Source organism: Lacicoccus alkaliphilus DSM 16010, assembly GCF_900142805.1.
GTDB lineage: Bacteria > Bacillota > Bacilli > Staphylococcales > Salinicoccaceae > Lacicoccus > Lacicoccus alkaliphilus.
Window position 1 is genome coordinate 228,489 of record NZ_FRCF01000003.1, and the last position, 56,751, is coordinate 285,239.

Sequence of the window (56,751 nt, forward strand, 5' to 3'; positions counted from 1 at the left end):
AAGGCAAAGTTATGGTAATCTGTGAGAACCCTAAGCATAAACAGAAGCAAGGATAAAATAAACGGAGGTGTAATATATGGCTCGTATAGCAGGAGTTGACGTACCACGTGACAAACGTGTCGTTATTTCTTTAACTTATATATTCGGTATCGGGAACACAAGAGCGCAGGAGATCGTGGCAGAAGCCGGCATTTCTGATCAGACTCGCGTGAAAGACCTGACTGAAGAAGAACTTAATAAAATCCGTGAAGTCGTTGACGGTTATAAAGTGGAAGGTGACCTTCGCCGTGAGCAGAACCTGAACGTCAAACGTTTGATGGAGATCGCTTCATACAGAGGTATCCGTCACCGTCGTGGCCTTCCGGTACGCGGACAGCACACCAAGAACAATGCCCGTACCCGTAAAGGACCGATCAAGACAGTAGCGAACAAGAGGAAATAATTTAAAGTAAAGGAGGAGTAATCATGGCTCGTAGACAACAACAAAGTCGTAAGCGTAAGGTGAAAAAGAATATAGATTCCGGAGTTGCACACATCCGTTCAACATTCAACAATACGATCGTAACGATCACGGATGAATTCGGTAATGCTTTATCCTGGTCATCTGCAGGTGCGCTTGGCTTCAAAGGTTCAAAGAAATCAACACCATTTGCAGCTCAAATGGCTTCTGAAACTGCTTCAAAAGCGGCGATGGAACACGGACTCAAAACAGTCGAAGTGACAGTGAAAGGTCCCGGTGCCGGTCGTGAAGCAGCAATCCGTGCATTGCAATCTGCAGGTCTCGAAATCACAGCGATCAAAGATGTGACACCTGTACCTCATAATGGTTGCCGTCCACCTAAACGCCGCCGTGTGTAAGTGCTTAATTTGTAACGTCAAATCAGTTATCATAGAACACATGGTTGTATAATATTTTCGGCGTTTAAAGGGAGGAAAAGAAACGAATGATTGAAATCGAAAAACCTAGAATTGAAACTGTCGAAGTATCGGAAGATTCTAAGTTTGGTAAGTTTGTTGTTGAACCATTGGAACGCGGTTATGGAACAACACTTGGGAACTCCTTACGTCGCATTCTATTGTCATCATTACCAGGTGCGGCAGTAAAAACGATAGAAATTGAAAATGTACTGCATGAATTCTCAACGATTGAAAACGTGGTCGAAGATGTGACTACGATCATTACAAACATTAAACAACTTGCACTGAAGATTTATTCCGAAGAGGAAAAGACTTTGGAGATAGAAGTTTCAGGCGAAGGTGAAGTGAAAGCTTCCGATATCACTCATGATAGTGATGTTGAAATCCTCAATCCCGACCTCAAGATCGCCACTGTGGCAAGCGGCGGACAACTGAGAATCAGGATGATCGCTGACCGTGGACGCGGGTATACCATGTCTGACGACAACAAGAATGAATTATCAATCGGCGTCATTCCGGTGGATTCAATCTATACACCTGTCGAGCGGGTGAACTACACTGTGGAGAACACACGTGTCGGCCAGATGACCAACTTCGACAAGCTCACGCTTGACGTGTGGACGGATGGATCGATCACACCGCAGGAAGCAGTGTCATTATCTGCCAAAATCATGACCGAGCATTTGAACATCTTCGTCGGTATGACGGATGAAGCGCAGAATGTCGAAATCATGATTGAAAAAGAAGAAGACCAGAAAGAAAAAGTGCTTGAAATGTCCATCGAAGAACTGGATCTTTCCGTACGTTCCTACAACTGTTTGAAGCGTGCAGGAATCAATTCGGTCCAGGAGCTCACCGACAAATCGGAAGCGGACATGATGAAAGTCAGGAACCTTGGACGCAAGTCCCTGGAAGAAGTTAAATTCAAGTTGGAAGACCTTGGACTGGGTCTCCGCAAAGAAGACTGATAAAGGAGGTTATTTCACATGGGCTACAGAAAATTAGGCCGTACTTCAAGCCAGAGAAAAGCGATGCTGAGAGACCTTGCGACTTCATTGATCGTAAGCGAACGCATCACAACGACTGAAGCACGTGCAAAAGAACTGCGCAGCATAGTGGACAAGCTTGTCACACTCGGTAAGCGTGGCGATGTTGCGGCAAGACGCCGTGCAGGCCGTACAGTACGCAACGTTGAAATCCTGAATGAAGATGGAACGACTCAGGATGCGCTTCAAAAATTATTTGGTGACATCGCACCACGTTTCGAGGATCGTCAGGGTGGATACACAAGCATCAAAAAGCTTGGTGAACGCCGCGGCGACGGTGCTGAACTTGTCATCATCGAGTTCGTTGAAGGTGCAGTTGCAACCACAGAAGATGCTGAATAATTAAAAGCAGTAGGAGTGTTACGATAGGGAGCCCAGTCTCCTTGTCTAGCTCTACGTATCCTGCAGGCTATAAAAGAATGAACGCGCGGCTCTATGCAGGGTACGCGCTTTTTTTACATAAAAAATGGTGGTGGAGATGTATGATAAAAATCGACAATCTAACTTATCGTTATCAGGCGGATGCGCCCAAGGCGCTTGATGATATCTCCCTATCTTTCAAAACAGGGGACTGGGTGTCGATCATCGGTCATAACGGTTCAGGCAAAAGTACACTCGTGAAACTCATGATGGGCATATTGGAAGGCTACTCAGGTGAGATCTCCGTGGATGGCGAGGTGCTCACGCCAGATAATCTGCAGCGCTTCCGTGAACGATTCGCAATCGTCTTCCAAAACCCGGACAATCAGTTCGTCGGGGCGACGGTGGAGGACGATGTCGCCTTCGGCCTTGAAAACCAGGGGCTGCCGAGGGAAGTGATGCTGGAACGGACGGAAGCAGCGCTTGAGGCAGTCAATATGCTCGCATACAGGAGACATGCCCCGGCAAGGTTGTCGGGCGGACAGAAGCAGCGTGTGGCAATCGCAGGGGCGCTTGCCATGGAGCCTGCGGTCCTCATACTGGACGAGGCGACATCCATGCTCGACCCGGAAGGGCGGAGCGACATGCTCGCAATCCTGAACGACATCCATAAGACACGGACCACCACCTTAATCTATATCACACATGACCTGGGCGAAATCGAGGATAGTGATTATGCGGTCATCATGAAGGACGGCAAAGTCATCAGCGAAGGAACGATCGAACACATCTTCAGCGATACGGACACCTTGATCGAGAGCCGGCTCGTACTGCCCTACCAGATGCAGATCTCCAGGGCGCTGCTTGACGGCGGCTATGTCACGCACGATGAGTTGGTGGCACGCCTATGAACATTACAGTCGACGGCCTCACCAGCATTTATCATGCCGGCACACCATTTGAGCATATCGCATTGGACCATCTGACGACAACTTTCGAGCCCGGCAAATACTATGCCATCATCGGCCGGACCGGGAGCGGCAAATCGACGCTGATCCAGCATCTGAACGGCCTCATTCTTCCGACGGAAGGCGAGGTGCAGGTCGGAGACCTGACGCTCGGCAAAAAGACGAAGCAGCGCATCATTCATCAGGTGAAGAAGCATGTCGGCATGGTCTTCCAATTTCCTGAACATCAGCTGTTCGATGAGACGATTTTGAAAGATGTGATGTTCGGCCCGCTCAACATGGGTTTCACCGAAGCAGAGGCACAGGCACGTGCGGAAAAGTACCTTTCCCTGCTCGGTGTGCCGGAACGTGCTTTCGGCCGTTCGCCGTTCGACCTCTCCGGCGGCCAGATGCGTAAAATAGCCATTGCCGGCATACTTGCGATGGAGCCCGAAGTCCTGATCGTCGATGAGCCGACGGCAGGCCTCGACCCTAAAAGTCATATCGAGGTGATGGAACTCTTCAAACGCATCCAGCAGGAGTTCGACATCACCATCATCCTCGTCACACATGATATGAACGACGTTTTCGAGTATGCGGATGAAGTGAAGCTCCTGGCAGCCGGCGGACTGATCCGGGAAGGCCCGACGGAGGACATCCTCACTGATGAACTGCTGCTGACCGACCATCATCTCGAAATACCGGACATCGTGAAACTCACGCATGACCTTGAGCGTAAAGGGATCGTATTCGAAACGGTGCCTCGCAACACGGAGGCGTTCATTACGCTGTACCGGGAATGGAGGGATGCCCGTGCTCAGTAGTATGCTGCTCGGACGTTACATCCCGGGGGACAGCATCATCCACAGGCTCGATCCGCGTGCCAAAATCGTTTCCGTCGTGCTGTTCATGATCATCGTCTTTTTTGCGAACCACTGGATCGGCTACGGCCTGCTCATCTTATTCGTGCTCGGCCTCATCAGAACCGCGCAGATCAACCTCTTCTTCCTGTTCAACGGGCTGAAGATATTGTTGTTCATACTGATTTTCACGTTCCTCCTCCATATATTCTTCACGCGTGGCGGAACGACACTGGTCGAGTGGGGCTTCATCCAGATCGACTCGGAAGGCGTTATCACCGGCATCTATATCACTGTGCGGCTCGTCATGCTGCTCGTCATCACCACGATACTCACACTGACGACAAGTCCGATCGAGCTCACGGACGCCATCGAGAGGCTGGGGAGTCCGCTCAGGAAAGTGAAGGTCCCGATTCATGAGCTTGCCATGATGATATCCATCAGCCTGAGGTTCATCCCGACACTGATGGATGAGACGGAGAAGATCATCAAAGCGCAGAGTGCGAGAGGATCAACGTTCATGACCGGCAGGCTGAAATCCCGGATCAATGCCCTCATCCCGATTTTCATACCGCTCTTCATTTCAGCCTTCAAAAGGGCTGAAGAGATGGCGGTTGCGATGGAAGTGCGGGGATACACCGGCGAAGCGGGACGGACGAGCTACCGTGAGCTCAAATGGCAGCTGCGTGACACGGCGGCCATCCTCGTTGTCATTCTATTCGGGGTTCTACTATACATGGTGAGGATGTGAGACAATGCGTATCATGCTTAAAATGAGTTATAACGGAAAAGACTTCCACGGCTTCCAGTATCAGCACAATTACCGTACCGTGCAGGGTGTGATTGAAGCAGTCCTCACCAAAATGCATAAGAGTGGGGTGCGCATCCATCCTGCATCACGCACGGACCGGGGCGTCCATGCGCTGGAGCAGTACTGCCATTTCGACACAAGCCTGAACCTCACCACCGATAAATGGCATTATGTACTGAACAGGAACCTGCCGGACGACATCGGCATCACGGGCGTCACAGAAATTCCGGACGATTTCCACGTCAGATATCATTCGAAGGGCAAGACCTACAGGTACAGCATCTACACGTCAGAGGCTGTAAATCCGTTCCTTCACGGGCTGAAAACCCATTATCCGCATAAACTGGACAAGACACGCATGAGGGAGGCCATGGCACCGTTTATGGGCACCCATGACTTCACGAGCTTCTCCAGTGCCAAGGCGGAAATCGTCAATAAAGTCCGCACCATCACGGAGTTCCGCATCGAGGAAACGGATGACGGCTTCGACTTTGTGATTTCAGGGTCAGGCTTCCTCTACAACATGGTCCGCATCATCGTGGCCTATGTCGTTGAAGTCGGGGCGGGGAAACGTGCGCCCGAGACCGGGGAGATCATCGGTCAGAAAGACCGCACGATCGTACCGAGGACCGCTCCGGCTGAAGGCTTGTATCTTGAGAGGGTCCATTTAGACGAAGGCTTCTGAAAAGTAACAAAATCCACAATCCGTATTGACAAAATGCAGCATAAGTAGTATTATAAACAACGGTATAATTTTATATCATTCCCATGATAAGCCCCGGAAACTTATTGTGAAGTGTATATAGAGTAAAACGAGAATTTTTTATTTTAAGGGAAATTTAAGTGTAATCAGGAGGAATAACAATGCATCAAACATTTATGGCAAATGAAGCTAACATTGAGCGCAAATGGTATGTAATTGATGCTGAAGGTCAGACGCTCGGTCGCCTGTCTTCAGAAGTTGCATCAATACTACGCGGTAAATATAAAACGACTTTCACACCACACGTCGACACTGGTGATTATGTGATCATCCTTAACGCCGGTAAGATTGAAATGACAGGTAATAAGGCACAGGACAAAATGTACTACAAGCACACTGGATATATCGGTAACATGAAATCAATTTCAGCCGGTGAACTGAGGGAGAAAAACCCTGTACGTCTTCTGGAGAAGTCCATCAAAGGCATGCTTCCTAAGAACTCACTTGGACGTAAGCAGGCCAAAAAACTTTTTGTGTATGCAGAAGATACGCATCCACATGAAGCACAACAACCAGAAAGCTATACGCTTCGCGGATAAGAATAGGAGGGAATTGATTAAATGGCTAAAGTAGAATATTATGGAACAGGTCGTCGTAAAACATCAGTTGCACGCGTACGTTTAGTACCGGGAGAAGGAAATGTCACGGTCAATGGCCGCGACATGAGAGAGTACCTCCCGTTTGAAAGTCTGATCCTTGACTTGAATCAACCATTCGCAGTTACGGAAACAGAAGGTAACTACGATGTGAAGGTCAATGTCAATGGCGGTGGATTCACAGGTCAGGCACAGGCAATCCGTCACGGAATCGCAAGAGCATTGCTTGAAGCGGATCCTGAATACCGTGGTCCACTTAAGAGAGCAGGACTCCTTACACGTGACCCGCGTATGGTCGAGCGTAAGAAGCCGGGTCTTAAAAAGGCACGTCGTGCGCCACAGTTCTCAAAACGTTAATATATCACCATATATCGAAAAGCACTTCCCAAAGATTGGGGAGTGCTTTTTTGTATCAAAATGAAATTGTATCAAGGTGACATGGTGTGTACACTGAAAAGTGAAAAGAATAGGTCCCTCTTCGTCCATTCTGGAGTAGGGACAGAAAAATCCGGGTATTTATTACTACAATTGTTGGGTTCCATCCTGCATGTTTTGCGAAATGAATAGGATTGAAGGGGATATGAATGACAATCCGGATAAAACGCTTCTTCAAAAAGCTGGTCCACCATTCCATAAAAGATAAAGTGTTTGATATGGCTGCACAGCTTTCTTATTATCTGCTGCTTGCGATATTCCCATTTTTGATTTTAATATTCACCTTAATGCGTTTTCTGCCGATCTCAACCGGGACGGTACTGGATATTATCAGCCCGTACGCACCCGAGGGGTCAATGCAGCTGATCGAAGAGAATTTGTATCAGGTGCTCGAGGTTACAAGGGGGGACTTATTGTCGCTCAGCATGATAGCGACGATATGGCTGTCTGCATTGGGCGCCAGTGCATTGGTACGGACATTGAACAGTGCCCACCGGGTGGAAGAAAGCAGGCCTTTCCTTAAGGCTGTCAGTGTTGCCATCCTGCTTGCCATCGGTATGGTCCTGGGTGTCATCGTCTCTTTAACATTGCTGGTGTTTGGAAGGGAGATCGGGTTGTCCGTTTCTTCCTTATTGGGGTTCGACCCCGATTTCCTGCAGGATTGGAACACATTCCGCTGGACGTTCAGTTCCATTATATTGATAGTCGTGGTTGCCGGTCTGTATTACTTTGCGCCGAATAAAAAGTTGCGCATTCTCGACATCATCCCCGGAACATTGTTCGCTGTGATTGGATGGCAGCTGGCTTCGCTCGGGTTCTCATTCTACGTGAGCATTGCTGATTATTCCATTATTTACGGGAATCTTGGAACCATCATCATTTTATTGATCTGGTTATATTTATCTTCCCTCATAATTTTAATAGGCGGTGAGATCAACGCCATCAGAGGCGATAAAAGAAGGGAAAAGTAGAAGGATCATCCCCGTTTAGTTCATTTGCAGTAGTTGGACTGCAGGCGGAAGAGGCGCAGTGTGGAGGGGCGTGTACATTATGGAAATGCAGTTTGAAATGTGGAGTACTTTTCATTACTTTATGATTGTATCCCCATTCATCCTTGGGATTGGCCTGTATAAAATGACACAGGATAAATCCTTTGCCTTAAAAAGAAAAGTGGCCCTGGTGATGGGAGCGGTCCTGGTGGTCATATTAGCCTCCAGGCAGATTTACATTTTCAACGAATACGGCTTGGGCCCTGAAGTCTTTCCTTTCCAGGTCTGTCACTTTGGCAACATTCTATTGCTTATCGTTGCGCTCAATAAAAATTATCGTGTAATCGGTACGATCGCCTGGTGCCTGAACTTCCCAGCAGGCCTGGCATCCGTCATATTTGCCGATGGGCTGGAAAACTACAGTAATGCACTCGATATTCAAGGGCTTGCATATATTGCAGGACATACACTGATTGTAGCGGCGGGCCTTTATTTGTTGTTGACGGGAATGATCCGGGTCGACCGGAAGACACTTTTAAAATCGTATATCATTCTGGTGCCGGTATATTTACTGTCGGTCATGGTGAATAACTGGTTTGTCGGGATTTTTGGTGAGGTTTCCAATTATTTTTATACCTATGCACCGGAAGCGGGTACGCCTTTAGAGGACTTTTATAATCTTGGTTCCACCATCAATGTAGCAGGCCTTACATTCAACCCGGTCTATCTTATCATCCTTGCAATCGCAGGTGCCCTGGTGATGTATGTGATGTATTGGCTGGCGCAGCTGCGATATATCATAAAGAAGAGAGTCTGATCTGTACTTTTCCCATCGTAAGTTTTAATATGTGCAACCGGGAATCATGAAGTATTGGCAGCTGAAACGTGATCTCATTACTAAACAATTTTATTCCTCCACACTGAGAATTTTAAATTTTTTTTATTGTACAATTATAATAAAGGGAGGGATGGCCATGTCGGTCACTACTTATTCCAACGCCCGTAAAAATTTCAAAGCATTGATAGGGCAGGTGTTCTGAACGGTATAGGTAAATCTGAAAAGCTGAAAGGCAACTTAAACAGCTTTTACAGTCGGCTATAGACAGTGAACACTTTCTGGTATATAGAGTGACGGAAAACCAGGTACAGATCATTTCCTGCAGATATCATTACAAGTGACGGCATCCTAGATATAAACAACAATGTCCACCGACTCACCATTGATATAAAAATTCAGAGTGTGCGCATCCAAATCGACGTCAATGCTGTACAACATCAATTCTCCTCCTTCACCGGGTTCTTCAAAATGTACATTCAATGCATCGCCATCTTCATCTGCCGTCCATTCCGTGCCGGTCTCCACATAAGCATATACAGTGCTATTTGCATCCTCCGTCTCAATTACGAAACTGTCTCCATGTTCAGGCTCTTCGACACCAGCCGATTCCAGCACCTCGACCGGCTGTTCCTCTCCATTGGAAACACCGGCGTCGCCGCATGCCGCCAGAAATATTGACAAAACTGCAGATAATAAAAAATACTTGATTGGATAACCCTCCCATCACTTTACAGTTTCTATTATATCCATGGTGACACAGATACAGTGATAAGCGGAAGATAAAAGCTTTATGAATAAAAGGCCCTCACAGTTTATGATAGTATGAAATTAATCGAATCAAACGAAAACAGTGAGGGGGAGACAGGTATGTCTGATATGGTATTCAGGCTGGGGAAGAAGAAGTACAGGGTGGACAGCGGCTGGGCAGAAGGCGTGGCACAATACATCAAGAATGTATCGGCTGTTTCATATAATGAAGAATATATATACGTGCTGCAGAGGAGTGACCCATTCATGCTCGTCTTAACGACCGAAGGTGAGCTGGTGGACCGATGGCATGATGAAGCGGTGAGGGATGCGCATTACCTTGAAGTGAGCCCGGACGGTGAAGTGTACGTAGTGGAAAGGGACCGGCACAGGGTCCTCGTCTTCAATAAGCAGGGAGAATTGCTCCGTACCATGGGTGGCGAGACCGAACCGGGAGATGTGGGGGAGCCGTTCAACCACCCCTCGGATATCGCCTTTTCAAAGGAAGGCGATATTTTCGTGGCGGACGGTTACGGCAATGCGCATGTCCACCACTTCAATGATGCAGGTGACCTGCTTAACACGTGGGGCGGCCTCGGAACGGAGCAAGGCCGCTTCATGACACCGCATGCCATTCTGGTCGACCAAACAGAAAGGGTGCTGGTGACGGACCGGGAGAACAACCGGGTGCAGATCTTCAGCCGGGACGGGAGTTACTTGAAGGAACTGAACAACGTCTTCCATCCGATGGATATATGTGAAGACGATGAGGGTTTCATCTACGTCACGGATCAGGTGCCGTCCCTTCATGTTTTCAACACAGCAGGTGGATTCATCGGCAGATGCCGGACGCTCGGCACTTTCGGACATGGCATCACCGTCGATGCACAGGGAGATATTTATATTGCGGAGATGCTGCCCGACGGCCTGACAAAACTGACAGGTCTCTGATTCACATATTACATTTAAGGAGGTCAGGTCATGATCAAGGAAATGGATCGATTTTTGGGGAATCCGTCAGGCGGTCTGGATGAGTATATTTCAAGCTATATGAAGCGGGTGCCGTTTGAGAACATCGACGTTCAGAATGAAGTGCCGATATCATTGGCGCTTGAGGACATCTTCGATAAAATCATTATATGCGGGCGCGGTGGTTTCTGTTATGAGATGAATACGCTGTTCAGGCAATACTTGAATGCGAAAGGTTATAATGCTTACAATGTATCAGCGACCGTGAAACATCCGGACGGCTGGACGCGTGAAGGGAGCCATATGTCGACACTGGTGAAGTCGGATGACTTATATGTGGCGGATGTCGGATTCGGTGACCTGCCCTTGAAAGCCATGCCGATCAGGCCTGTTGAAGAAGCGGTCGTCATCGATGATGTGAACGGCCGGTACCGTGCAGTTGAAACAGACAGTGGATTCGAAGTGCAGAAGGATGGGGGCGAGGGGTTCGAAACATTGTACAGGGGCGGCTTCACACCGCGGGAAATTGAAGATTTCCAGGATAACCTGGAGTACAATCAGCATCACCCGGACTCCATATTCGTCAGGAAATTGATTGTTACACAGCCTAAGAGTGACGGCCGCGTCTCCATGTCGGAAAGCAGCCTGACGATCACAAAGCACGGTGAAAAAGAGAAGTTTGAAGTGAACAGACATAATTACGGGAAGTTTTTAAATGACCACTTCAACCTCAATGTCGAAGTGAAGCGGCTTGAAAAATGAGATAAGCGCACCAGCCTTATAGGCAGGTGCGCTTATCATTTCAATGATGATTACAGTGAACTGATGCGTCCATGGTCTTCTGCCGTCAGTTCAAAGTCGAAGATATCCAGGCTCTCGGCCTGGCGGTCTTTATTGTGGGATTTCGGGATGACGATGACCTCACGCTCAATCTGATAGCGCAGGACGACCTGGGCTGCCGTCTTGCCGTACTGTTCACCAATCTCCGAGAGAACCTGCTCCGCTTCACCCTCGATGCCGCCGAGCGGGCCCCATGCGACGGTCGCAATGCCATTCTTGTAATTATGACCGATCAATTCATCATTCCAGTTGCCGACGTTGGACTTGATCTGATTCACAACCGGTCTGATATCTCCTTTTTCAAGGATCAGGTCGATATGCTCAGTTTCGAAATTGGAGACGCCAATTGATTTGAATACACCGCGTTCATAATAGTTTTCCAAAATGCCCCATGCTTCGAGGATTTCATCGTCATTGTCCCACGGGAAGTGGATGAGGAATGAATCGAAATAATCCGTCTGCAGTTTCTCCAGGCTCTTTTCAATTTCAGCATGCGCCCACTCTGCGCCTTTGTAGCCATCCATCGTATTGAGCTTCGTCGTGATGAAGAAATTTTCACGTGGAACTGAAGATTTCGCGAGGCCCTCCCCGACGACTTCTTCATTGTTGTAAAGCTGTGCCGAGTCGAAATGACGGTAGCCGTTTTCAATTGCCCAGTCCACTTCCTCAGTGTCCCCCCGCAGGGTGCCTGAAAACTGATTGCCTTCCTTGCCGTAAGTGTTTGTACCGATGCCGATGATCGGGATTTCCACGGCATCATTCAATTTGATATGCTTCATGTCATTCCTCCTATATTGTAACCCTCATATTAGCTCTACCCGGAGGTAATGACAATCAATCTGTTCATACTTCCCTCTCAACAGGGCTGTGCTTCTTCACCTCAGCCAGCTCGCTTTTTACCGAGAAGTGATGAAATATGGTTAGAGCAAGCACGATGGCACTGAGCATGTTGGACAGGAGTATCCCGCATAAGAGCAGTTTATTGGTCATCAGGGTTCACCTCTTTTGACTTGGATTGACTTAATGGAGTGCATTTACATATAAGTTACCCGGCTTAATGGAGATTAAGCATGGAGTCGGAGCTGACATTTTTCAATAGATTCTTTCGAATGCCTCACACACCACCTTCACTTTTTCATTGAAGGTCATGCCGTGCGCGGCGTACTCTCCCTCGAAGAATTCAAGATGGACTTTGCGCCAATATCGGAGGGAGCGGTCGCCTTCGCCTTCCTTCCATGCAAAATCCTCACCGACTTCATCGAACGGCATGACATTGACATGAGTCGTCCGTATGATGCAGACGGCTACTCCTTTCGAATCCAGGATGATGCTGAAATCGCCGGGCTTCGGCAGCGGCTCATTTTCCAGTTCGTAAAGTGCATAGGCCGATGCTGTCGCTGTCTTGATGCCTTTCAGTGTAAGTTCCGCAAGCTCATCCGGCGCAGCGCCGTACGCCCATGCGACGTATGTATCACCTTCGTGTTCCGGATGTTCCTTTAAGTATTTATTCCATAACTTTTCGGCTTCCATCCCTTATCCTCTTTTCCCCAAAGAATTTCTTCATGTGACATATATCGTAATCATATCACTGCTTAAGGAGATTTTCACATTGTCATGAAGAAAGCACTTCCCGGACGGGAAGTGCTTCAGCGTGTTTAAGGGTTGTTCGACCACAGGCCGGCATTTTTCAAGACGACGCGTGGGTTCAGTTTCAATTGGGCGACCATCAGTTCCGCCATATCTTCCGGCTGCATGACTTTCTCCGGGTTACCGTCTGTAAGGTTCAGTTCGACCGCCATGTCAGTTGCGACCGTGCTCGGAGTCAGTGTCGTGACACGGATATTCTTCTTGCGCACTTCCATCATCAATGACTCGCTCAGCCCGATGACTGCAGCTTTTGAAGCGGAATAGGCACTTGTGACGGGTCCGCCCTTCTGGCCGGCGGTGGATGAAATGTTTATGATGTCGCCTGTTTCCCGTTCAAGCATTTCAGGCAGTACCGCACGTGTCGTGTAATATAAACCGTTCACATTGACGTTCATGATGTTCGTCCATTCTTCAGGAGTGAGATCCATGAAGCTGCCGAACTTTGAAATTCCGGCATTGTTCACGAGTATGTCGATCGGACCGAGTGCATTGCGGATGGATTCGACCGCAGAAGTGATGGCGTCGATATCAGCAACATCGGCTGCAGCAGTCGCCGTCTGCACGTCATACTGTTCAAGCTCCTTGGCAACACGCTCCAGGTTTTCAGGCGTACGCCCGACAAGCCCGACGTGTATGCCCTCCTTGGCGAATGCGATTGCGGTTGCACGGCCGATACCGCGGCCCGCACCTGTGATGAGTGCCACTTTACCTTCAATTTTCTGCATGTATACTGCTCCTTTACAAATTACTTTCTAATATATCTAACCACAGGAATTTCAAGTTGTGAAGAATTTCGGCTTAAGCGTCTCTCTGGCTTTGATTGGTGCCATACTCTGTAAACTTTCAAATAAACCACTATATTTATTCATTTATTTATATTTATGTAAATATTATCTTTAATTTTAAATGTTTAACTAAAATTAGTGATGTTGCAACTATTTTGACGCCTGAATCAGAAATAAAAAAATTAATTTATGGAAGCGTTTATTTCATTATGGGGGGTATGGTTAGATAAGTGCCAGATATGCTCATGAAGGCGCTTTAGCCATTTTTCCCCCTTCAATATCACTGGTATTTATGTTAGGTTAACTAAGGTAACTTTCCGAAACAAAATGATAATTGCGTTTATTCGGAAACATATACATAAAAAAATTTTTCTATGGAGGGATTCAATGAAAGAAAGAGCGAAACTGGACCATTTTATTTTCTGGCCGGCGATCATCGTGCTGTTGACGCTCACAGTGCTTTTAATCATTTTCCAATCTGCCGCAGAACCATTTTTGAATGACATATTATCCGGCATCAATACGCGGATGGACTGGATTTTCCAATTCATGACCTTCGGGTTGTTCATTTTACTGTTATGGATTTCTTTCGGAAAATACGGAAAGGTGAAAATGGGGCTGGGCAGACCCAGGTTCAATAACTTCAGTTATGGGGCGATGCTTTTCTGTGCCGGTATGGGTACAAGCATCATGTTCTGGTCGATCATCGAACCGATGTATTATTTCCAGGGCCCGCCGTTCGGCTTTGAACCGGGCAGCGACACCGCAGCGGAATGGGCCGTGGCCTACGGCATGTTCCACTGGGGCATTTCCGCCTGGGCGATCTATGCATTCCCGACGATCGTCATTGCGTATTCATTTTATAATAAGCAGAACAAATCACTTAAAGTCAGTCAGGCCGTCAAAGGGGCACTCGGTAAGTATTCGGACGGGATCATCGGTAAGATCATCGATATCCTTGTCATATGGAGCCTGGTCGGCGGGCTGGGCACATCGCTCGGGCTCGGGGTGCCGATGGTTTCTGCCGGCATCGGGCACCTCTTCGGTGTGGAACAGTCGATTGCACTCAGCATCGTCATCATGGTCATCTGGGCAGTCATATACATCACAAGTGCCTCACTCGGACTGGATAAAGGCATACGCAAACTGAGTAACCTGAACGTCTATCTTGCGCTTGCGCTTGCGATTTTTGTCATCATAGCAGGGCCGACCGGTTTCATACTGACATATTTCACAGACAGCTTCGGCATCATGGCCCAGAACTTCCTGAGAATGAGCTTCTATACCGATGCGATCGGCGGGGGAGGATTCCCGCAGGCATGGACGGTCTTCTACTGGGCATGGTTCGCAGCCACTGCACTGTTCATGGGATTGTTCATCGCGCGTATTTCAAAAGGGCGTACATTGAAGAGCATGATCCTGCATATACTCGGCTGGGGATCACTCGGCAGTTGGCTGTATTTTGCGATATTCGGCGGTTACACCATTAACCTGCAGCAGACGGGTGAATTGGATGTCACGGGCAGCATGGCGGAAGTGGGGGACGCCTCCACAATAATCAATGTGCTCGAAACACTGCCGGCGAGCTATATTGCGATACTGTTCTTCGTCGTACTCGGCTTCATCTTCCTTGCGACGTCGCTTGACTCCGCGTCCTATATACTCGCTTCAACCGCTTCAATCAAAGTCGGTGACGGCATTGAGCCGCCGGCATGGCATACGATCCTTTGGGGTCTCATCATGGCGCTCCTGTCCATCTCACTCCTCCTGATCGGCGGATTGAATGTAGTGCAGACATCTGCTGTGGTCGTCGCTGTTCCGGTCGTCATCATCTATTTGCTGCTGTTCATTTCACTGATGAAATGGCTGAAGAACGACGAACATATTTACGAGGAGGAGAAATAATTGGGCGTATTCGATGTAGATTATAATAAAATCCAAGAGAGGACGGACTTTCCATATGAAGTGGTAACCACCCACCATACATGGATAGAAATGTCCGACGGCACAAAGCTTTCCGCCAAAATGTGGCAGCCGAAAAGCATGGAACAGACCAAGGGGACGGTACTTGAGTACCTCCCTTACAGGAAGGATGAATTCACGGCACTCCGTGATGAAATCCGGCATAAGTATTTCGCAGGGATGGGATATACGTCCGTCCGTGTGGATATCAGGGGCACGGGGGACTCCGAAGGCATCATCGAAGACGAATATCCGAAACAGGAGCAGGATGATGCCCTCGATATCATTGCATGGATCGAGAACCAGGACTGGTCGAACGGGTCTGTCGCCATGATCGGCAAGTCCTGGGGCGGATTCAACGGCCTCCAGCTTGCAGCACTCCAGCCGAAGGCGCTGAAGACGATCATCACGTTATGTTCCACGGATGACCGTTACGCGGATGACGTGCATTACAGAGGCGGTACGATGATGGCATCCGACATGCTCTGGTGGGCATCGACGATGTTTGCATATAACGCAAGACCGCCGTTTCCAAAGCATGTGGGCGAGAGATGGTATGACATGTGGCTCGACCGCATGGAAAATACACCGCCGTTCGTGGAAGCATGGGTGTCCCACCAGGCACGCGATGACTACTGGAAGCACGGTTCGGTGGGTGAAGACTACAGTGCGATCCAGATTCCGGTCCTGACCATGGGCGGCTGGGCGGACGGTTATACGAATCCTTTATTCCGCCTGATGGACAACCTCGATGTACCTAAAAAAGGCATCGTCGGCCCATGGGCGCATGAATTCCCCGATATGGCGATCCCAGGCCCGCAGATGGGCTACCTTCAGGAAGTCACCGAGTGGCTCGACCGCTGGATGATCGATGAAGGGGACCGGGAGAATCATAAGGATGAGTTCCTCGTCTATGTACAGGACGGTGTGAAGCCCGCAACGACCTATGACTACAGGGAAGGCAGATGGTTGAACCTCTATGATGAAGAAGCGGAGAGGGTGGATATACTGAGGGACATCACCGGGGAAGTGGAATTGCTGAACCGCCAGCATCACGGTTTGTACTCGGGCGTATTCTGTCCATTCGGTCAGGAAGGGGACCTCCCGGATGATCAGAGGATCGAGAACGCGCTTGCTACATCGTTCATGCTTCCGAAACAGGATGAGCATCTGAACATCGTCGGCCAGGCGGTCGCAAAAGTCCGTGTGAAATCCGAACAGGCGAAGGCGAACCTGCATGTGAGGGTGACGGATGTGCATCCGACCGGTGAGAAGACGCTTGTGACGAAGGGCCAGCTCAATCTGAATCATTATAAGAGCCATGAATTCCCTGAAGACCTGCCGGCCGGTGAATACATCGACGTGGAGATCCCGCTTGATGTCATCGGCTATCAGATAGAGGCGGGCCACAATATCGAAATTTCCATATCACCAACGTACTGGCCGCAGGTATGGCCGGATGCGGAACTGGCGGACCTCAGTGTCGATCTCGACAGGACGGCACTACTTGTACCGGTCATCAATGATTTCAAGGAAGCCCGGTTGAAGCACGAACAGTCCGAGACCGCTTCACCACTTGAGAAGGAAATCCTCAGGGAAGGTTACAGGACGCGCAATGTCGTGAAAAAGCTCACGACGGACGAATGGGTGCTCGATGATTTCTCCGATGAAGGATTGCGCACACTGACCGATACGAACATCACTTACGGTTCTACGAACCACAACGTCTATACGATCAGGGAGAATGATCCGTTATCCGCAAAAGTTGAATGTGACTGGACGGTCGTGGTGAAGGATGATGACATCGACACAGAAGTCGTCACGAAAAGCATCATGAGCTGTGACGCGGAGAATTACTATCTCTTCAATGAAATGACTGGTTACCACAACGGTGAGGAATGCTTCCATAAAACGTGGGAGAAGACGGTCCCGAGATATTACACGTAACGTGAAAAGAGGAATCCACCGGATTCCTCTTTTTTCATGGCTGATAGATATCTTTTCTATGTCCCAAGTCGATTAATGCAATCACTAATTCCTCATCTTCTATCCTGGCAATGATTCTATAATCGCCAACCCTGTAACGCCAGAAACCTTTATAATCACCTGTCAGAAATTTGCCATGCTTCCTTGGGTCATTTGTCCCATCCAGATTTTTACTGATCCAAGAGATTAACAAAGCACTTGTTTTTTTGTCCATTTTCTTTAACTTTTTCAGAGCTCTTTTCTCAATCTTCAATTCATATTTCATCGGAAAGACCCAGCTCTGCCTTAGCCTCTTCCCATGAGACGAATTCAGTATCATCATCTTCCATTATCTCCACGGCTTTCTTGTACATCTCTCTGTCGATTTCTTCATCGAGTTTTTCTGAAATGATTTCTCTAATATAAGCGGACATATTCGTGTTTTTGGCCTCGACAATGCCACGGAGGATTTCTTCCTCTTCCTTATCTAATCGTATGGTAATACTCATGACCACACCTCCGATATTTTGTAAGACAATTGTAGCACGACAATGAGTTTTCCTCAAAAACTTTAACTTTTTTAGACGATAAGCGCAATCATCGCAATCAGGATGCCGGTGAGGCCCATCCTGACCGAAAATCCGATGTTCATTTTAGTGATCCTGTATGGGTTGATGCCCATGCTCTGCGCGGTCATGGTCGCATTGATGCCGTATGGCGCGGCGGCGGATATGCTCATGCCGCAGACGACCATGGTGATGCTGATGGAGAGGGCATTTTCAGGCGTCAGTACGGGGATCAGCACTTCTGCCAGTATCGCGAGTGTCGCGACCGGGTGGACACCGACCATGGCGAGGCCGTAGATCACTGCCATGATCAGCAGCAGTATCAGTATCAGGAATGAATCGACATAACCGAACACCTGCTGCATCATATCCGGGACAGCGCTGCTGTTGAAACCGCCGGAGAAGATGCCGAGTGACAGGAAGAGCACCGAGAAGTTCTGCATATGATTGTTGTGTTCCTTCCACGTCTTCCAGCCGGTTCTCATGAATATCGGCAGACGCTTCATGACGAATGCCGCTGCAAAGGAGAACGGAATGATGATCAATGCAATCGTCATGACGAAACCGAGTTCCGAATTCGTATTGAAGAACATCACCGTGATGAGGAAACTGACCAGCAGGACCAGCATTTTGATGATGGATTTTCGAAGCGCCCTACTGTCTATTTCATCGAACGGTGCTTCAATGGTGATCCCCCTGAACTCGCGACGGGTCAGGAAGACTTCGGTCATTCCGACAATTATGGAAGTCACAAGCAGCCACGGCAGCAGTGTGAAGTAGGAGACCCCGGTCGAGTCGACCGTAAGCCCCACGATGACTTCGAGCGGACTCCATATGACTGCAAGCGAAAATGCCCGGAGGGTCGCTTTGATGATGAATTCATTCCGGAAGCTTTCCGTTGAATTTTTGAACAGGTTGCGTAAAACATTCTGGATGATGTAGATGGCGGAGATGTTCAGGAAGACCGCTAGGAAGTAAGAAGTGACGACACTTCTGCCATAGATATTCTCCACCCTGTTCGCCCGGTCCTGTATCATATCCGTGATGCTTGCATCAAGGCCGCCGACTCTCACGACCGTGCCGATCCACGGCAGGACGCTGAAAAACAGGAGAAGCGGAAGGTTGCTTGTCGTGTTGCCGATGATTTCACCGGCACTCCCGCCGGAAGTGAGTGTGAATAAAGTCCCAACGACAATGAAAAGTCCGCCGATCATTTTGAACAGCCTGGAGGAGAACATCCAGGAGATGACCAGTACACCGACAGCCAGGTAATCCACGAAGCCTCGAAGAACTTCGATGCCGCTGAAGAAATAGAAGAGGAAAAGGATGAACAGGACGGCATATATATAATAGAAGTGCCTTAACAGAGTCTGGTTATGTAGGATATTCAATATAAAACCTGCTTTCATGACAATTGTCCATAAGATATTATCAATATTTCCATTAATTATATGACAGATATGAGACCTTTTACAGAGTTCTTTAATCATTCTATAAAAACAGGCCTGATTTTAGTATGACTGATCCGTTTACTATCCTGTTCTTCTTAAATACGCTATGATGAAATCAAAACCCGATTAAGGAAGATACATATGAAATTTAAGTTCTTCAGACCATTTTTTGTACTGGGCATGGGGCTCATGTTCCTCTCGACTTTGTTTGTGGACATCCCCGGTGTGGAAGTGGCCATTGCGGTCTTCACAGCGCTGGCGCTCATCAGTTACCTGCCATACTTGAGTAAAGTGCCATTGACGGTCGTCATCGTATTGAATGTGACGGCTTTGATTTTCTACATCATCGGCGGCACCATCGACGATGTCGTTGAAGGGCTGCTCATGAATACAGCGGTGCTCATGATATTCATCTTTGTGCCCCTGCTCTCGATCCCCATCACTTCACCAAGGTACATGAGGGACATCACCGGGTTGATGAAATCATCTTTTTCCAATACTAAAAAAACATATAACGCCTTGAAAATCGGGACATTTTCTATAGGGTCCGTGCTGAATGTCGGGACACTTCCGATCCTCTATTATCTGACCGATACGGACCAGTTCAAGGACCACAAATTGATGCGCATGGCTGCGCTGAACCGCGGGTTTGCACTCGCCTTCGCCTGGTCGCCTTATTTCATCTCCATCGCAGTCGTCCTGTCCTACTTCGAAGTGCAGTGGATCACCATCGCAGCGTACGGTCTCACGCTTGCTGCCATCAGCATTGTGGCTGAATGGTTTTTATTCCGCAAAAGGAAGTATCCGGAGATGCCCGACTCCCCACCGGTGTACTACAGTAAGCGGCGGATTGTGGAGCTGGGTGTGATCATGCTCTCGATGACGGGTGTGATCATCGTCCTGGATATATTCAGCAACTTTGCCATCGTCAACATCATTCCGATCGTGGCACTCGTATTGTTCTTCGTGTGGAGTGTTGCCATCGGCGGTGTCGAGAAAGTGGTGAAGGGACTGAAGTCCTATACGCAGGAGCGGATACCTAAGATGGGTAATGAACTTCTCGTATTCATCAGTGCCGGGGTGTTCGGGACATCTCTCCTTGTCATCGGGTTCGATACGCTTCTGATCGATACTCTTGAAGCGGCGGGTGTGAACCATGTGCTCCTGCTCATCCCGATATTCGCGGTGCTCATCATCGGCCTGTCATTCTTCAGTGTGCATCCCGTCATCACGATCACCATTGCCTCCCTGGCCGTGCTCAGCATGGACATGGACGTGGCCGACCATTACTATATCGCCATCGGACTGCTGCTCAGCTGGACGGTCACCGTCAATATGTCGCCGTTCACGGGTGTCAACCTGCTGATGTCGAGCCTCGCGAACAGAAGCATATTCACGCTGCCGAAACATAACGTGCTGTACAGTCTGCTGCTATGGCTTTCGGGTTATGCACTGCTCGTGATCTTGTATGTCATCTAAAATGTGTCCCTGAATACAGGGACACATTTTTTGATTCATATTATGAACATCCCGGACTCCCTGATCAGGAATGTCTGTTCATATACTCAATCGTCGATTTTGACAAAATTTTGGCAGCGATCAACAGAGCCTCTTCATCGATGTCGAACTTCGGATGGTGATGCGGGTAGGGGTCCTCAGCGTCCCTTGGTCTCGCTCCTGTAAAAAAGTACGTTCCTTTGACTTCCTGCAGATAGTAGGAGAAGTCTTCGGCACCCATGGTGGGCTCTGTTTCCACAATGTTTTCCACCCCCGGCACATCTTTGGCCACTTCCATGACGAATTCCGCTTCTTCCTTATGGTTTACGGTCACCGGGTAGCCTCTTGTGTACGTATAGTCATATGTGGCATTTGACAGGAGGCACGTCCCTTTGACCACCTGCTCGATTTCCTCTTCGATTTTTGAACGCACTGCTTCATTCAGTGCCCGTGCAGTTCCGACAAGTGTTGCGGAATCGGCAATGACGTTATACGGGCCTCTGGCATCGAATGAGCAGACGGATATGACCGCTGCGTCCAGAGGATTCACCCGCCGGCTGACGATCTGCTGGAGGTTGCTGACGACCTGGGAGGCGATCAAAATGCTGTCTTTCGTTTCCTGGGGTATGGCACCATGGCCGCCTTTGCCCTGTATGGTGATCACGAATTTATCGGCGGAAGCCTGAAGCGCATCGTTGCGGTAGTGGATTTCGTGCAAAGGCACCTGTGACTGGAGATGGGTGCCGAAGATCACATCGACACCATCAAGACAGCCGTCTTCAATCATGGGCTTAGCCCCTCCGGGAGGCAGTTCTTCTGCATGCTGGTGGATGAAGACCACATCACCCTTCAATTCGCTTTTCAATTTATTCAGCGCTTTTGCCACACCCAGTAAAGTGGCAGTGTGACCGTCATGCCCGCATGCGTGCATCACGCCTTCATTCACCGACTTGAAATCGAAATCGTTCTCTTCAGTGATGGGCAGCGCATCAAAGTCCGCCCTGAGTGCGACCGTCGGCCCTTTCAGATCCCCTTTTAAAATCGCGACCACACCGTTCCCGCCGACCTGTTCCCTCACTTCGTGGCCGAGTTTCCTGTGATACTCTGCGATATACTTCGCTGTCTCCACTTCTTCAAACGACAATTCCGGATGTTTGTGCAAATGACGTCTGATTTCGACAATTTCCCCGTAAAGCACATCCAAATGCGAAAATAATTTTTCCATAGACAGGTCCCCTTTGCTTTGATATCAGTAAAATTATACCATTATCAAAATATTTCGACAATGGAAAGAAAGAGTGTTTTATATTAATGAAATCGGAGTGTAAGATGTTATAATAAGACATTATGAACAGGAGGCGGCTTATGGAATATGTAGCGCTTGATATAGAAACGGCCAACAGGGAAAGAAGTTCTATCTGTTCGATCGGGATGGTCAAGTTTGAAGAAGGACAGATCGTTGATGAGTTTTATACGCTGATTAATCCGGAGGCTCATTTCTCCTATGCAAATATAGAAATACACGGCATCACGGAGACGGATGTGAGAGGCGAGCCTACATTCCCTGAATTGAACAGGGATATTGAGTCATTCATCGGTGACCAGCTGATGGTCGCACACTTTTCCCAGTTCGACATGTACGGCATCCAGGATGCCTACAGGAAATATAGTATGGCGATACCGCCATTGAATTACATTTGTTCCTACAGGCTGTCGAAAAGCTTATACCGGCTGCCGAATCATAAACTCGTGAACATGGCGAAATACTTCAATGTGGCCGCCGACAACCACCATAATGCACTGGCGGATGCGAGGATGGCAGGTCACATCACGTACAATATCCTTAAAGAAAATAACTTGAGCATCGAAGAATTCAATGCGTACCATAATTATCAGCTGGGTACACTTGGCAGGAACGGCTATACGAAAAAGAGGAAGAGAAGATATTAAATAGAGATATTGTTATTAAAATTACGCATAAAAAAGCCATCGCACTCTCGAGTGCGATGGCTTTTTTTCTTCTCAATATTAAAGGCCCCGGAAGGCCTTTTAACATCCATATTATTGTCTCTGTTTCACCCAGTTGATGATGCCGCCGGCAAGCATGATGTCCAGGTGCCTCTGTGTCATGCTGTGCTTCACCGGGATTCTCTTTCCTGATTCCTTCAAGGTCACTTCAAATGTATCACTGTTCTTGATATTGTCATGGACGTTCCTGAATTCGATTGTCTCACCATGCTCGATCAATTCGTGGTCTTCCGGGTTCACGAATGTGAGCGGCAGTATGCCGAAGTTGATGAGGTTCTGCAGGTGGATCCTGGCAAAGTCCTTCACCAAAGCCACTTTCATACCGAGATAGCGCGGGGCGAGCACTGCGTGTTCACGGCTGGACCCCTGGCCGTAGTTGTGGCCTGCCACGATCATATGGCCGCCTTCATCCAGCACTTCATGTGCACGATCGTTATAGGTTTCATCGACACCTTCGAAGGTGAATGTACTGATCATCTCGATGTTACTGCGGTACGGCAGCACCCTTGAACCGCCGGCGAGTATTTCGTCAGTCGAGATGTTGTCCCCCATCTTGAGGAGCACCGGTACATCGAAGTTGTCTTCGAGCGGCTCGAAATCAGGGATTTTCGAGATGTTCGGTCCTTTTTCAATTTCGACGCTTTGATTATCTTCCGGAGGTGCCTCCAGCATTTCAAGCCCTTTTTCCGGTATTGCCGGTTCCTCGATTTCAGGGTATGGAATATCCAGCGTCCTCGGGTCTGTGATGACCCCGGTCAAAGCTGAAGCAGCTGCCGTTTCCGGACTGCACAGGAAGACGCTGTCCTCTTTCGTCCCGGAACGGCCCGGGAAGTTCCTCGGCGTCGTACGGAGACTGTTCTGGCCGGATGCCGGTGCCTGACCCATCCCGATGCAGCCGTTACAGCCTGCCTGATGGAGACGTCCGCTTGCGGATAAGAGGTTCGCGATATGCCCGTGTTCGACGAGCTGCTGGAGCTGCTGTCTGGACGTCGGGTTGATATCGAATGAAATCCCGTTCGCCACCTGCCTGTCTTCGACGATCTTACTCGCAATCGCAAAATCACGATAGCCGGGGTTGGCAGATGAACCGATATACGACTGGTAGATCGGGTCCCCTTCGATTTCAGACACCGGCACGACATTATCCGGGCTCGTCGGTTTTGCAATGAGCGGCACCAGCTCGGATAAATTCACTTCATCGTGATCATCGTACTCCGCACCTTCGTCCGCCTTCAATTCCACCCATTCATGTTCACGCTTCTGGGTCTTCATGAAGCGCTTCACTTCATCATCCGACGGGAAGACCGAGGCGGTTGCACCGAGTTCGGCACCCATGTTCGCAATCACGTGGCGGTCCATCGCGGACAGGCTGTCGAGGCCCGGACCGTAATATTCGATGATCTTGCCCACACCACCTTTGACGCTGTGGCGGCGGAGCAGTTCCAAAATGACGTCTTTTGCACTGACCCACTCGGGGAGTTCACCTGTGAGTTTTATTCCCATGATGCGCGGCATCGTCACGTGATATGGTTCTCCCACCATCGCCATGGCGACATCGATCCCGCCGGCCCCCATCGCAAGCATGCCCATACAGCCGTTGGCACATGTATGGCTGTCCGAGCCGAGCAGGGTTTTGCCGGGTATGGCGAGGTCCTGCATATGGACCGGGTGGCTCACCCCGTTGCCTGGTCTGCTGTAATAAACGCCGAAACGCTGGGCGGCACTTCTCAGGAATATGTGGTCATCGGGGTTGCGGTGGTCATCCTGGATCAGGTTATGGTCGACGTATTGGGCGGACACTTCCGTCTTCACCTTGTCGAGTTCCATCGCTTCCAACTCCAGCATCACCATCGTCCCGGTCGCGTCCTGCGTGAGTGTCTGGTCGATTGTCAGGCCGATCTCCGACCCTGGTGTCATCTCGCCTGACACCAGGTGATCCCTGATCAACTTTTGAGCAACATTCAACTGCATTTCTTACCCCTCCTGAACATGATTTCATTAGCTCGCTGTTAAAAATCCTGTCTATATACTATTGCACTAAAACGGGCAGGGTAAACTGAAAACCTTGAGATTGGGAAAAGGGCTCACTTACAGGCGGGGGGGCGGACGGGCAACTGAACGGTGAAGATCCATCATTGCAGGTCTTTTTTGAAGACATAACTCACTTTATCGTAATCCATCTTGTCTTCATAGAAATGATGCGCCCCGGTACGTTTCAGGCCGGAGGAAAGCGCGACGCTTTCATAGTCATGCCGCTTTGCCCAGGCGTGTATGAAACTTAAAAGTCTCGCGCCGTATCCATTCGACCTGAAGTTCTCATCCGTCACCAAATCACACACCCAGACGAATCTGCCGTAATACAACGTGATCATCGGTTTGAATCCGCAGACGGCAACGATCCTTTCACCTTCGAACAAAGCATGGAGGGAATAACTGTCTTTATCCCTCGCTTCATTCACAAGTTCAAGGTATTGTCCTTTACTCAGATGGGACCTCAATTGCTGCATTACGGGAAAAGCGGCAAGGATTTCCGCATCAGTGGTCAGTTCTTTAACCTCTTCATTCTCCATGGTTCCATCCCCTTAATTTTTCTAAATCGATAATCCGGCTGTTCATACCATCCAGGCCCAGGGCCGTTGCACCAAAGTTCCCCATCATCAGATAAAAAAGCGGGACACCTTGCATTAGGGCGTCCCGGCTGTATCTATTCTTCTGCACTCATCATGCACTTCCATTTATATGAACCATTGGGCAGGTATTGTATCCCTGTGTGATACTGTATATTCAATGCTGTTTTCCGGCAGCCATCCCGCAGCATCTTCGACCCTCTCTTCGGTCCCGCTCAGGACCCAGATCAGGATGAATGAAAGGAGCAGCATCAGAAACATCCCAACCATCAATAATATCGCTTTCATCTTAATCCCCCTCGTCAGCTTTCTTTTATTGTAATTCAAGGGCATGGCGCTGTAAATGCAACATTTTCCAGGTGATGGATCAAACCCGCTGCTCCCAAATTCTGTTCATCCCGATTCTGGCCAGACTGGCGTAGTTGAGGATGTCGTTGATTTTCCATAATCGTTCCCCGGATTTGTTTTCTAATGTTATGAAATAGATTCTTTGAAGGGCCTGGAATATCTCATATAATTTCCGGTCTTCATTACGCAGTCTTTCATTGGCCGCGGGACGGTTGGTGAAGTCGAGAGCATATGTTTCTGCAAGGGTCTTCTCAAACCAACGGTAGATTCTGGTGACAGTTTCTTTATCACCTTGGGCGTCATAGTAATCAATCAACTCATGATCATTGGAAATCATCTTCAGTGTTTCCATGTCTGTGATATCGGGATCTGTCATCTCATCCGGCTGTCCCCCTCCACCGATACTGGGGAGCTGTTTCTGTGCCTCATCATGAGATCCGACGATGTCTTCTAAATTTTTACGGGCCTGTTCCACTTCAAAGCTGATGTATCCGTCTCCATATCCTATTTTTTCGACTCTTGAAAACAGCTTTGAAATCTTCCTGCGGTACATGATGATGAATATTAAAAGCAGCCACGCCATGTTGAAATTGGACAGTATCAGTTCAGTAAAGCCATATACAGTCTCGAGGATAGTCATTTTTCTCCTCCTTTCAAAAAAATTTCCGATTGGCATGAACGTTCCGTGCGCAGTGACTTATTACATCCATTATACCACTTGGCATGATAAGCACCCCAATGTGCTGGATTCAAGATCAGCATCTCAGGGTATAAGATGTTGAACATTCAATTCAAGGGGTGAAGAGATGGCATTCGACTATGACATTGATTTCGATTCGATTGATTTCCGTAAACAGCCTGAGCTCTACCGCGTCGGGCGGGGCGAGCAGGGTGTGCTGCTTGTCGAGCCTTATAAAAGTGAGATACTCCCGCACTGGCGCTTCAAGACCCCGGACATCGCACGCGAGTCGTCCAATAAAATCTATGAAATGTATGAAGAGTATAAAGAAGAAAATGATTTCGTCGGCATGGACATGGCCCGGAAATTCCTGCAGATGGGCTACACGCGGTCCCGCCGCTATGCCAACTACAAAGGCGGCCGGAAGTACGGCAAAGACGGGGAAGTGAATGAACGGCAAATTGATGAGGAGAAGGCGGAATCCGCACGGATCTTCGAGGAGAAATGGATCAGGGTCCGTGAAGACGAAGATTATCTGAAATTGAAACGTGACCATCAGAAAAAGTATGGGTGAAGTCCCATCACATGAATGATCCGGGCCATACACGGTTTTTTTGTGTTCAAAAGTGAAAATATTGTTAACATTTTCGGATCTGATATTTTTATCACTTCAAATGATATATGATAGATGTATTAAATATATATCTTTAAAGCCGGGGCTTCCGGTGATGGGGTGATACTGTGTCAAAGGTCATGGAAGACGTGAAGACGGTCAGGAATTTAATGAAGCGGGTGCAGGAAGGGGTGCCGCAGGCAGACATCCTGCCCGATTACAGCACATATGCTGAGACCTTCGATCTGCTGGACGTATTCAAGGCGGTCCTGGAGTTGAAGCATACTGAAAAAGGGATGACGGTAGATGATATCCGGGCATTTTTTGAAATGCACCTTCATTTATATGGTCATGATGTTACAGAAATCCATATCAGTGGGGATGAAAACCATCCGCTGCATATACTGAGGCGGGAGAATGAGCTGTTTTCGGACACGCTTGAAATCATCGGATATTTGATTGAAGGTGTGGAGGATGGGGAGGACAGCCTTCTTGAAACACTCATCGCCGAAGTTGGACGACTGGGCGAGTTGAACCGCCATTTCAACAGGAAAGAGAAGCTTTATTTCCCCCTGCTTGAAAGGTACGGCATCCATGCACTGCCGCGGACGACATGGAAAGCACACGACCATATCCGTGCATTGCTCAAGGGCATGAAAGGGCTTTTGAGGAACACGGCGGACCTGGATTTTGTTCATATACGACAGTCATTCAACAAATTGAAGGCGGCATGCCGGGTAGTCGTCATGGAGGAGGATCATCTGCTCATCCCGGTTACGCAGCTGCTCTTCAAAGAGCGCGACTGGTGTGCCATTGCAGTTGAAAGCAGTGCATTCGGCTATGCCGTCGATGCAGGGGATTATTTCAAATCCCGAAGGCCAACGGTGAAGCCGCTTGATCATACCGAGCAGCTGCAGTTCGGAGGCGGATATCTGACGGCTAAGGAAGCGAACCTTATATTGAACAACCTGCCTGTTGAACTTACATTCATCGATAAAAACGGGATCTTCAAATATTTCAATGAAGTCGTCGAATCTTCTGAAATGATGTTCATACGCACCCCGCTTTCAATCGGCCGTAATGTCGCGAATTGTCATCCGCCGAAGAGTTTGAAAAAGGTGATGTATGTCATCAGGGATCTTAAAAATAAAGTTAAAGACTCGGAGACGATGTGGTTCAAAAAGGGTGATCAGTTCATTCACATCACCTACAAGGCGATGTTCGACGAAAGGGATGAATTCATGGGGGTCCTTGAATACGTTCAGGACATCCAGCCGTTCCTGGAACTGCCGCGCGACATGAAGCGGAATGTGAGCAGGTAGGAAGCCGGATTTTTGGAAGTATGCATTCACATTCGTTAAAATGGTGATGAAAGGGAGGTTCTAAAATGTTATCAGATAAGTTGAAACAGGCTTTGATCGATCAGATGAACCATGAATTTGCAGCAGCGCATGAATATTTGGCGATGGCGTCCTATTGTGAGAATCAGAGCTATGATGGGTTCGCCAACTTCTATAAGCAACAGGCGAAAGAAGAACGTTTTCACGGCACAAAGATCTACAACTATTTGAATGACCGCGGCGTGCACGCAAAATTCCAGGCCATCCCGGAACCGAAAAATGATTACGAGTCGCTCCTTGATACATTCAGACATGGGCTTGAGCAGGAGAAGACGGTGACAAGGAATTTCTATGAGATTTCAGATATCGCCACCGAAGACCGGGAGCATATGACGTTGTCATTCGTCAGATGGTTCCTGGATGAGCAGGTGGAAGAGGAATCAATGTTCGAGACGCATCTCGACTACATCGGCCGCCTGAAAGATGATGGCAATGCTTTGTATGTATATGAGCAAGAGCTCGCCAAAAGGCATTTTAACGTGCCGGAGGAATAAGCAGAACATTTCCCGGGAAATTTATTTTCGGGAGAATGAGTAGAGGCTGGGTGGAACCCGGCTTCTTTTTATTTGGAATTCTGGTATATTGACGCCCCTGCGCATTCGATGGTGATTTTAAGGCTGAGTGAGCAGAATTCCGCTCGGCCTGCGCATTCGATGATGATTTTAAGGCTGAGTGAGCAGAATTCCGCTCGGCCTGCGCATTCGATGATGATTTTAAGGCTGAGTGAGCAGAATTCCGCTCGGCCTGCGCATTCGATGGTGATTTTAAGGCTGAGTGAGCAGAATTCCGCTCGGCCTGCGCATTCGATGATGATTTTGAGGCTGAGTGAGCAGAGTTCCTCTCGGCCTGCTCATCCAATGCCGATTTTCGGAACGAATGAGCAGCCTTTTAGCCGCTCATCAAAATAAAAGCCTCTCAAATAAAAATAAGGCAGGACAAAAGTCCCGCCTTAATCAAAATTTTAATAAGGGTCCGCTTCATGGCCTTTATCCACCGCATCCTTTGCAGCCTGCTGTTCGGTGGCGGTGCCTGCTGAGCCGTACTTGGATTTCTCCCCGGCTTCACGGCCCGGCGGCCCTGACTCTTTCATGTTCTCCATCTCTTTCACTTTGGCTTCGATGCCTTCTTTGACACGTCTGCCATAATCTTCGTCGGCCTGGGTGAAGTGGTGCACCATCGCTTCCTGGATACGCTCGTCACTCTGAGCGAGCACGTCGGATAAATTCTTGATGAGTTCATCGCGCTCCCAGTCCTCGAAGTTCCGGTAGGTCTCCCCCGCCTGACCATAGTTGTTCGGACGGTCGATCGGCTTCCGTAATGCTTCCGCATTGTACGTCGGCCGATGCGGCTTGCCTCTTTCTTCCGCTTCTTCAAGACCGCCCCGCATGGAGGGTTCATAGTTGATGCTCGGATCATCACCCATCTCACCGGGGTCGCGGTGGTCGAGCTGTCCGCGGTGCTGGTTCGTGCGTACTCTCGTCTTCGGCGCATTCACCGGTACCTGCAGATAGTTTGCACCGACACGGTAACGCTGCGTATCGGAGTAGGAAAAGGTGCGTCCGATCAGCATTTTATCATCTGAGAAGTCCATGCCGTCGACCAGGACACCGGTGCCGAATGCGGCCTGCTCGATCTGGGCATGGAAGTCCGTCGGATTTTCATTGAGCACCATCTTGCCGACCGGCAGCCACGGAAACTTGTCTTCCGGCCATAGTTTCGTATCATCGAGCGGATCGAAATCAAGCTCTTCATGGTAACCGTCTTCCATAATCTGGACGAACAGTTCCCACTCCGGATACTCGCCGCGTTCAATCGCCAGATAAAGGTCTTCCGTCGCATGTGCCACCGTCTGGGACTGGATGTCATTCGCCTCTTCCTGGGTCAGGTTGCGTATGCCCTGTTTCGGCTCCCAGTGGTACTTGACGAGCACTGCTTCACCTTCATCGTTGACCCATTTATAAGTGTTCACACCGGAGCCCTGCATATGGCGGTAAGTCGCCGGGATGCCCCACGGTGAGAACAGGAATGTAATCATGTGTATCGCTTCAGGTGAGCGGGATACGAAGTCGAACATCTTCGTCGGATCCGGGACATTCGATGCCGGGTCGACTTTGAATGCATGGATCATATCCGGGAATTTCATCGCATCGCGGATGAAGAAAATTTTCAGGTTGTTGCCGACGAGGTCCCAGTTGCCGTCTTCGGTGTACATTTTGACGGCGAACCCTCTCGGATCACGCTCGGTTTCAGGGGAATCCTTTGCGCCTGCCACGGTGGAGTAACGCACCATGAGCGGGGTGCGCTTGCCCTCACCTGAGAACACTTTTGCGCGTGTGTATTTCTCGACCGGCTCCTCACCGACTCTGCCGTAAGTTTCGAAATAGCCGAATGCACCCGTGCCCCTGGCGTGCACGACCCGCTCAGGCACTTCCTCACGGTCGAAATGCGACATCTTCTCCAGGAAATGATAGTTCTCCATAGTCGCAGGCCCGCGGTCACCAATTGTGCGCAAGTTCTGGTTATCTGTCACGGGGTGGCCCTGACGGTCCGTCATCGGCTCCCGGTTCGCTTCTTTTTCACGTGGTATTTCATTTTCCTTCTGATAATTCTTATCTGCCACACTGAAAACCTCCTGTAAAATTTTGCTCAAGTCGAGGGTTATTCCTGGCATGCTTTGGAAATGGTGTGATGAGAGGTGCTCTGAAGGATGTAAAAATGCAATCATGATAGCATTTGACATCTATACAGTATGTCACAGGAATTTACCCTTGCTGAAGGATGGATAAACATCATACTGGAGGTGGATTTCAAATATTTAGAATTAACAGTTGACTTATCTCAAAAACCTCTATATATTTTAGTTATTCAGTAGCAAATATAGAATGTAGTCAAAGAAAGCTGATGGGTGATGCAAATCAGCACATGATATTTGTGAATTGGGCAGAAATTAAAATTTAAAATGAGATTTACCAGAGTGAACATTCATTTGTTAATTAAGGTGGCACCACGGTGACGCGTCCTTGAGGCGTTGCTGTGGTGCTTTTTTATTCAGGTGGTAATGGAGTAGTCCGGCGTGTCCTTTTTCAGAAAGTCGGTGGGTGATGCGAACCGATATGGATGCCGGATGAAGTGGGTTTCACCGGTGCATAACCGAATAAATATCAAGTGGGGGACCTGGTCCTCAATTTAGGTGGCACCGCGTGTAAGCGTCCTATTCGTTTGGGAGGCTTATTTTTTATTTTAAAAAGGGGGATTCGATATGGAAATCATATATGAAACATTGAACGCCGAGTTTACACCGGAAGCACTTGCGCAGATGAGGGAGAAGAAAGTCATTTTCGAAAGTGCGTCACAGCACGAAATGAAGGGGCGGTACTCGATGGTGGCCTTCGATCACCACGGTAAAGTCACGCTCGACAGCCATACGCTCACGGTGGAATATCCGGACTGCATCTTCAGCTACAGCAACGATCCTTATGAAAAGCTTAAAAATCTGCTCGGTGAATACAAGGCGGATATTGAAGATCCGGTGCTCGCCGAACTTTTATTCGTTTCCGGCTTCATCGGCAGCTGCAGCTTCGACCTGGTGCGCCATGCATTCAAAAAGCTGCAGGAAATTGAAGTGGAAAATAAAACAGATGACCTGGTGTTCTACATGGTCGAGAGCGTATATGTCTTCGATCATTACAGGGAGAAGATCCATGTGATCACATCGAACCTGTTTTCCGGCATTCCTGGGGATGAGCTTGAAGCGCGGCTCGCAGCAATGGTGGAGGAGGCCAAGTCGGTCAGGCTGTTCCACCCGGTGCTCTCATATGACAACTCGAACCGGGAAATCGAGACGAACATCAGTGAGGCGGACTTCTTGAAGACGGTGTCCTATTTCAAGGAGCTGATACAAAAGGGAGATATGTTCCAGGCCGTGCCGTCCAGGATTTATAAATACAGGCATGCGTTCGGCATGGAGAAGAATGTGCTGACATTTCAGCTGTACAAAAATTTGAAGCGGCAGAACCCGAGTCCCTATATGTATTATTTGAATTTCGATGATCCTATCATCATCGGCAGTTCTCCGGAGAGTTTCGTGAAAGTCCAGGGGGGCAAAGTGATCACGAACCCGATCGCCGGGACGATCAGGCGGGGGAAGGATCCGGAGGAGGATCTTCGGAATGCGGAATCGCTTGCCGGGGATGAGAAGGAGCTCAGCGAGCACCGGATGCTCGTCGACCTGGGGCGTAATGATGTGAACCGCGTGAGTGAGCAGGGCAGCATATCACTCGAACGCCTGATGGAAATAGAAAAGTATGAACACGTCATGCATATCGTGAGCGTCGTGACGGGGGATGTGAAAAAAGACATCTCACCGATCGATATCGTCACAAGCCTGCTGCCTACGGGAACGGTGTCCGGTGCCCCGAAACTCCGTGCAATCGAGCGGATATATGAAGTCCGGCCGGAAAAGCGCGGCATATACTCAGGCGGGGTCGGTTACATCAACTGCAACCAGGAACTCGATTTTGCGCTGGCCATACGCACCATGCTGGTCGATGAGGAATATGTGAATGTAGAAGCGGGCTGCGGTGTCGTGTATGACTCCGTCCCCGAAAAAGAGCTGGAAGAGACGAAATTGAAAGTGAAAAGTCTGCTGGAGGTGCACCCATGATACTTGTCATCGATAATTATGATTCATTCACCTATAACCTGATCGATATGCTGGAAGCATTTGATGAAGTCGTGGTGAGATATCCGGATGATGGTGACGTGCTGGAACTGGAAGCCGATGGTCTGGTGATTTCCCCGGGGCCGGGGCACCCGCTCGATGAAGATCATCTGATGAACATCATCACAGCCTACGAAGACAAGCCGATACTCGGCATCTGCCTCGGTTCCCAGGCATTGACCTGCCACTACGGCGGACGGGTCGTCGAAGGTGATGTGGTGAAACACGGCAAGATGGATGTGATGAAGGTCATCGGCGGCTCAAGGCTGTATGACGGTCTTGGTGAAAAAATAGAAATCATGCGGTATCATTCGCTAGTGAGTGAGCGGGAATCGTTCCCCGACGGTCTGAAAGTGACCGGTGAGACAGTGGATTCCATCCAGTCCTTCGAACATGCCTCGCGGCCGCATTTCGGCATTCAATACCACCCCGAGTCCTTTGCATGCAAGGCGGGAAGTGATATCATAAAGAACTATATCAAAGCTGTAAACAGCAGCGAAGTGACTCCGGTGCAATAAGTGCCGGCTTGTCGTGTAAGGAGAGTCTGATATGGATTTACTGACGATGGGGCTGTTCCTCGTACTCTTTGCGGCAGTGGCGATCATCTTCGCCCAGCGTAAGGAACTTGCGCATCTGAGGGAGAAGATTGAAAAGCTTGAAGCCGGTCCGGCTGAAGAGAAGTGGGTGGTTGAAGCGAGAGATAAGCTCGAGACCCAGGGTGCCGGCAAAGCAGTGAGATATGTCAGGAATGTCACGGGCATGTCACAGTCTGAAGCAAAGCAGTTCGTGGGCGGCCTGGAAAAGGAATGATAATGGAAGGACCATCCGAAGTCGGGAGGTCCTTTTTCAATGACTTTATTCCGAAGTCCAAAAGCAGTATAATTGATTGATGAATTGTAAGAATCGGAAAGGATGAATATTTTGGCGAAGAGTGTAGTACTTGCTGAAAAGCCTTCGGTCGCACGGGACATCGCCCGCGTGCTGAAGTGCAGTAAAAAAGGGAACGGTTTCCTTGAAGGGGATAAATATATCGTCACATGGGCGCTCGGGCACCTTGTGACCCTGCAGGACCCGGAGCGTTATGACAATAAATATCAGAAATGGGATCTGTCAGATCTGCCGATGCTCCCGGCACCGCTGAAACTGACGCACATACCGCAGACGACGAAGCAGTTCAAGGCGGTACAGACGCAGCTGAAGCGCAAAGACGTCGAAGAAATCATCATCGCGACCGATGCCGGCCGGGAGGGTGAGCTCGTGGCGAGATGGATCATCGATTATGTGAAGGTCAATAAACCGATCAAACGCCTGTGGATCTCCTCGGTCACCGACAAGGCGATTTCCGAAGGGTTCAAAAACTTGAAGTCCGGTAATAAGTACCGGAATCTTTACCAGGCGGCAGTCGCGAGGAGTGAAGCGGACTGGTATGTCGGCCTGAACGCAACGCGTGCGCTCACGACAAAGTTCAATGCACAGCTGAACTGCGGGCGCGTCCAGACACCGACGCTTGCGATGATTGCGGCACGCGATGAGGAAATCAAAAACTTCAAACCGAAGACGTATTTCGGACTTGAGGTCGGAACGGACAAGCTCAAATTCAAGTGGAAGGACGGCACGAACTTCTCGACCTTCAATGAAGACAAAGTGGATGCCATCCGGAAGAAGCTCAAGGCGGATCATCTGACTGTCAAAGACGTCGGCAAGAAGAAAAAGAAACAGTTCGCCCCGGGCCTCTACGACCTGACGGAACTGCAGAGGGATGCCAACAAAATCTACGGCCTCTCTGCAAAAGAGACGCTGCAGACGATGCAGGGGCTTTACGAACGCCATAAGGTACTGACATATCCGCGGACGGATTCGAAATTCATCTCCAATGATATCGTGCCGACGTTGAAGGAACGCGTGCAGGCGAGCGGCATCGGTAGTTTCCGTAAAGTGGCGACCCATATTTTAAAAGCACCGATCAAAGGGAACGGCTCTTTCGTCAACGATGCGAAAGTGAGTGACCATCATGCGATCATCCCGACTGAGAGCACCGTCCATTACAGTGATTTCAGCGAGCGCGAAAAGCGCGTGTACGACCTCGTCATCCAGCGTTTCATGGGCGTCCTGCTGCCGCCGTACGAGTATGAGGAGACGATCGTGACCGCAGAAGTGAATGGTGAGTTGCTGGAGGCGAAATACAACCGCGTCCTGAAGCAGGGCTTCAAAATCGCTTTTGCGGAAGAGGCGGAAGACAGAACCGTCGATGTTGCGAAAGGCGAGACGCTTAATGTAAGGCATGTGAACAAGACGACGGGTGAAACGGCACCGCCGCCGAGATTCACTGAAGCATCCCTCCTTCAGGCGATGGAAAACCCTGCAAAATATTTCAACATGGACAAAACGCACAGCAAGACATTGAGCGAATCCGGCGGACTCGGAACGGTCGCAACGCGTGCGGACATCATCGATAAACTGTTCAATACGTTTTATCTGGAGAAGAACGGCCAGGCAATCAAAATCACATCCAAAGGTAAGCAGCTGCTGGACCTTGCACCTGAAATCCTTAAATCACCGGTGACGACGGCGGTATGGGAGAAACAGCTCGAACAGATCGAGCGTGGCCATCTGGACAAGCAGAAATTCATCGAGAATATGAAGCAGCATACGAAAGATATCGTCGCAGAAGTGAAGTCGAGCGACAAGACGTTCAAGCACGACAACATTTCCGGACGTGACTGCCCGGACTGCGGCAAGCCGCTGCTTGAAGTGAACGGCAAGAAAGGCAAGATGCTCGTCTGTCAGGACCGCGAGTGCGGGCATAGGAAGAATGTCGCAAAAATCACGAATGCCAGATGCCCGAAATGTAAGAAGAAGCTCACATTGAGCGGCTCCGGCGACGGTCAGATATTCACATGTACATGCGGCTACCGTGAGAAGATGTCATCATTTGAAGCGCGTAAGAAAAAGGAAAATAAAGGGCGCGTCGACAAGCGCACCGTGAATAAGTATTTGAAGCAGGACAAAAAAGAAGAGCCGATCAACAATGCGCTCGCCGAGCAGCTGAAGAAACTGAACCTCGGAGAGTAGGCGGATGACGCTCAAAGGTCCATCGCCAAATGGGCGCCGGTTCGGCCGATGGGACTACCATAAAATCCAAACTGTAAAGGCGGGTACAAGCATGAAGATCATCGTTGATGCGGATGCATGTCCGGTGAAGGATATCATTTTCAAAGAGACGTCCGGTTTAAACATCCCGGTCACGCTCGTGTCGAGCCTCTCTCATTTTTCCAACCAGGATGTGCCCGCCCATGTTGGGACGATTTATGTGGATGCGGGCCGGGACGCGGCGGATTTCAAAATCGTCGCACTCACAAAAAAGACGACATCGTCGTCACACAGGATTACGGGCTTGCCTCTCTGCTTCTGCCGAAAGGCGCAACTGTGCTCCATCATAAGGGGTTCGAGTATGATGCGATGAACATCGATCATCTGCTCGACACCCGCCATATGGGTGCAGCGATCCGGCAGGCGGGCGGCAGGACGAAGGGTCCGAAGCCGTTTTCAAAAGAAGATAAACAGACATTCCGGGAGCTTTTCCGGAAAAAAATAAAACCCTCCGATTGAGGAGGGTCACTTGATGAAGGCAGGCATGGGCACTCACGCTTGTCTTTTTTTCTGTCCTATATAGTTGAATACGACTTCATCCTTATCTTCATCGTACTCCACGGAGAGGTCATGGTCATCGAAGAACCATACATCTGTTTCATTGACATAAAATTCGATGCCGTCCTTCTCATATTCGACTGCCTTCTTCCTGTCATCTCTGTCCAGAGTAAAAGCGAGTGAATAACCTTCGCGGACGGCGCTGTCTCCATAAATCTGGACAAAGAAACGCACCTTGTCGCCGGATTCCAGTTCCACATCATCTTTAAACCACTTCAGTGCGGCATCTGTTACATTTAACTTCATATTACACTCTCCCTTTTAGTGATGACATATTTCATTGGTTCAATCCTATATCTATTTACGGAAGAGTGCAAATATTTCGATGTTTTAATTTATTCCGCGGGATCATCAGGGGCATACTCCAAAATGTCTCCTGGCTGGCAGTCGAGCGCTTTGCATATTGCATCAAGTGTCGAGAACCTGACAGCCTTCACTTTCCCGGTCTTGAGGTTGGAAAGGTTGACGATGGAGACGCCGATTTCATCAGCCAATTTCCCAAGAGGCATCTTCCTGTCTGCGAGTACTCTGTCGAGCCTGACTATAATCATGTCTTTCCCCCCTAAACTGTCGCATCATATTCATCCTGGAGAAATGCACCGTACTTGAACACTTTGGCGAGAATCCAGATGATGATGCCGCTGAATAAAATCATCAGATTGAAATCGATGTTGATCCGGTTGAAACCGACGATCGATTGCTCATTCAACTCGGAAGCAATTTCTGCAAGTGAAAATGTCTGCAGCAGCAAATTTTGGAGTGCCATGTTTGTGAGTGCATCGATCAGAGTGAAAATCATTAGAGTGTAAGCTGCGAGCTCTATGAGACGGCTGTTCCTCAGTGTGAAGATGTGCCCATTGGTGAGGTTGTGAAGCCACCGGTTGATGAAGAAGAATATGAGGGTGATGGCGGTGATGTAAAGGAACTGTGCTGAAAGCCACAGCAGGATGGCTGTCTGATCCAGGTTGATCGTCTCCAGGTATGCTTCGGTGACTTCCAGTGTCAGCCCCGTCGTTTCATAAGTGCCTGTGATCGGGAGCTGTGTCAGTCCCGATTCGATGCGGTCCAGTGGGATGAACGGTACGGCGATGATCCCCGCAAGGGTTGCGAAAAGGCCGAGGGCCAGGAGTGCCAGCGGAATGTAGGAAAGCACGTAAAGGATCTTCACCATGGTTTTGAAGCGCTTATGCACCACTGCGTTATTTGTCATCGGTTACTCCTCCTTTTCCTTGTTAGTTACATTATACACCTATATTTAAATTAAAGCAATAATTATTTAATGTTTATCATTAAATAATTATTGCTGTGCATTAAATATAAAGTCATGGGAGACAAACTGACGGAAGAAGCTCCAATATATCGTTGAGCTGTCCGAAGCATTACTGTAATTTTATGCAAAAAATCAGTCGCACCCGGTGCATCGGAGCAGGGAGTGTTTTTTATTTGAAAATTCCAGGCCTCGAATGTTAAGAATTGATTAATTCTCTTTCCCGCTATGGATTTCATATGGCAATCCTGTTAACTTTAGATTACAAAACCTATGTCATGGAGGTACTTATGTCGAATGAACCCAATTCAAAAGTGAACGATCCCCCCCAAAAAGGCAGCCTGATGGAAATTTTATTGACCTCCCTCCGGCTGGGCCTCACTTCTTTCGGCGGACCGGTGGCACACCTCGCCTATTTCAAGGATGAGTATGTCGATAAGAAGAAATGGCTCGATGATAAATTGTATGCGGACATCATCGCGGTCTGCCAGTTCCTGCCGGGACCTGCGAGTTCGCAGGTCGGCATCTCGATCGGCATGCTGAGGGGCGGCATCCCGGGCGGTATATTGTCGTTCCTCGGATTCACGGTACCATCGGTCCTGGTTCTGATCATTTTCGCACTGGTGTATCAGACGTTCGATCTGGAAGGCGCAGTGTTCATCAACAGTCTGAAGATCGTGGCTGTGGCGGTCGTCCTCCACGCATTGATCGGGATGGGGAGGAATCTTGCGCCGGACTTTCCAAGGATGCTCATGGCCATCGGTGCCGCAGGACTCATGCTGATCTATCCAAATGCATGGATCCAGATCCTCACCATCGTCATAGGCGGGATCATCGGTTACATACTGTTCAGGAACAAGGCTGAAAATAAGATTTCGGACTTCAAATTCAATTTGACACGTAAAGTCGGAATCATATCTTTCAGTACGCTGGCCGGACTGCTCATACTGCTGCCGGTACTGAACTCCATGTTCAACAGCCAGTATTTGAACCTGATCGACATCTTCTTCCGTGTCGGTTCGATCGTCTTCGGCGGTGGCCACGTCGTGCTGCCGATGATCGAACGGGAAGTCGTGCCGACGGGTCTCGTCACGCCCGACCAGTTTTTGGCCGGTTACGGTATGGCGCAGGCAGTGCCGGGGCCTTTGTTCACATTCGCAAGCTACCTTGGCACGGTGATGCTCGGGACGACGGGCGGCATCGTTGCGACCGTTGCGATGTTCCTGCCGTCGTTCCTGCTTGTGATGAGTGCACTGCCTTTCCTGAATGTACTCCGCGGCAATGAGAAGTTCCAGAGCGTCCTGATGGGCGTGAACGCAACGGTCGTCGGTATACTGCTTGCCGCATTTTATGATCCTGTGTTCACGAGCGGCATCAATACGGGGCGGGACTTCTTTTTGGCACTGCTCCTGTTCTTCATGTTGTTCAGGATGAAGCTGCCTGCCTGGATGATCGTTATCCTTGGTGTTATTGCGGGATATCTATTACAATTATTACCGTAAGTTCAACAATTTAGACCAGATGGGGATTGAAGATTTTGTATATATTATTATTCGTTTTATTTGCCGGCTTGATCTTCAAGTCGTTCCATACGCACTACATATCGAAGAGGAAACGGTATTTCTCCTTCGATGACAGCCGGTATACCGGGGAAGATGATTTCCTTAAAATCAGCGAATTGAACATCAGACAGCTTGAACGGATTTTCCTTTATCTGATGCTCGCGACATATCTCGCGGCCCTCGCGATATTCATCTTCACAGACAGCGAGATGGCGATATGGGTGCTTGCGACGGTGCTGGCATGGCAGTTTGTACTCAGTGCCTTCGTCGATTTGAAATTATACTCGGCATTTCATGATAAAGGGCATCTTTTCATGGTGGCCGTATGGCTCTTGCTGATTGTGGTGCTGTACTATGGATTATCGAGATTTGAAATTGTCGTATAACATATGAATGGGAGCAGGGTATTATATGAGCAGTCAGAAAATCATTTTCTTTGATATTGACGGGACACTCTACAACGATGACAAGGTCGTGCCGGATTCGACGAAGGAAGCGGTGAAGGCGGCGAAGAATGCAGGTCATATCGCAGCCATCGCGACGGGGCGTTCGCCTTTCATGTATGAAGATCTCCGGGCGGAACTCGGCATCAGCACCTTCGTCAGCATGAACGGCAACTATGTCGTGTTCGAAGACGAGCTGATCCATACCAATCCGCTGGATGGGGAAAGACTTAACGACATCACGGAAATGGCGATGGAGAATGATCATCCGATCGTCTACCTGGACGAGGAAAACATGCATTCGAATGTACCTGAGCATGAGCATATGACTGAAGGGCTCGCGACTTTGAAGCTCGGCTTCAAGCCGGGCCATGATCCGGACTACCATATCGGCCGCAATATATACCAATCGCTGCTGTTCTGTCCGAGAGGCGAAGAAGGGGTGTATCAGGAACATTTCAAAGATGCATTCCAGTTCATAAGATGGCATGTCTACTCGATGGACGTCTCTCCCAGGAACGGCTCCAAGGCGGAGGGCATCAAACAAGTGGTCGGGAAGATGAACCTCGACCTCAACAATGTCTATGCATTCGGGGACGGGGCGAACGATGTTGAAATGCTGCAGTATGTGCCGAACAGTTTTGCGATGGGGAACGCCCGGGAAGAAGTGAAGCCGCATGCGAAACACATCACGACCAGCGTCGATGACCATGGGATCCTGAACGGCCTGCGGCAGGCGGATCTGATTTGAATCAAGGACTTTCCATGTTTAGTTTTATAATCACCGGGAAGATGTATAGTGGGATATGACAGCTATGCGATATAAAATAAAACACCTATAAAATTTTATTTGGGAAAGGTGATTTCATGGTACAGACAACTGAAAAGAACAAAGTGATCGAGTCATTGAACAGACAGCTCGCAAACCATATGGTGCTGTGGGGTAAACTCCATAATTTCCACTGGTATGTCAAAGGGCCTCATTTCTTTTCACTGCATGCGAAGTTTGAAGGATTGTACAACTCGACGGCAGTAATCATCGATGACGTTGCTGAGAGGGTGCTTGCAATCGGAGGACAGCCGATCGGCAAACTTGCAGAAGCGCTTGAGGAGTCAAGCATTGCTGAAGCGGAATACGGACTCGATGAGAATGCGATGGTCAGCCAGCTGATTGAAGATTATGATTTGATCAAAGAAGAGCTGAAAAGCGGTGTGAAAGAAGCGGAAGACGTGGGCGATGATTCGACGGCGGATATGTTCATCGCTTATATCAAAGATATCGAGAAGACCAGCTGGATGTTGCAGGCGTACCTCGGGCAGGACGTTAAAAAGTAAAAATCTTTAAGTGATGTTTAATGGCGGTTCCTTTGAACCGCCATCTTTTCATGCATGGCTGACATAATGAAACCGCCCCCGGCTCCAGGAGCAGGGGGCGGTTTCTCATATTTTCTCAACAAATAAATTCTGTCCGACGGTCATGCTGATCTGTATATCTTTATCGAAGCCGGGCTTTTTTAAGGTGATCAGATCGAGCGCCTCATCGACCTCTTCGACGACGACTTCATCCCCGATGTTCAAGTGATGGTTCTTGAAGTACTGGAGGAGTTTCTTATCATCGACAATCCTCGATATGATGATGTGATCCCCCGCCTGCACCTTGGGAAGGAAGAGCGTATTCTCCTCCTGCTCTTCCATCCGATCGGGGTTGACCGCTCCGCCATGAGGGCAGAATTCAGGGAAACCGAGAAACTCTTCCAGTTTATCCGCGACATCGTTGCTTGTGCTGTGTTCAAGCAGTTCCGCTTCTCTGTGCACGGCGTGTATATCGAAGCCAAGCTCCTCGACGAGGAAGACTTCCCAAAGCCTGTGCTTGCGGATGAGTTTTTTCGCGTAAGAGGTGCCTTGATCGGTCAGCATGCTGCCCTTATACGGCGTATAGGAGACCCAGCCGATCTTGACCAGGCTGTTCATCATCTCGGTCACAGTGGGCGGCGCAATCCCCAGTTTCCCGGCGATTTCCTTATTAGGCACCTGGACCGTCCGGCCGCCAAGTTCAAATAAAATCTTCAAATAATCTTCTTTGGTAGGGCTCAATCCTAATCCCCTCCTAATACATGTTATCGAATCCCGCCATGATTTCAGGAGGCCGGCAATTCGTATTTGATGCGGGTATAATGCGTATATTCTTCGCCCCGCCGGGTCAGTGTGTAGCCGTCGGTGTTCTGCTCCACATATCCATTCAGGAGCAGGTGTTCGATATGCTTTTTGAATGATTTATCATCCAGGTTGAAGTGACTCTGGATGCCCCTGCGCGAAATCGTCCTGTGTTCATCCTCGTTCATCAGCATCAATATCATCGCTCTTGCAAAAACCTTTTTCTGGTTGTGCTGCTTGACCTTGGTGCTGACAAAGCCTTTCGGGTTGAGCAGGAACACAAGCATGAAGACGATGAAGGCGACAAAGGATGTGGCACCGGACATCGAAACGTCCAGGTGATCACCTGCCAGATAACCGAGTGTACTATTTATGAAGGCAAAGATGAAGGACACCCATATCATATGGCTCAGCCTTTTGACGAGCAGGTAGGCCGTCAGTGCAGGGGCGACGAAAAAGTTGATGACCAGGATGGAGCCGACGGCATCAAACGCTGTCACAGCTGTGATCGAAACGAGCGTCATGAGCAGGTAGTATATGAGTGTCGTACTGAAGCCTGCTATGTAGGCATATGTCGGGTCGAACGTAGACAGCTTCAGTTCCTTGTAGAATAAAGCGACGAAGCCGCAGTTGATGACGAGCAGCAGTGAGAGCTGCCACAGCGCGTTCGGCACGCTGAATCCGAATATTTCGATCCTGTTCAATGGGGCGAACAGCACTTCGCCCATCAGGACGACGTCGAGGTCCAGATGCACGTTATCCGCATACCTTGAAACCAGAATGATGGCCAGTGCGAACAAAGCGGTGAATACGATACCGATTGCGGCATCCTGTTTGATCAGTCTTGTATTGATGATGACCTGTATCAGATATACTGTGAGCAGTCCGATGAGGCCCGCGCCGATGATCAGCCACGGCGACCTCAAGTCCTGGGTGATGAAGAACGCAAGCACGATGCCGAGCAGTATCGTATGGCTGATGGCGTCCGTCGTCATGGAGAGCCCTTTCAGTACAAGGAATACACCAAGGATGCTTGTGGCAAGCGCAGTCACGATCAGAACGAACCATACTTCAATCATGAAACCACCCCCTGATTCCTTTTACGGTGTGTGTGCAGCAGGCCTTTACTGCCGAACACCATGGACAGGAGGACAAGGATGCTCATCGCAAGGATTATGGAAGGGCCGGTGGCGAATCCCGCATAAACCGTACTCACATATGTTCCTGTGAATGCTGATACTGCACCGGAGAAGCCTGCGATGATAAGCACCATCGGAAACCGGTTGGACCATAACAGGCCGATGACACCCGGGGCGATGAGCAGGTTGACGATCAGGATGGCACCGACAGCCTTCAGGCCCACTGCAATCAGGACGATCGTCATCGAGAGTATCATGAAATTCATGAGTCCCGTGTTCACCCCGACACTTTTACTGAAAATGGGATCGAATACATAAATCTTTATATGCGAATAGAACAACATGAACAGCAACAGGCTGATCACTGATGCAATGATGATCAGATAAACATCCGTACGGAGCATATAAGCGGCCTGACCGAAAATATAGTCGTCTATGCCCTGTGTGCCGGAGAAACCCGGGTGTCCCTGCACGTAGCTTTTGAGCGCCATGCCGAGGCCGAAAAAAGAAGACAGTATCAATGCCAGTGCACTGTCCAGTGTCACTTTCGACGAGTCGGTGATGATCTGGATCGTGAAAAAGGCAAAGATGCCGAAGATGACGGCACCGAGCGCGAGTGTATAAGTCTCCATCACCCCGACCAGCATGAATGCGAAGATGATGCCCGGAAATGTTGCGTGTCCGATGGCGTCTCCAATCAGGCTCTGCCCCTTGATCACACTGACCGTCCCCACTATGCCGCAGGCGAATGCCAATATGACGGTGCCGATGGCGACGATCAGGAAAGTGTAACTGGTCAGTACATCAATCATGTGGTGACACTCCTGTCATCGTATGCTTTATCAATATTTTCCTTCTTCCAGGCTTCTTCAATAGTGCCCTGTGCGATGACGGATTTGTTGAGAATGATCACATGATCGAAATATTCTTCGACCGTGTCCAGGTTATGGTGGACGACGAGGAAGCTTTTACCTTTCGCCTGAAGCGCCTTGATCGTGTCGATGATGAGTTTCTCAGTGGTGATGTCAATGCCCTGGAGCGGTTCATCCATGATGTAGAAATCCGCATCATGACAGATCGCCCGCGCCAGGAAGACGCGCTGCCGCTGTCCGCCGGAGAGCTCACTGATCTGGCGGTCTTTGAAAGCTTCCATCTTCATGGTGGAGAGTGCATCCATTGCGGCGGCGACATCTGCTTTGTTCATGCGCTTGAACCAGCCTTTATGAACATATCTCCCCATCAGAACGACATCAAGAACAGTGGTGGGGAAGTCCCAATTGACTTCACCTTTCTGCGGCACATAAGCGATGTTTTTCAGCGCATGTTTCGGTTTTTTGCCGTTGATTTCAACTTTGCCGGACAGTGGTTTATTGAGGTTCATGATGGACTTGATCAATGTCGATTTGCCTGCGCCGTTCGGTCCCACCACCGCAGTCCGGCTGTTTGCCTTCACTGCCAGGTTGATATGCCAGATGACCGGGTTATGGGCGTAGGCCACACTTAAGTCGCTCACTTCGATTATGTTCCTTGTCATGATGGTCCTCCTTATTGTAAGTGATCTGCAATCACATCGATGTTATGTCTGTACATCGTGATATAAGTGTCGCCAGTTTCACCTTCAGGGGCGAGCGAGTCGGAAAGCAGGGCATTTTCTCCGCCGCTCACGACTTCAACCGTCCCCCCTTCGGACTCTACGACTTCCTGAAGGCGCTGCATCCGGTCAGGGTTCGTCGTCGTTTCAACGAATATGGCATTGATGTCATTTTCAACAATCAAATTTGCAGTCTGTTGTATCTGGTTGTTGGATACTTCAGAATCCGTCGAAAAGCCTTGAGGTGCATGCACTTCAATGTCATAGGAGGCAGCGAGGTACCCGAATGCATCATGCGGCGTGACGACGATTCTCGATTGGTCCGGGATTTCTTCAATCCTGTCGCTCACATACTGATCCAGTTCCTCAAGCTCGCTAAAATATGCATCGAGATTTTCCTGATACTGCGCTTCCCCATCAGGATGGTTTTCAACCAGAATGTCCATGACATTCTGCATGGCCACTTTATACAAATCTATGTCGAACCAGAAATGGGGATCAATGACCTCTTCCCCCTCTTCTTCCATAGTCTCCAGGTCCTCATTGCTGAGGTTTTCCGCGACGGCGACACCATCTTCAAGGACATCCACCATCCGGCCTTCGAAATCGAGGCCCTGATACATGATGATATCCGCCTCGTTGAATGTCCGGAGATCGCTTGAGGTCGGCTCATAGACGTGTGGGTCCTCCCCGGCAGGAATGACCAATTCCACAGCGAATCCATCCACGCCTTCTTCCAATACATTTACCATGTCATACAGGAAAGTTGTGGTGACCGCAATCTGCTCACGGCCGTCTTCCTCAGCATCAGCATCTCCCGCTTCCCCGTTTCCGCATGCGGAAATGATCAGGGTCAAGAGCATTGTCAAAATCAATGTAAATCGTTTCAAATGAATCTCCTCCAATTATGGTTAGTCTAACTTATTTATTAGGATACCCTAAACTTATGGAAGGGTCAACTTGAAAGGTGAAAATAAGGACAGTGCCATCGGAATTCATCAGTATGTCGCCGAAGGTTGAGGAATCAAGATGCAAATTCGTATTGTTGGCCCGAAAACAATCGAAATCAAAAAAAAGCCGCAGCAGATGATCATCTGCTGCGGTCGTCATTTTTATCCTAGTCTTCTTTTCTGATGTTATACTTCCACGCTTTATCCCTGTCCATCATCTTGATGGCGGCATAGACGAGGATGAACTGGATCGCGATGATCGGTATGCCCATCATGCCGGAGACCACTTCGAGCGGTGCAAGTCCGCCGATCTGCATCAGAGCGAGTGCAAGCACCGTGATGATCACAGCGACAAGTATGCGGACGAACTTAGACGGGTCCTGCTCACTCATATCTTCCTTGCTGGTGTAGGCCGCTATGGTGAATGTCGTGGAATCGAGTGTGGTGGTCAGGAATATCATGGCAATGATGATGAAGACCACCATGACGATCGTCGACAGCGGAAGTGTCTCAAGGATGACCGGGATGATTGCGGTCGGTTCATTTTCGTCCGCAAGCGAAAGTACATCAAGCTCACCCGTCAGCTGGCGGTGTACGCCGATGCCGCCGAGGATTCCCGTGGCCACCCATGACAGGGCGGTCGGGGCGACCATGTAGGTCAAGATCATTTCCTTGATGGTGCGTCCTCTTGAAATCCTCGCTGCAAAGACGCTGTGGAGCATCGCCCACGTGGCGTTATAAGCAAACCAGAAAACAAGGTGGTTCTTGATGAAGGATGTCTGTTCGATCACGGTGGATTCCGTGAAGAATGAAATCGTCATATAATTGCTGACCAGATGCCCCACGGTATCCGTGAAGAAATCCATGATGAATATCCCCGGTCCGACGATGATTATGAACAGGGCCAGGCCTGCCGACATATAGATGTTGGCGACACTCAGACGCTTGATGCCCTTCTCGATGCCGACATATGCGCTGAGTGAAAAGAGGAAGACCCAGAGGATGGTGACGATCAGGGTCATCGTGAATGTCACTTCCGTATCAAGGAGTGCCGCCAGATTCGATGTGATGATCGGTGTTCCGAGCCCGAGTGTCACCGCGGCACCTGAAAGGATGCTCACAAGGAATAAAATATCCAGGATGGTGCCGCCGATGCCGTCGGTGAACTTATCCCCGAACAATATCCTTGTGGCTTCGGAAATGCGCATCATCGGACGCTTCTTCACATGAATGATATAGGCGATTGCAGGAGCAGCCATGACGAATATGGAAAATGTCTGGAGGCTCCAGATGAACATGGAATAGGAATTACCCCATAACATGGACTCCGCTGACCCCGCTTCGATGCCGGCGGGCGGATTATTGGCGATGTCCGCCCATTGGATCATGCCGGTCCTCATGATGGTGGACCCGAGGCCCATCGCAATAAGAAGCGATGAATACTGGAAGAGCGTGAAATCAGGCTTGGCAGCGGGGTCCCCGAGCACCACTTTTCCGTATTTTGAAAAGGCCAGGTAGAGTCCTATCAGGACGAGTATGTTTGCATACCATATGTACCCCCAGCCGAAGTTCGTCACGATGGCATCGAATATGCTGTTGAGCAAATCCAATGTTTCCGATTCGTACAGTGCGAAGGGGATGCTGATAAGTATGATGAAGAGCACGGAAGGAATCAAAATTTTCTTATCAATCAATTGCCATTTATTTTTCTTTTTCTTCAAATTGGTCACACCCCTTTTAAAATTGATATTCACTAAAATGACATATATTAAACACTATCATAAAAAAACACGCCTTACAGGCGTGTTCAGCCGTTACTTCTCAAGCAGTGCCTCTTCCTCGTCACGGGAATGGATTTCATTCACTATGATGACCGAATTGGCAAAATCGATCAGCTGCTGGTAATCGGGGTCCTCCCTGCGGATCTCATCTTTCATTTTGCCTGCAATGATCCGCATGATGTCATGATCACGGATCAGATGCTGTACTTTGTCGTGCAGGCCGGGATCATTTTTCACCGCAACTGTATACAGCCCGTTCTCTTCCTCTTCCGTATCTGCATGGACGATGATCTTGCCTTCCACGAATTCGATGAATGAATCGACCTCTTCGGCGAGATGGGCATATTCCTTTTTCTCCAGGAGTCCCCTCATGCCTTCGATTCTTTCTTTCGCTCCGCCGAGCCCGGCGTCATGGATCGCTTTGTGTGAATCGAACTTTCTTAAAGCCGGTCCCACCATTTCAATCACTCCAGTCCTATTATTTTTCCTGAGGGTTCGTTGCCCACATTTCGGTGTTTTTAACGAGCGTACGCGGATGGATCTTCAGGTTGTTGACGATGATGTCTGCAATATCTTCAGGCTGGGTCATGGTGGCCTCATCGAGCTTCGTGTTGCCGATCAGCGATGTGTTGACGGCGGAAGGTGTCAGGTAGGAGACACGGACGTTGTGCGGCCGCATTTCCTTGAGCAGCCCTTCGGTCATGCCGATGACGGCGAATTTCGTCGCTGAATAAAGTGATCCGCCCGGCCCGGAACGGAGTCCGGATACGGAAGCGATATTGACGACATCACCGCTCTTCTGTTCCACCATTCCCGGCAGCACCGCTTTCAGCATATGATACATCCCAAAGACATTGACCTGCATCATCTTCTCGAAATCTTCGGTATTGGACTCGAGGAACGGTCCGTTATCCATCAGGCCGGCATTGTTGATCAAGATATCGATGGAATCGAATGTTTCATTCGCTTCTTCGACAGCTGACTGTACGCCTGCTTCATTGGATACATCCGCACTGATGGCGATGACTTCAACGCCTGTTTTGGCGATTTCCGATTTCGCTTCTTCCAGCGCTTTTTCATCGCGGCCCATGATTGCCACATTGACGCCTTCATCCGCCAGGTTCAGCGCGGTATGGAAACCGATGCCGCGGCTGCCCCCGGTGATGATGGCGTTCTTACCTTGTAGATTCTGCATAAACACACTCCAATCTTCATTTAGTGCCATTGTACCAAAGCGGGCACTGTCTATCATTGATAAAGGCCGGGAATTTCTATAAAATGAACTTAAGCGCTTACACATGACGACAGGAGAGATATCAAATGGAAAAATGGCTTGAAACCGCGAAGCAGTACGATGCGGAAGATCATATCGGGAATTACAAAAATGAATTCTATATCGGCGAAAATCTATATTATATGGATGGAAACTCGCTCGGTCTCATGAGCCGGCGCGCAGAAGCGAGTGTTCTGGATGTTCTGGATGACTGGAAAACCCTCGGCATCGACGGCTGGACGGAAGGGGAGCGGCCGTGGTTCTACATGTCCGAGAGGATCGGGGAACTGATGGCGGGGCTCATCGGAGCGGACAAGGGATCGGTGCTTGCGGCCAATTCCACGACGGTGAATATCCACCAGGCCGTGCGCACACTGTACCGGCCGACCGGTTCCAGGTATAAGGTCATCGTCGATGAACTGAATTTCCCGTCGGATATATACGCGGTACAGGCTGTGCTGGATGATTACGGACGCGGTGATGCACTGCTGAAGGCGGAAAGCCGCGACGGCCACACACTGGAGACGGAGGACATCATCGGTCTCATGGATGAGAGTGTGGCGATGGTCTTTTTGCCGTCCATTCTTTACAGAAGCGGTCAGATCCTGGATATGGAAAGATTGACTGAAGCCGCACATGAGAAGGGGATCATCATCGGTTTCGACCTGTGCCATTCCATCGGGGCCATCCCGCACGAATTGAAGGACTGGGGCGTCGACTTTGCGGTGTGGTGCACCTACAAGCACCTGAATGGCGGACCGGGATCTGTGGCGGGTCTTTATGTCCACCCCGGACATCACCGAAAACATGCCTCTTTGAAAGGCTGGTTCGGCAACAATAAAGAAACCCAGTTCGATATGGATCATGCATTCGACCCGGCGGAAGACATCAGCCAGTACCAGATCGGCACCCCGCATATACTCTCCATGGCACCTCTGCTCGGCGCTTTGGAGATATTCAATGACGTGGGCATCGCAAAGGTCAGGGAGAAATCACTCAGGCTGACCGGTCTCATGCTTGAGGTGCTGGATGCTGAATTCAAGGAATACGGCATTGAAATCGTGACGCCGCGTGGAGCGGACGCGCGGGGCGGCCATGTGCTGATCGGTCATGAACATGCTGCAGGCATCACTGCGGCATTGAAATCCAGGGGTGTCATCCCCGACTTCAGGGCGCCGGGTTATGTCAGGATTGCGCCTGTCGCCCTCTACAACAGTTTTGAAGATGTTTATCACACACTCAGGATATTAAAGGAGATCATGGACGACGGAACTTATAAAAAATTCGGGAATCAGCGGGGAGTGGTCGCATGACATGGATCGACATCACACAGACACTGACGGAAGACACGGCGCACTGGCCGGAAGATACACCTTTCAATTTTGAAGTGCCTGTCACCAAAGCGGATACAGGCTCGGTGAATATCGGCAAGATCACGACGAGCACACATACCGGGACACATATCGATGCACCGTTCCACTTCGATGAGGCTGGTAGGACCATTGAAACACTCGATGTCAACCGGTACATCGGGGAGGCCACCATCATCGAAGTGTATGATACAGGAGAAATCACCAGAGAAGCGCTTGAGCGCTTCACAGTCAAAGGGCGTATTTTGCTGATCAGAACGCAGAAAGCCTATGATACGGAAAGATTCCCGGAGGAAGTGCCGGTGCTGGCTGAGGATGCAGTCGCCTACATCGCATCCCTCGGGATAAAGCTTTACGGCATCGATGTGCCGTCGGTTGACGCACTCGATTCCAAAGATCTCACCATCCATCACAAACTGCATCAAAACGATATCATGATCATCGAGAATGTCGTACTGGCGGAGACGCCGGGAGGGTTCTACGATTTCATCGCCCTGCCTTTAAAGATCAAAGGCGGAGACGGCTCGCCCGTCCGGGCGGTCGTTAAAGCCAAGGGGGAGTAGGAATGTCAGAGTATCAAGACAAGACACTGAACGGGGAAGACGTGAAGACGGACTTCAATAAGGATATGACGTACGGGGAATACTTATCACTCGAACAGGTGCTCACGGCGCAGAAGCCGCTGTCTGATGAGCATGACGAGCAGCTGTTCATCATCATTCATCATGTTTCGGAATTGTGGATGAAATTGATGATACATGAACTGAATTCGGCAATCCGGGACATCGAATCGGATGATTTCCGGGTCGCGTTCAAAAAACTTGCCCGGGTGGCGAACGCACAGCAGCAGATCATCGCGTCATGGGATGTCCTCTCGACCCTCACACCGAGCGATTACCTGAAATTCAGGGATGTGCTGGCCAACGCCTCCGGGTTCCAGTCCTACCAGAACCGGATGATGGAATACTGCCTCGGCTATAAGACGACTCACGCTTTGAAGATATATGAAAAAGATCCGGAAATATATGACCGGCTGAAGCGCCAGTTGGAAACCCCGAGCATATATGATGCGGCGATCCGTGCGGTCCACCGGGCCGGGTTCCACATAGATGAAGCGGTATTGGACCGGGATGTCACTAAAGATTATGAAGCGAACGATTCGGTCAAGGCAGCATTCAGGCAGATTTACCTGAATTCCGAGGAGCATTTCGTATTGTATGAGCTTCTGGAAAAACTGGTGGATATTGAAGACAGGTACAGCCAGTGGCGTTTCAGGCATATGAAGACGGTGGAGCGGATCATCGGTTTCAAGACGGGGACCGGCGGCAGTTCCGGCGTCAATTATTTGAAGCGTGTGATCGATAAATATTTCTTCAAGGAATTGTGGGAATTACGGACTGAATTATAAAAAGGAGGGGCTGGATTTGAAGGATTACGGCCAGACGAATATTTTCGATGATGTGATCAAAGAGGATGAGACATTTGTCATCGTCGTGCAGGAAATCAGTGACCAGCCGGGCGGACTTCAGAAAAAGGTCCTGCGGGAATACACGAGCCTGAAGATGGACCAGATGAAGAACCTGTTCGAGCATTTGAAGGATTTTTATCTTGAAGAGAAGCTGTCCGGGACGGGGCAGTACTTCGATATCACTGTCTACACCAATGAAGAGTATGCAGGGGATAATATATATGCCCATATAAAAAGGCACCGCAACAGCAAAGGGTGGACGACGGGCACGAAATGAATATTGGACGGGCGGAAGCGCCCGTCCACTTTTATTTCCCATGTGGAATTTGTAAACAAGTAATATGCCGATGCGTATAAAAATTTGTTACTGTGACGATTAATATTTATAATGGAGGTGTATACATAAGTATACTTGGAAAAATATTCGTAGCGAATCGGAGGATGTTCAAATGAGAATTATTGTAGCTGGAGGAGACGGTTTTTGCGGATGGCCGACTGCACTCTACTTATCTGAAAAAGGGCATGACGTCACTATAGTGGATAATCTGGTCAGAAGGAAGTATGATGAGGAACTCAATTCCAACTCGGTCACGCCGATTGCCTCACTGGAAGAGCGGGTGGCGAAATGGAATGAACTCACCGGTAAAGAGATCAAAGTTTACGAAGGTGACCTTAACCATTATGATTTCCTGAGCCTTGTGTTCAAACAGGAACGTCCCGAAGCATTCGTCCATTTTGCAGAACAGCGTTCGGCGCCTTATTCCATGATCGACCGTGAGCACGCTGTTTACACCCACCAAAATAATGTGATCGGCAACCTGAATGTGCTGTATGCGATCAAAGAGTTCGAACCGGACTGCCATCTGATCAAGCTGGGCACGATGGGCGAATACGGCCAGCCGAACATCGACATCGAAGAAGGGTACATCGAAGTCGAACATAAGGGCAGAAAAGACGTCCTGCCGTTCCCGAAACAGCCGGGATCTTTCTACCACCTGACAAAAGTGCATGATACGGATAACATCATGTTCGCATGCAAAATCTGGGGAATCCGTGCAACGGACTTGAACCAGGGTGTCGTATATGGATTGAATACGGAAGAAACATTGAAGGACCCGGTCCTCGTCAACCGCCTGGATTATGATGCGATTTTCGGTACAGCACTGAACCGCTTCCTCACACAGGCGGCGATCGGTCACGATTTGACCGTCTACGGTGCAGGCGGACAGACGCGGGGCTATCTGAACATCAAAGATACCGTACGCTGCGTTGAAATTGCGGCGGAAAACCCGGCGGATAAAGGTGAATTCAGGGTGTTCAACCAGTTTACAGAGTCATTCTCCGTCCTGGAACTTGCACAGAAGATACAGGGCGTCGCAAAAGAACTGGGCATAGACGTTGAAGTCTCAAACCTTGAGAACCCGCGTGTGGAGAAGGAGGAACATTATTATAATGCTGTGAATACGGCCTTGATCGACCTTGGCCTGGAACCGCATCTCCTGACCGACGACGTACTGAAAGAGATCCTCGAGTACTGCCTCGAGTATAAAGACAGGATCATCGTGGACAATGTACTGCCACAGGTCACTTGGAAATAAATAGTTTTAAATCTGGAGGCTGCTCACGCATGAAAATCGCGATTGTAACAGAAACATTCCTGCCATCGACTGATGGCATCGTCACACGATTGAAAAAAGCGATCGATCATTTCCTTCACGCGGGCCATGAAGTGCTGGTCATAGCCCCCGATCTCGGTGTGTCAGACTACAAAGGTGCGAAAGTGATCGGCGTGAAGCCGGTCACTTTCCCTTTTTACCGATACAGGAAATGGGGGTTCCCGTCCCGTAAGGTCTACCGGGAGCTGGAAAAGTTCAAGCCGGATGTGGTCCACGCCGTGAATCCGCTGCTGCTCGCGACGAGCGCGGTGACCGCTGCACAGAAGCTTGAAGTGCCGCTTGTCTCCTCGTATCATACCCATCTGCCGAAATACCTGGATTTTTATTCCGTATATAAACCGTTGAAGCCTTTATTATGGTGGTATATCAGAAGGCAGCATAAAAATGCGGATGTCAATCTGGTCACTTCCCGGTCGATGTACGAAACGTTGGATCGCGAAGGTGTCGAAAGGCTTGCAATCATCCCGCGGGGAGTGGATATTGAAAAGCGCCATCCAAAATTCCGGGACGAAGAGATGCGGGACCGGCTCACAGGAGGAAGGCCCGAAAATAAACTGCTTGTCTTCATTGGAAGGCTCGCCATAGAAAAGGAAATACATAAGCTTTTGCCCATGCTCGAGCAGCGGTCGGACATCAGCCTTGCGATCATCGGGGACGGCCCGGCAAGAAAAGGGCTTGAGAAGACCTTTGAAGGCACGGGTACGGTATTCACCGGTTTCCTGCATGGTGAAGAGCTCTCAAAAGCTTATGCATCGAGCGATGCCTTCATTTTTCCGAGCATCTCCGAAACACTCGGCCTTGTCATCCTTGAAGGGATGGCATCCGGCCTCCCCATCATCGCTGCAAAGAGCGGACCGACGATGGAGCAGGTCACCCATGGGAAAAACGGTATGCTCTTTGAAAGTGGAGATCTCGACAGCCTGCTTGCGGCGGTCGAAATGATCGATGACAAGGAAAATTACGAGAGGATCAGGGTCGAGGCAAGGGAAGAAGCGCTCAAATATTCCTGGGACAATGCCTCCAAGCGCCTGCTGGATTACTATAAAGGTGCAAGGGACAGGCATTCCGTGGGCAGGAGTGACTGATATACAGGAGGGATTCATATGAGAATGGTGGATATTATTGCGAAGAAACGTGACGGGGAAGCACTCACCAAAGAGGAAATCGACTTCTTTGTGGAAGGCTATACGAATGATGAAATACCGGACTATCAGGTGTCGAGCCTGATGATGGCGATGTTCTTCAACGATATGAATGATGAGGAGCGGGCGAACCTGACGATGGCGATGGTGGCTTCCGGCGACCAGATCGACCTCTCGGAGATCGAGGGTGTGAAAGTCGATAAGCACTCGACCGGCGGTGTCGGCGATACGACGACGCTCGTCCTTGCACCGCTCGTGGCGGCACTCGATGTGCCTGTCGCGAAGATGAGCGGGCGTGGGCTCGGCCATACGGGCGGTACAATCGATAAGCTTGAAGCGGTTGAAGGGTTCCATGTGGAAATCTCAGAGCGGGAATTCACAGATATCGTGAACAGGGATAAAGTCGCGGTCATTGGACAGTCGGGCAATCTGACGCCTGCTGATAAGAAGCTTTATGCCTTGCGTGATGTGACGGCGACGGTCAATTCGATCCCGCTGATCGCAAGCTCGATCATGAGCAAGAAGATCGCAGCCGGTGCAGATGCAATCGTGCTCGACGTGAAAGTCGGCGACGGTGCATTCATGAAGACTGAAGAAGATGCGGCGGAACTCGCTTCAGCGATGGTCTCGATCGGCAACAATGTAGGACGTAATACGATGGCGATCATCTCGAGCATGGAAGAGCCGCTGGGACGTGCAATCGGCAACGCACTCGAAGTACAGGAAGCGATAGAGACGCTGAGAGGGGAAGGGCCCCGTGACCTGACCGAACTGAGCCTCGAACTCGGCAGCCAGATGGTGGTGCTCGGCGGCAAGGCAGAGACACTTGAAGAAGCGCGGGAGAAGCTGCAGGGTGCAATTGAAGACGGCAGCGCGCTTGAGAAGTTCAAAGTGTTCCTGGAAAACCAGGGCGGGGACGCGTCCATCGTGGATGACACCGGCAGACTGCCACAGGCAAAATTCAAGTTTGAAGTGGAATCAACCGAGGCAGGATACGTCGAGGAAATCGGTTCCGAGGCAATGGGTGTCGCATCCAGCATGCTTGGTGCCGGCCGTCAGACGAAAGATGATGAAATCGACCTTGCCGTCGGCCTCATGCTGAATAAAAAAGTCGGGGACCGTGTCGAAGCGGGGGATTCTCTTGTCACGATATACAGCAATACCGAAGCCGTTGAAGCCGTCAAAACTAAAATCCTTGATAATTATAAGATCGGCGGGGAGGAAAAAGACATCCCGCTCATTCGCAAAGTGATCACTGAATAATATGATGAGGAGTAAAGCCATGATTGAAAAATGGATTCCGCAATACTACAAACTGGGCGCTGAAGAACAGCAGCACCTGGCAGAAACTTTCGAAGCACTGGACATCGGGGAGATAGAGAAGGTGTATGAGGAGACTTACCTCAATCCACCACCGGTGGATATGGCGAAGATAGAAGAGATTCCCTATATTTCAGAGGAGGCGATCGAAGAAGCACGCAAAAGGAAACTGAAAGCGCGTGCCGAAACCTCAATCAACGAAGGTGAGTTTGCCGTACTGCTGATGGCAGGGGGGCAGGGTACACGCCTCGGGCATCCGGGCCCGAAGGGCACATTCTCATTCGACGGGGTGTCTTTATTCGCACTCCAGGCAAGGCAGCTGAAGAAGTATGGGGCCGGAGCGGGTCTCCCGGTGCACTGGTATATCATGACGAGCGATATCAATCACACCGAAACCCTTGAATTTTTCAAGCAGAATGATCATTTCGGGCTTCCTGAAGAGAATGTGCATTTCTTCAAACAGGAACACTTCCCGCCGGTCGGAAAGGACAAGACGCTGC

At 49.5% G+C, this 56,751-nt stretch carries 63 protein-coding genes and 2 pseudogenes (2 of these 65 running past the window's edge); 40 read left to right on the forward strand and 25 right to left on the reverse strand.

Annotation, left to right across the window (positions count from 1 at the left end):
• The 14 genes and pseudogenes from rpmJ to BUA12_RS13275 all read left to right on the forward strand — a co-directional run.
• Positions 1-56, forward strand: partial view of a 50S ribosomal protein L36 gene (gene rpmJ, locus BUA12_RS05860; RefSeq protein ID WP_003156543.1) — the final stretch only. The gene continues 58 nt to the left of window position 1, outside the view; 56 of the gene's 114 nt are visible here — the last part of the coding sequence; its start codon lies off the left edge, out of view; the stop codon is at positions 54-56.
• Positions 57-76: 20 nt separating this feature from the next.
• On the forward strand, positions 77-442 hold the full coding sequence (gene rpsM, locus BUA12_RS05865) for a 30S ribosomal protein S13 (protein WP_072709364.1): 366 nt from the start codon (positions 77-79) through the stop codon (positions 440-442).
• Positions 443-465: 23 nt separating this feature from the next.
• On the forward strand, positions 466-858 hold the full coding sequence (gene rpsK / locus BUA12_RS05870; protein ID WP_072709366.1) for a 30S ribosomal protein S11: 393 nt from the start codon (positions 466-468) through the stop codon (positions 856-858).
• A gap of 86 nt (positions 859-944) precedes the next feature.
• Positions 945-1,886: a DNA-directed RNA polymerase subunit alpha gene (locus BUA12_RS05875; protein ID WP_072709368.1), complete on the forward strand. Its 942-nt coding sequence runs from the start codon at positions 945-947 to the stop codon at positions 1,884-1,886.
• Positions 1,887-1,904: 18 nt separating this feature from the next.
• Complete coding sequence (gene rplQ, locus BUA12_RS05880; RefSeq protein ID WP_072709370.1) at positions 1,905-2,306, forward strand: 50S ribosomal protein L17; 402 nt, start codon at positions 1,905-1,907, stop codon at positions 2,304-2,306.
• Positions 2,307-2,446: 140 nt separating this feature from the next.
• Positions 2,447-3,235, forward strand: a complete 789-nt coding sequence (locus BUA12_RS05885) for an energy-coupling factor transporter ATPase (RefSeq protein WP_072709372.1) — start codon at positions 2,447-2,449, stop codon at positions 3,233-3,235.
• Complete coding sequence (locus BUA12_RS05890; RefSeq protein ID WP_072709374.1) at positions 3,232-4,095, forward strand: energy-coupling factor transporter ATPase; 864 nt, start codon at positions 3,232-3,234, stop codon at positions 4,093-4,095. Before BUA12_RS05885 ends, BUA12_RS05890 begins: the two co-directional genes overlap by 4 nt.
• Positions 4,085-4,882 (forward strand): energy-coupling factor transporter transmembrane component T family protein, encoded by a 798-nt coding sequence (locus tag BUA12_RS05895; RefSeq protein ID WP_072709376.1) that lies wholly within the window; start codon positions 4,085-4,087, stop codon positions 4,880-4,882. Before BUA12_RS05890 ends, BUA12_RS05895 begins: the two co-directional genes overlap by 11 nt.
• Positions 4,883-4,886: 4 nt before the next feature.
• Positions 4,887-5,627, forward strand: a complete 741-nt coding sequence (gene truA / locus BUA12_RS05900) for a tRNA pseudouridine(38-40) synthase TruA (protein WP_072709378.1) — start codon at positions 4,887-4,889, stop codon at positions 5,625-5,627.
• A gap of 179 nt (positions 5,628-5,806) precedes the next feature.
• Positions 5,807-6,244, forward strand: coding sequence for a 50S ribosomal protein L13 (rplM, locus tag BUA12_RS05905; RefSeq protein WP_072709380.1), 438 nt, complete (start codon positions 5,807-5,809; stop codon positions 6,242-6,244).
• 21 nt (positions 6,245-6,265) lie between these two features.
• Positions 6,266-6,658, forward strand: a complete 393-nt coding sequence (gene rpsI / locus BUA12_RS05910) for a 30S ribosomal protein S9 (protein WP_072709382.1) — start codon at positions 6,266-6,268, stop codon at positions 6,656-6,658.
• A 227-nt stretch (positions 6,659-6,885) separates the two neighbouring features.
• Positions 6,886-7,707 carry a YihY/virulence factor BrkB family protein gene (locus BUA12_RS05915; protein ID WP_072709384.1) on the forward strand — a complete coding sequence of 274 codons (822 nt, stop codon included), beginning with the start codon at positions 6,886-6,888 and terminating at the stop codon, positions 7,705-7,707.
• Positions 7,708-7,804: 97 nt separating this feature from the next.
• The gene (locus tag BUA12_RS05920) at positions 7,805-8,542 is read left to right on the forward strand and encodes a TMEM164 family acyltransferase (protein ID WP_281248128.1); all 738 of its coding nucleotides are present in this window, start codon (positions 7,805-7,807) and stop codon (positions 8,540-8,542) included.
• Positions 8,543-8,817: 275 nt separating this feature from the next.
• Positions 8,818-8,904 (forward strand): annotated as a pseudogene (locus tag BUA12_RS13275) (type II toxin-antitoxin system YoeB family toxin); the annotation flags it as partial.
• Between the two features lie 7 nt (positions 8,905-8,911).
• On the opposite strand, the gene BUA12_RS05930 reads toward BUA12_RS13275, so the two are convergent.
• Complete coding sequence (locus tag BUA12_RS05930) at positions 8,912-9,244, reverse strand: hypothetical protein (RefSeq protein WP_072709387.1); 333 nt, start codon at positions 9,242-9,244, stop codon at positions 8,912-8,914.
• A 186-nt stretch (positions 9,245-9,430) separates the two neighbouring features.
• Here BUA12_RS05930 and BUA12_RS05935 point away from each other — a divergent pair, with 186 nt between their 5' ends.
• Positions 9,431-10,261, forward strand: coding sequence for a 6-bladed beta-propeller (locus tag BUA12_RS05935; protein WP_178138231.1), 831 nt, complete (start codon positions 9,431-9,433; stop codon positions 10,259-10,261).
• A 30-nt stretch (positions 10,262-10,291) separates the two neighbouring features.
• On the forward strand, positions 10,292-11,041 hold the full coding sequence (locus tag BUA12_RS05940) for an arylamine N-acetyltransferase family protein (protein ID WP_072709389.1): 750 nt from the start codon (positions 10,292-10,294) through the stop codon (positions 11,039-11,041).
• A gap of 50 nt (positions 11,042-11,091) precedes the next feature.
• Here BUA12_RS05940 and BUA12_RS05945 read toward each other — a convergent pair whose 3' ends face one another.
• From BUA12_RS05945 to BUA12_RS05955, 4 genes are all read right to left on the reverse strand, one after another.
• Entirely contained in the window at positions 11,092-11,898 is an 807-nt protein-coding gene (locus tag BUA12_RS05945; protein WP_072709391.1) for an aldo/keto reductase, read from the reverse strand.
• A gap of 64 nt (positions 11,899-11,962) precedes the next feature.
• Positions 11,963-12,109, reverse strand: a complete 147-nt coding sequence (locus tag BUA12_RS13035) for a hypothetical protein (RefSeq protein WP_178138232.1) — start codon at positions 12,107-12,109, stop codon at positions 11,963-11,965.
• Between the two features lie 102 nt (positions 12,110-12,211).
• Complete coding sequence (locus BUA12_RS05950; protein WP_072709392.1) at positions 12,212-12,649, reverse strand: ASCH domain-containing protein; 438 nt, start codon at positions 12,647-12,649, stop codon at positions 12,212-12,214.
• Positions 12,650-12,774: 125 nt separating this feature from the next.
• The gene (locus tag BUA12_RS05955) at positions 12,775-13,491 is read right to left on the reverse strand and encodes a 3-ketoacyl-ACP reductase (protein WP_072709394.1); all 717 of its coding nucleotides are present in this window, start codon (positions 13,489-13,491) and stop codon (positions 12,775-12,777) included.
• A 447-nt stretch (positions 13,492-13,938) separates the two neighbouring features.
• On the opposite strand from BUA12_RS05955, the gene BUA12_RS05960 reads away from it, so the two are divergent.
• A complete protein-coding gene (locus tag BUA12_RS05960) occupies positions 13,939-15,456 on the forward strand; it encodes a BCCT family transporter (RefSeq protein ID WP_072709396.1) in 1,518 nt (505 codons plus the stop codon).
• Entirely contained in the window at positions 15,457-17,460 is a 2,004-nt protein-coding gene (locus BUA12_RS05965) for a CocE/NonD family hydrolase (protein WP_072709398.1), read from the forward strand. It begins immediately after the preceding gene.
• Positions 17,461-17,494: 34 nt separating this feature from the next.
• Here the strand turns inward: BUA12_RS05965 and BUA12_RS05970 are convergent, their stop codons facing one another.
• The 3 genes from BUA12_RS05970 to BUA12_RS05980 form a co-directional block, all read right to left on the reverse strand.
• Entirely contained in the window at positions 17,495-17,764 is a 270-nt protein-coding gene (locus tag BUA12_RS05970; protein WP_072709400.1) for a type II toxin-antitoxin system RelE family toxin, read from the reverse strand.
• Complete coding sequence (gene relB, locus BUA12_RS05975; RefSeq protein ID WP_072709402.1) at positions 17,754-17,987, reverse strand: type II toxin-antitoxin system RelB family antitoxin; 234 nt, start codon at positions 17,985-17,987, stop codon at positions 17,754-17,756. The genes BUA12_RS05970 and relB overlap by 11 nt, the downstream gene beginning before the upstream one ends.
• Before the next feature lie 71 nt (positions 17,988-18,058).
• Positions 18,059-19,435 carry a hypothetical protein gene (locus BUA12_RS05980; protein ID WP_072709515.1) on the reverse strand — a complete coding sequence of 459 codons (1,377 nt, stop codon included), beginning with the start codon at positions 19,433-19,435 and terminating at the stop codon, positions 18,059-18,061.
• 201 nt (positions 19,436-19,636) lie between these two features.
• On the opposite strand from BUA12_RS05980, the gene BUA12_RS05985 reads away from it, so the two are divergent.
• The gene (locus BUA12_RS05985) at positions 19,637-20,974 is read left to right on the forward strand and encodes a hypothetical protein (protein ID WP_072709404.1); all 1,338 of its coding nucleotides are present in this window, start codon (positions 19,637-19,639) and stop codon (positions 20,972-20,974) included.
• A 64-nt stretch (positions 20,975-21,038) separates the two neighbouring features.
• On the opposite strand, the gene BUA12_RS05990 is transcribed toward BUA12_RS05985, so the two are convergent.
• The gene (locus tag BUA12_RS05990) at positions 21,039-22,217 is read right to left on the reverse strand and encodes a M20 family metallopeptidase (protein WP_072709406.1); all 1,179 of its coding nucleotides are present in this window, start codon (positions 22,215-22,217) and stop codon (positions 21,039-21,041) included.
• A gap of 140 nt (positions 22,218-22,357) precedes the next feature.
• Between BUA12_RS05990 and BUA12_RS05995 the strand changes: the two genes are divergently transcribed.
• The gene (locus BUA12_RS05995) at positions 22,358-22,942 is read left to right on the forward strand and encodes a 3'-5' exonuclease (RefSeq protein ID WP_072709408.1); all 585 of its coding nucleotides are present in this window, start codon (positions 22,358-22,360) and stop codon (positions 22,940-22,942) included.
• A 111-nt stretch (positions 22,943-23,053) separates the two neighbouring features.
• On the opposite strand, the gene BUA12_RS06000 is transcribed toward BUA12_RS05995, so the two are convergent.
• The 4 genes from BUA12_RS06000 to BUA12_RS06015 form a co-directional block, all read right to left on the reverse strand.
• The gene (locus BUA12_RS06000) at positions 23,054-24,991 is read right to left on the reverse strand and encodes an aconitate hydratase (protein ID WP_072709410.1); all 1,938 of its coding nucleotides are present in this window, start codon (positions 24,989-24,991) and stop codon (positions 23,054-23,056) included.
• Positions 24,992-25,152: 161 nt separating this feature from the next.
• Positions 25,153-25,590: a GNAT family N-acetyltransferase gene (locus BUA12_RS06005; RefSeq protein WP_072709412.1), complete on the reverse strand. Its 438-nt coding sequence runs from the start codon at positions 25,588-25,590 to the stop codon at positions 25,153-25,155.
• A gap of 165 nt (positions 25,591-25,755) precedes the next feature.
• Positions 25,756-25,935 (reverse strand): hypothetical protein, encoded by a 180-nt coding sequence (locus tag BUA12_RS06010; RefSeq protein WP_072709415.1) that lies wholly within the window; start codon positions 25,933-25,935, stop codon positions 25,756-25,758.
• Positions 25,936-26,014: 79 nt separating this feature from the next.
• Entirely contained in the window at positions 26,015-26,635 is a 621-nt protein-coding gene (locus BUA12_RS06015) for a hypothetical protein (protein WP_072709417.1), read from the reverse strand.
• Positions 26,636-26,801: 166 nt separating this feature from the next.
• Between BUA12_RS06015 and BUA12_RS06020 the strand changes: the two genes are divergently transcribed.
• The 3 genes from BUA12_RS06020 (at position 26,802) to BUA12_RS06030 (ending at position 29,181) form a co-directional block, all read left to right on the forward strand.
• Positions 26,802-27,248 carry a DUF4385 domain-containing protein gene (locus BUA12_RS06020; RefSeq protein ID WP_072709419.1) on the forward strand — a complete coding sequence of 149 codons (447 nt, stop codon included), beginning with the start codon at positions 26,802-26,804 and terminating at the stop codon, positions 27,246-27,248.
• 167 nt (positions 27,249-27,415) lie between these two features.
• On the forward strand, positions 27,416-28,609 hold the full coding sequence (locus BUA12_RS06025; RefSeq protein WP_084669959.1) for a PAS domain-containing protein: 1,194 nt from the start codon (positions 27,416-27,418) through the stop codon (positions 28,607-28,609).
• 65 nt (positions 28,610-28,674) lie between these two features.
• The gene (locus BUA12_RS06030; RefSeq protein ID WP_072709421.1) at positions 28,675-29,181 is read left to right on the forward strand and encodes a ferritin; all 507 of its coding nucleotides are present in this window, start codon (positions 28,675-28,677) and stop codon (positions 29,179-29,181) included.
• Positions 29,182-29,648: 467 nt separating this feature from the next.
• On the opposite strand, the gene BUA12_RS06035 is transcribed toward BUA12_RS06030, so the two are convergent.
• Positions 29,649-31,241: a catalase gene (locus BUA12_RS06035; protein WP_072709519.1), complete on the reverse strand. Its 1,593-nt coding sequence runs from the start codon at positions 31,239-31,241 to the stop codon at positions 29,649-29,651.
• 705 nt (positions 31,242-31,946) lie between these two features.
• Here BUA12_RS06035 and BUA12_RS06040 point away from each other — a divergent pair.
• The 5 genes and pseudogenes from BUA12_RS06040 (at position 31,947) to BUA12_RS06060 (ending at position 37,016) form a co-directional block, all read left to right on the forward strand.
• Entirely contained in the window at positions 31,947-33,350 is a 1,404-nt protein-coding gene (locus BUA12_RS06040; protein ID WP_072709423.1) for an anthranilate synthase component I, read from the forward strand.
• Positions 33,347-33,925 carry an anthranilate synthase component II gene (locus tag BUA12_RS06045; protein ID WP_072709425.1) on the forward strand — a complete coding sequence of 193 codons (579 nt, stop codon included), beginning with the start codon at positions 33,347-33,349 and terminating at the stop codon, positions 33,923-33,925. Before BUA12_RS06040 ends, BUA12_RS06045 begins: the two co-directional genes overlap by 4 nt.
• Positions 33,926-33,956: 31 nt before the next feature.
• Positions 33,957-34,217, forward strand: a complete 261-nt coding sequence (locus BUA12_RS06050) for a hypothetical protein (RefSeq protein WP_072709427.1) — start codon at positions 33,957-33,959, stop codon at positions 34,215-34,217.
• Positions 34,218-34,328: 111 nt separating this feature from the next.
• Complete coding sequence (locus tag BUA12_RS06055; protein ID WP_072709429.1) at positions 34,329-36,479, forward strand: DNA topoisomerase III; 2,151 nt, start codon at positions 34,329-34,331, stop codon at positions 36,477-36,479.
• Between the two features lie 91 nt (positions 36,480-36,570).
• A pseudogene (locus tag BUA12_RS06060) lies at positions 36,571-37,016 on the forward strand (YaiI/YqxD family protein).
• Between the two features lie 33 nt (positions 37,017-37,049).
• Here BUA12_RS06060 and BUA12_RS06065 read toward each other — a convergent pair.
• The 3 genes from BUA12_RS06065 to BUA12_RS06075 all read right to left on the reverse strand — a co-directional run bounded on the left by BUA12_RS06065 (position 37,050) and on the right by BUA12_RS06075 (position 38,325).
• On the reverse strand, positions 37,050-37,361 hold the full coding sequence (locus tag BUA12_RS06065; protein ID WP_072709431.1) for a HesB/YadR/YfhF family protein: 312 nt from the start codon (positions 37,359-37,361) through the stop codon (positions 37,050-37,052).
• Between the two features lie 89 nt (positions 37,362-37,450).
• Positions 37,451-37,666 carry a helix-turn-helix domain-containing protein gene (locus BUA12_RS06070; RefSeq protein WP_072709433.1) on the reverse strand — a complete coding sequence of 72 codons (216 nt, stop codon included), beginning with the start codon at positions 37,664-37,666 and terminating at the stop codon, positions 37,451-37,453.
• Between the two features lie 11 nt (positions 37,667-37,677).
• Entirely contained in the window at positions 37,678-38,325 is a 648-nt protein-coding gene (locus BUA12_RS06075) for a DUF2975 domain-containing protein (RefSeq protein ID WP_072709435.1), read from the reverse strand.
• A 347-nt stretch (positions 38,326-38,672) separates the two neighbouring features.
• On the opposite strand from BUA12_RS06075, the gene chrA reads away from it, so the two are divergent.
• The 4 genes from chrA (at position 38,673) to BUA12_RS06095 (ending at position 41,722) form a co-directional block, all read left to right on the forward strand.
• Positions 38,673-39,884: a chromate efflux transporter gene (gene chrA, locus BUA12_RS06080; protein ID WP_072709437.1), complete on the forward strand. Its 1,212-nt coding sequence runs from the start codon at positions 38,673-38,675 to the stop codon at positions 39,882-39,884.
• A 35-nt stretch (positions 39,885-39,919) separates the two neighbouring features.
• Positions 39,920-40,330, forward strand: coding sequence for a hypothetical protein (locus tag BUA12_RS06085; protein ID WP_072709439.1), 411 nt, complete (start codon positions 39,920-39,922; stop codon positions 40,328-40,330).
• Between the two features lie 25 nt (positions 40,331-40,355).
• Complete coding sequence (locus BUA12_RS06090; protein ID WP_072709441.1) at positions 40,356-41,138, forward strand: Cof-type HAD-IIB family hydrolase; 783 nt, start codon at positions 40,356-40,358, stop codon at positions 41,136-41,138.
• 116 nt (positions 41,139-41,254) lie between these two features.
• Complete coding sequence (locus BUA12_RS06095; protein WP_072709443.1) at positions 41,255-41,722, forward strand: Dps family protein; 468 nt, start codon at positions 41,255-41,257, stop codon at positions 41,720-41,722.
• Between the two features lie 105 nt (positions 41,723-41,827).
• On the opposite strand, the gene BUA12_RS06100 is transcribed toward BUA12_RS06095, so the two are convergent.
• The 8 genes from BUA12_RS06100 to BUA12_RS06135 all read right to left on the reverse strand — a co-directional run bounded on the left by BUA12_RS06100 (position 41,828) and on the right by BUA12_RS06135 (position 49,197).
• On the reverse strand, positions 41,828-42,481 hold the full coding sequence (locus BUA12_RS06100) for a metal-dependent transcriptional regulator (RefSeq protein ID WP_072709445.1): 654 nt from the start codon (positions 42,479-42,481) through the stop codon (positions 41,828-41,830).
• A 44-nt stretch (positions 42,482-42,525) separates the two neighbouring features.
• Positions 42,526-43,620: a metal ABC transporter permease gene (locus BUA12_RS06105; RefSeq protein ID WP_072709447.1), complete on the reverse strand. Its 1,095-nt coding sequence runs from the start codon at positions 43,618-43,620 to the stop codon at positions 42,526-42,528.
• Positions 43,617-44,492, reverse strand: coding sequence for a metal ABC transporter permease (locus BUA12_RS06110; protein WP_072709449.1), 876 nt, complete (start codon positions 44,490-44,492; stop codon positions 43,617-43,619). Before BUA12_RS06110 ends, BUA12_RS06105 begins: the two co-directional genes overlap by 4 nt.
• A complete protein-coding gene (locus BUA12_RS06115; protein ID WP_072709451.1) occupies positions 44,489-45,214 on the reverse strand; it encodes a metal ABC transporter ATP-binding protein in 726 nt (241 codons plus the stop codon). The genes BUA12_RS06110 and BUA12_RS06115 overlap by 4 nt, the downstream gene beginning before the upstream one ends.
• Before the next feature lie 11 nt (positions 45,215-45,225).
• The gene (locus BUA12_RS06120; RefSeq protein ID WP_084669962.1) at positions 45,226-46,161 is read right to left on the reverse strand and encodes a metal ABC transporter solute-binding protein, Zn/Mn family; all 936 of its coding nucleotides are present in this window, start codon (positions 46,159-46,161) and stop codon (positions 45,226-45,228) included.
• Between the two features lie 227 nt (positions 46,162-46,388).
• A complete protein-coding gene (locus tag BUA12_RS06125) occupies positions 46,389-47,942 on the reverse strand; it encodes a BCCT family transporter (protein WP_072709455.1) in 1,554 nt (517 codons plus the stop codon).
• A 93-nt stretch (positions 47,943-48,035) separates the two neighbouring features.
• The gene (locus BUA12_RS06130) at positions 48,036-48,461 is read right to left on the reverse strand and encodes a hypothetical protein (protein WP_072709457.1); all 426 of its coding nucleotides are present in this window, start codon (positions 48,459-48,461) and stop codon (positions 48,036-48,038) included.
• Positions 48,462-48,480: 19 nt separating this feature from the next.
• A complete protein-coding gene (locus tag BUA12_RS06135; RefSeq protein WP_072709459.1) occupies positions 48,481-49,197 on the reverse strand; it encodes an SDR family NAD(P)-dependent oxidoreductase in 717 nt (238 codons plus the stop codon).
• 125 nt (positions 49,198-49,322) lie between these two features.
• Between BUA12_RS06135 and kynU the strand changes: the two genes are divergently transcribed.
• From kynU to BUA12_RS06175, 8 genes are all read left to right on the forward strand, one after another.
• A complete protein-coding gene (gene kynU / locus BUA12_RS06140; RefSeq protein WP_072709461.1) occupies positions 49,323-50,588 on the forward strand; it encodes a kynureninase in 1,266 nt (421 codons plus the stop codon).
• Complete coding sequence (gene kynB, locus BUA12_RS06145) at positions 50,585-51,208, forward strand: arylformamidase (RefSeq protein ID WP_072709463.1); 624 nt, start codon at positions 50,585-50,587, stop codon at positions 51,206-51,208. The genes kynU and kynB overlap by 4 nt, the downstream gene beginning before the upstream one ends.
• A 2-nt stretch (positions 51,209-51,210) precedes the next feature.
• Entirely contained in the window at positions 51,211-52,053 is an 843-nt protein-coding gene (locus BUA12_RS06150; protein WP_072709465.1) for a tryptophan 2,3-dioxygenase, read from the forward strand.
• Positions 52,054-52,069: 16 nt separating this feature from the next.
• Positions 52,070-52,390: a hypothetical protein gene (locus tag BUA12_RS06155; RefSeq protein WP_072709467.1), complete on the forward strand. Its 321-nt coding sequence runs from the start codon at positions 52,070-52,072 to the stop codon at positions 52,388-52,390.
• Between the two features lie 172 nt (positions 52,391-52,562).
• Positions 52,563-53,711: an NAD-dependent epimerase/dehydratase family protein gene (locus BUA12_RS06160; RefSeq protein ID WP_072709469.1), complete on the forward strand. Its 1,149-nt coding sequence runs from the start codon at positions 52,563-52,565 to the stop codon at positions 53,709-53,711.
• Between the two features lie 29 nt (positions 53,712-53,740).
• Positions 53,741-54,874, forward strand: a complete 1,134-nt coding sequence (locus BUA12_RS06165; protein ID WP_072709470.1) for a glycosyltransferase — start codon at positions 53,741-53,743, stop codon at positions 54,872-54,874.
• An 18-nt stretch (positions 54,875-54,892) separates the two neighbouring features.
• Entirely contained in the window at positions 54,893-56,194 is a 1,302-nt protein-coding gene (locus BUA12_RS06170) for a pyrimidine-nucleoside phosphorylase (protein WP_072709471.1), read from the forward strand.
• 19 nt (positions 56,195-56,213) lie between these two features.
• Positions 56,214-56,751: the 5' portion of a UTP--glucose-1-phosphate uridylyltransferase gene (locus BUA12_RS06175; protein WP_084669964.1), read on the forward strand. It continues 617 nt past the right edge of the window; 538 of the gene's 1,155 nt are visible here — the first part of the coding sequence; it begins with the start codon at positions 56,214-56,216; the stop codon falls past the right edge of the window.

What these genes read in the sequence shown, in the direction of transcription:
- rpsM (WP_072709364.1), top strand. Translation starts at nt 77, where the DNA reads ATGGCTCGTATAGCAGGAGTTGACGTACCACGTGACAAACGTGTCGTT.
- rpsK (WP_072709366.1), top strand. Translation starts at nt 466, where the DNA reads ATGGCTCGTAGACAACAACAAAGTCGTAAGCGTAAGGTGAAAAAGAAT.
- BUA12_RS05875 (WP_072709368.1), top strand. Translation starts at nt 945, where the DNA reads ATGATTGAAATCGAAAAACCTAGAATTGAAACTGTCGAAGTATCGGAA.
- rplQ (WP_072709370.1), top strand. Translation starts at nt 1,905, where the DNA reads ATGGGCTACAGAAAATTAGGCCGTACTTCAAGCCAGAGAAAAGCGATG.
- BUA12_RS05885 (WP_072709372.1), top strand. Translation starts at nt 2,447, where the DNA reads ATGATAAAAATCGACAATCTAACTTATCGTTATCAGGCGGATGCGCCC.
- BUA12_RS05890 (WP_072709374.1), top strand. Translation starts at nt 3,232, where the DNA reads ATGAACATTACAGTCGACGGCCTCACCAGCATTTATCATGCCGGCACA.
- truA (WP_072709378.1), top strand. Translation starts at nt 4,887, where the DNA reads ATGCGTATCATGCTTAAAATGAGTTATAACGGAAAAGACTTCCACGGC.
- rplM (WP_072709380.1), top strand. Translation starts at nt 5,807, where the DNA reads ATGCATCAAACATTTATGGCAAATGAAGCTAACATTGAGCGCAAATGG.
- rpsI (WP_072709382.1), top strand. Translation starts at nt 6,266, where the DNA reads ATGGCTAAAGTAGAATATTATGGAACAGGTCGTCGTAAAACATCAGTT.
- BUA12_RS05915 (WP_072709384.1), top strand. Translation starts at nt 6,886, where the DNA reads ATGACAATCCGGATAAAACGCTTCTTCAAAAAGCTGGTCCACCATTCC.
- BUA12_RS05920 (WP_281248128.1), top strand. Translation starts at nt 7,805, where the DNA reads ATGTGGAGTACTTTTCATTACTTTATGATTGTATCCCCATTCATCCTT.
- BUA12_RS05935 (WP_178138231.1), top strand. Translation starts at nt 9,431, where the DNA reads ATGTCTGATATGGTATTCAGGCTGGGGAAGAAGAAGTACAGGGTGGAC.
- BUA12_RS05940 (WP_072709389.1), top strand. Translation starts at nt 10,292, where the DNA reads ATGATCAAGGAAATGGATCGATTTTTGGGGAATCCGTCAGGCGGTCTG.
- BUA12_RS05945 (WP_072709391.1), bottom strand. Translation starts at nt 11,898, where the DNA reads ATGAAGCATATCAAATTGAATGATGCCGTGGAAATCCCGATCATCGGC.
- BUA12_RS13035 (WP_178138232.1), bottom strand. Translation starts at nt 12,109, where the DNA reads ATGACCAATAAACTGCTCTTATGCGGGATACTCCTGTCCAACATGCTC.
- BUA12_RS05950 (WP_072709392.1), bottom strand. Translation starts at nt 12,649, where the DNA reads ATGGAAGCCGAAAAGTTATGGAATAAATACTTAAAGGAACATCCGGAA.
- BUA12_RS05955 (WP_072709394.1), bottom strand. Translation starts at nt 13,491, where the DNA reads ATGCAGAAAATTGAAGGTAAAGTGGCACTCATCACAGGTGCGGGCCGC.
- BUA12_RS05960 (WP_072709396.1), top strand. Translation starts at nt 13,939, where the DNA reads ATGAAAGAAAGAGCGAAACTGGACCATTTTATTTTCTGGCCGGCGATC.
- BUA12_RS05970 (WP_072709400.1), bottom strand. Translation starts at nt 17,764, where the DNA reads ATGAAATATGAATTGAAGATTGAGAAAAGAGCTCTGAAAAAGTTAAAG.
- relB (WP_072709402.1), bottom strand. Translation starts at nt 17,987, where the DNA reads ATGAGTATTACCATACGATTAGATAAGGAAGAGGAAGAAATCCTCCGT.
- BUA12_RS05985 (WP_072709404.1), top strand. Translation starts at nt 19,637, where the DNA reads ATGAAATTTAAGTTCTTCAGACCATTTTTTGTACTGGGCATGGGGCTC.
- BUA12_RS05990 (WP_072709406.1), bottom strand. Translation starts at nt 22,217, where the DNA reads ATGGAAAAATTATTTTCGCATTTGGATGTGCTTTACGGGGAAATTGTC.
- BUA12_RS05995 (WP_072709408.1), top strand. Translation starts at nt 22,358, where the DNA reads ATGGAATATGTAGCGCTTGATATAGAAACGGCCAACAGGGAAAGAAGT.
- BUA12_RS06000 (WP_072709410.1), bottom strand. Translation starts at nt 24,991, where the DNA reads ATGCAGTTGAATGTTGCTCAAAAGTTGATCAGGGATCACCTGGTGTCA.
- BUA12_RS06005 (WP_072709412.1), bottom strand. Translation starts at nt 25,590, where the DNA reads ATGGAGAATGAAGAGGTTAAAGAACTGACCACTGATGCGGAAATCCTT.
- BUA12_RS06010 (WP_072709415.1), bottom strand. Translation starts at nt 25,935, where the DNA reads ATGAAAGCGATATTATTGATGGTTGGGATGTTTCTGATGCTGCTCCTT.
- BUA12_RS06015 (WP_072709417.1), bottom strand. Translation starts at nt 26,635, where the DNA reads ATGACTATCCTCGAGACTGTATATGGCTTTACTGAACTGATACTGTCC.
- BUA12_RS06020 (WP_072709419.1), top strand. Translation starts at nt 26,802, where the DNA reads ATGGCATTCGACTATGACATTGATTTCGATTCGATTGATTTCCGTAAA.
- BUA12_RS06030 (WP_072709421.1), top strand. Translation starts at nt 28,675, where the DNA reads ATGTTATCAGATAAGTTGAAACAGGCTTTGATCGATCAGATGAACCAT.
- BUA12_RS06035 (WP_072709519.1), bottom strand. Translation starts at nt 31,241, where the DNA reads ATGACGGACCGTCAGGGCCACCCCGTGACAGATAACCAGAACTTGCGC.
- BUA12_RS06040 (WP_072709423.1), top strand. Translation starts at nt 31,947, where the DNA reads ATGGAAATCATATATGAAACATTGAACGCCGAGTTTACACCGGAAGCA.
- BUA12_RS06045 (WP_072709425.1), top strand. Translation starts at nt 33,347, where the DNA reads ATGATACTTGTCATCGATAATTATGATTCATTCACCTATAACCTGATC.
- BUA12_RS06050 (WP_072709427.1), top strand. Translation starts at nt 33,957, where the DNA reads ATGGATTTACTGACGATGGGGCTGTTCCTCGTACTCTTTGCGGCAGTG.
- BUA12_RS06065 (WP_072709431.1), bottom strand. Translation starts at nt 37,361, where the DNA reads ATGAAGTTAAATGTAACAGATGCCGCACTGAAGTGGTTTAAAGATGAT.
- BUA12_RS06070 (WP_072709433.1), bottom strand. Translation starts at nt 37,666, where the DNA reads ATGATTATAGTCAGGCTCGACAGAGTACTCGCAGACAGGAAGATGCCT.
- BUA12_RS06075 (WP_072709435.1), bottom strand. Translation starts at nt 38,325, where the DNA reads ATGACAAATAACGCAGTGGTGCATAAGCGCTTCAAAACCATGGTGAAG.
- chrA (WP_072709437.1), top strand. Translation starts at nt 38,673, where the DNA reads ATGTCGAATGAACCCAATTCAAAAGTGAACGATCCCCCCCAAAAAGGC.
- BUA12_RS06090 (WP_072709441.1), top strand. Translation starts at nt 40,356, where the DNA reads ATGAGCAGTCAGAAAATCATTTTCTTTGATATTGACGGGACACTCTAC.
- BUA12_RS06095 (WP_072709443.1), top strand. Translation starts at nt 41,255, where the DNA reads ATGGTACAGACAACTGAAAAGAACAAAGTGATCGAGTCATTGAACAGA.
- BUA12_RS06105 (WP_072709447.1), bottom strand. Translation starts at nt 43,620, where the DNA reads ATGATTGAAGTATGGTTCGTTCTGATCGTGACTGCGCTTGCCACAAGC.
- BUA12_RS06110 (WP_072709449.1), bottom strand. Translation starts at nt 44,492, where the DNA reads ATGATTGATGTACTGACCAGTTACACTTTCCTGATCGTCGCCATCGGC.
- BUA12_RS06115 (WP_072709451.1), bottom strand. Translation starts at nt 45,214, where the DNA reads ATGACAAGGAACATAATCGAAGTGAGCGACTTAAGTGTGGCCTACGCC.
- BUA12_RS06130 (WP_072709457.1), bottom strand. Translation starts at nt 48,461, where the DNA reads ATGGTGGGACCGGCTTTAAGAAAGTTCGATTCACACAAAGCGATCCAT.
- BUA12_RS06135 (WP_072709459.1), bottom strand. Translation starts at nt 49,197, where the DNA reads ATGCAGAATCTACAAGGTAAGAACGCCATCATCACCGGGGGCAGCCGC.
- kynU (WP_072709461.1), top strand. Translation starts at nt 49,323, where the DNA reads ATGGAAAAATGGCTTGAAACCGCGAAGCAGTACGATGCGGAAGATCAT.
- kynB (WP_072709463.1), top strand. Translation starts at nt 50,585, where the DNA reads ATGACATGGATCGACATCACACAGACACTGACGGAAGACACGGCGCAC.
- BUA12_RS06150 (WP_072709465.1), top strand. Translation starts at nt 51,211, where the DNA reads ATGTCAGAGTATCAAGACAAGACACTGAACGGGGAAGACGTGAAGACG.
- BUA12_RS06160 (WP_072709469.1), top strand. Translation starts at nt 52,563, where the DNA reads ATGAGAATTATTGTAGCTGGAGGAGACGGTTTTTGCGGATGGCCGACT.
- BUA12_RS06165 (WP_072709470.1), top strand. Translation starts at nt 53,741, where the DNA reads ATGAAAATCGCGATTGTAACAGAAACATTCCTGCCATCGACTGATGGC.
- BUA12_RS06170 (WP_072709471.1), top strand. Translation starts at nt 54,893, where the DNA reads ATGAGAATGGTGGATATTATTGCGAAGAAACGTGACGGGGAAGCACTC.